Below are 43,460 nucleotides of genomic sequence, written 5' to 3' on the forward strand. Positions count from 1 at the left end.
ATTTAAAAATTAATCTCTTATGAAACACTCCTTAAGTGAAAGCCTAAATCAGTACACTTTTTGCTGACGATTTACACCTGAACTGGAAATTGCAATTAACGGCTCAACTAATACGGAAGACAATAAAATGCTGCTTGAAGCTAAAAAAGTTACAGGCAATATTATTGGAATTTTTGACGAGCGAGATTATACATTCTCTTTATATACTGTTTATGAAGATAACGGAAAAACATTTGTAAAAACTTCTTTTAAAAACGGTCAATCCATGATAGAAGAAATAGTAAAAAGCAATGTTAAAAATGGAATAAAATTAATTAACAAAGACGGAGGAAGCCAAGGAGAATATTATATTTTAAATAATAACATTCTTGAATTTTACAACAAAGAAGATAAAATGTTTACGAAAGGGGTTAAACTTTAATAAATATATTTCATGGCAGAATATAGAATAAACTCACAAAATGATACAATTAATTTAATCCTTAAAGCATTAGAAGAGGTTTCTGTGGGAATAGGATTTTCAGTCCTGTGCGATATCGAAGTTATAAAAGGTAAAGATTCTTCTACTATTATTTTTAAGACAAAAGAAGAAAGAGAAATTAAACAAAGTGACTTTTTTATGTTGGGGTATTTTGTTGGGAGAGATTTTGAAGAAAAAGTATGTGATAAATGCAAACAAATAAAGTCCTTGAATTAAAAATGTATTAATTCCGATCAAATATTGTAAAAATTAATAATTGAATCACTGGAATTTGAACTTACTTATTATATTTATGGTTTACCATAATCTAAAGTTGTAAATTTTCGTTAATTTACAACTTTTTTAATAACTATTTAGTAATCCTAAATAAAGATAAAATATAGGGAAAATACCTATTTATATCATTTACTTATTTTATTTATCTTGCCCTATAATTAAGAATAATCTTACGACCTATAATTTTCAAGATCGCTTGGTCATTTTATTATTCATTTCTAATTTTTAAATTTGTTAAAATGCAAAAAGTTGATATGACAGAATTTCTACAAAAGATATTAAAAGCAAACCTATTTGATATAGGGGATCACGATACCAGACTAGAACAGTTAAAAAATTCGATTAATGATTTAGTTGAAACATTAGAAAAAGATACTTCATTAATTCCGGTTTATACATTGGCTACTCTTGATCCAAATACTTCTGATACGGAACAAGTATTTATTGATACGGAGATTATAATTACAAAACATTGGGAAGCTCTAAGAGTTAGACATAATGAAATGCCCAAAAATATTATTAGAGGAGTAATTATTGCTGCTTTATATCAACTTGGTAAAAACAATAGTATTACGGCAAGGATAATTTATTTAACTGGGATTAATTTTTTCCCTTATTTAAAATTAGGAAGTGAGAAAGATATAGTCCAAGAAATGCTTTTAGAATTGAGCGAAATTGCAGAAAAAAATGCAATTGAGGAATGGGGACTAACTAATGAACTAAATACATTTAAATTACCTACCTTAAAAATAAATGATTTCAAATTTGGAGAGTTTAAATTAAATAAAAACCAATTAAAAACGGATTTAACGACAGCAATAGGAAATAATAGTGGTGGTTATGGGAGTAATCATGGGGGGGCTTCTGCATGGGGACCACATTATGCTAGTAATGCAAGTGAAGGTATTAATGAATTTGTTAAAGATGCATTAGTTAGTTTTAGCTCATCGTTATCCCCAACCTCTATTGAAACGCCAATAAATAAATTTTTTACTGACTTTAAAAAATCACTAGATGAAATCTTAAATAAATCTTTTTCACAAGTAAACTCAATTAGAATGAGAAGTGATATACTTTGGTGGAAAGAATCTTTTTATTCTGAATCATATAATGATAGTTATAGGAATTTAAATGAATTTATTTTACCATTTGCTGCCGCAAGAGACTTATATTTTTTAGTCCCAAAGACTACACCAATAAGTGTCGATTATTTATTGAAAGAAGTTTTATTTTTAGTAAGTGATAAGAATAGTAAAGATTATACTTTTAAGTCACTTCTTGAAGCACTAAATACAAAAGAAATAAAAGAAGTATTGTCTCCTTTATTTAAAAATATTTCTACCTATAAAGGAAAAATAAGTTTAATAGATTTTATTACTCTTTTAATTAATGATAAGGTGAAAATTTCTGATTTTAAATCAAGAACAGGAATTGACGGCAAAGAAAAAATAACAAATCTTAATATTGCGATTTGGATCTTCCACGATTTAATGGTTAAACACTTAATTGAAAAGTAATAATATGGCAGATAAATGTTCTCAAGATTCCTGTTTTCCAGATGATACGGGCTGCAATATTGAGGGGTGTGATAATTTTACAGATTGCAAATATTACAATGCTATATTACTTGACGGAGAAGAAATAAATAATGTGGGTGGGGATTTTACAAAAGTATCATGGACAGGTAATTCATTTGGCTTAGAGGATTTGAAATTTTTAACCGCTTCCTCTAAAACAATTATGGTAGGCGTAACTGGTGCGGCAAGTGCTGGAAAAACAACCTTCTTAGCATCCCTATATTGTCTGATAAGGAATGGTGAAAAAATTGGTGATTATGATTTCGCAGGCTCATTAACCCTAAATGGATGGGAAGATATTGCTTGGTATCTAGGATGGACAGATAAAGGGAAGGTTCAATTTCCTCCCCATACTACTAATAATGCAGGACGTGTTCCAGGGTTATTACATTTAGCATTGCGAAATTCAACTAATGAAAAAATTAATCTAATTTTTACAGATGCACCAGGAGAATGGTTTGATCATTGGAGAAACAATACTGGTGGAGAAAGTTCGAAAGGAGCTAAATGGATTCATGAAAATAGTAATGCTTTTTTATTATTCGCAGATTGTGAAATGCTTTGCGGAGAAGAAAGAGGGATAGCTAAATTGCAAATTAATTCTGTTGCTGATAGACTTCTTGAATATATACACAATCGACCTTTGGGATTAATTTGGTCCAAATCTGATGTGATAATTAAGGATGTTACAAAAGATCAAATATTAGAACATATAAAACAAAACGTTCCAATTTATTTTAACAATTTTGAGACAAGTGTTAAAGGCGGAGTAGATAATGTTTTTCACAAAAATATTTTAAGATCAGTAGAATGGTTAATTGATTCTATGATTAGTACTAAAAATAGAGAACTTGAAATCCCATCACTTATTCCAGATGATTTATTTTTATCAAAAAGATTAATAAATGGCAGATAATAGTAAGAATAATATATTAGTGATTGGAGGACCTAATGTTGGAAAGACGCATTTTGGAGGTCAATTATATGGTCGCTTAAATAGTAAAAAATTCACTTATAAATTAAATACTGATAATCGACCTGATGATTTAACTATTTTCGAAGATGTATTAGATAAATTGTATCGAGGTAAACGTGCTGGACATACTGAAACTTCTGCAAACAGAAGTGTTGTATTAAATGTTACAGATGACGAAAATAATAATATTATATTTTCTTTTCCAGATTACGGAGGTGAGCAAATAAGAGAAATCGTTAATGGACGGAAAGTTAATAAATTATGGAAGAGATATATTGAAGATAGTACAATTTGGATGTTATTTGTTCGTTTAGATGACTTATTGGTAATAGAAGATATTATTGCTCAAGGTATTCCTGACTCAAAGGAGATAGAGAAAAGAAAAAAAACTGCTCCTCCGATAAATGTATCTGATGCTGCTTTTTTTGTTGAATTACTTCAAATGCTTTTGTATATTAAAAAAATTCCTATTTCTAATAAGACGAATTTTCCTAAATTAACAATAGTGTTGTCATGTTGGGATATTTTAGAGTTGGAAGCTGGGATATTACCAAGTGATATTTTAAATATTAAAGTTCCAATGTTGTTTCGCTTTATTAAAAACAATTGGTTAGAAAATAATTTTAATATTATTGGATTGTCTTCAACTGGGAAATCTTTAACTGACGAAGCTGACGAAGAATACATAGATGAAACACCAATAAATTTTGGATATATGATTGACGAAAATGGAAATAGAGAAAGTGATTTAACATTAGTAATAAAAAGTTTAATTGGAACAGAATAAAATTATAGTCCATCAGGCATTTTACGGAGAAGTTAATAAAGCACATTCATGTATTCGTCAAACAATAAATGATGTAGAAATTAAATCTTTTTTAACTTCGTTTACTGATAGACCAGCAGCATTACCAGTTGGACAACAGTTATTACCATATTTGTCGGCAAGCTCCTTTTTTAATTATTATTTTATATGTAAAACTATTCCAGACTTAAAAGCAAGTAGATCTGGAATGGTATTTTCACATGTTTTAATATTTCAAGTAGATGATCTAGATAAGATAAACAATATAGAAGGCATACTAAAATATCTTGTAGATAATATATATATACCTGAAAATCTAGCACCCTTAGAATTCGACATAAATGAAGTGCAGTATTTTGAAAGAAGTAAACGGCAACCAAAATATATTCAGCAATTTATAAATTCATTTATATTAGGAACTAAGCCTATTCTGTTTAGTGGATCTATTGGCTCTTTTAAAAATATACTGCAAGTATTATGGAATGAACCAGATTTTTTCAAAAGACAAGATCTAAAATTTAGAGCCAGCTTTACACCCTCTGACCTAGAAAGAGATAAAGATTTAACAATAGTTACGATTCAAAAAGAGTTTTTAAATAAATGGCAGGGTACTGAATTAATTTCAGATAACGATAACAATTTGATTGATATTGAATCACCCACAGAATTATTATTTCTAGGTTTTAAAGAACATAATCTATTTTATAACTTCCTAGTTGATTTAAATAGCGACTTAACTCAAATAAGAAATTTCTCACAATACGGAAAATTATATGAAACTTATAATCAGCTTAAAACGGTTAATAATGCTGATTTATTGAGATCACAAATAAGGCTTATTTCTAACTTTTCACCACACCAAAGCCAAGGGAAAATTATTAAACATAAATTTCTTACACATTTTTTAATGCTTATTGATAAAGGTATTGATAGGAATATTAAGGCTTTAAAAAATATTAATTGGGATAGTTTTGAAAATGGACAAAAACTTGTGTGTGAGTCAATTTCTAATTTTCTGATACGCAAGTTAAATTCACCTCAAGTAACAATTTTTGAGCTTGCTGAAATCGTTAATTTGGCTATTGGTGAAAGTAATATGAATTGGTGGCATAGAACAATAGTTGATGTCATTAGGAATTGCTTCCAAGATCAACAAAAGCAAGTTATTGATAATTTCTGGAAGCTTATCGATTCTTCACAAGAAACTCTAAAGAACATATTGACTATAATTACACCAATAGAGGAATGTGAAAAAATATTATTAAGTTCTTTTCCTAATAGTTTAAAAAGTGAAATTAACGAATCATTGCTATCTAAATCTATAGACAATAAATGGTATTTGTTTCATGCAAAACTCTTACTAATAGAATATCCAATTGAGGTAAGTATTATTAGGCAAATCGAATTAGAAAAAAATCTTAATTTGGAAATTTCTAATGGAACGAAATATTTGGTTAAACAATTATCTGATGAGGAATTATTATCTTTTACTTTAAACAATAACGAGATAAAATTAATTGATTTAATTGTAGATAGAATACTTAATAATAAATCATTAATGAAAGGTTTTAATCCATATAATGGAGCTTGGTTAGAGATGTGGAAAAAGTTAATATTAAAGAAGAAAGAAGTATTTTATGGTATTCACGGAAAAGAAAAGGAAACAGTTAATTTTGTATTGGATAATATTCTTAAAGATGCAAGCTTTGATTTTGATATCTTAGATTTAATTTCTATTTCGACATTTTCTGATATTTCTGAATATGTTAATAGGAAAGATATTTGGAATAAAATGCCTGCTGATATAAGAGACCGATTTATCTCTTCCACAGCACCAACGGTTCTAGATAAACTTAATAAAGAGGAAATTGAAATTAATGATGTTGAGGATGAATTAGTAAGATATATTATATCTGATGGGTTTATGGGTAAACTATTAAATCAAGAGAAAGATAATTTTGAATATGTTCTCAAAGTTTATGAAAAATTCAGAAATCTAAAGGATGGTTATTTAGCGGATTATATTAGAAACTACCAAAAAGATATAACAGAAGAACAATCGCTTAGGTTAGGGAATCTTGTTAGAGAACAAAATTTTGTTAATTCTGCTAGAATAATAGAAGATAAATCCAAATATAAAAATTGTTTTAAAATAGCAAATGATGCTTGTAAAAGTATTCTCAAAATTGATTTATTTGAATCTATATTGGGTTTCAACTTATTTGGGAAAGAGAATAAAGAAAGATATAAAATTGATAGAATTATGGAGCAAAATATAAAATATAAAGCAGTAGCTCTTCCGGTTGTTGTAATTCTAACAGCAATAAAGGAGGAATATAGAGCAATTAGAGAGCATTTAATAGATATTATTGATGCCGATGAAAACGATACATCTTATGAAAAAGGCATTTTCAAATATGGGGATAAGGAAATAGCTAATATTGTTATTAGGGAATGTGGACCTAAAAATACAACTGCTTCTCAAGAAGCAGAAAGAGCTATCCAGTACTTTAAGCCTAATGCAATGTTTTTTGTTGGTATTGCAGGATCAAGAAAACCAAATGATTTTGTTATTGGGGATGTAATTTTCCCTGAAAAAGTATATTCTTATGAAGGAGGGAAATCTGAAGAAAAATCATTTGTTGCTCGACCTGATATTGCAGCAATGACTTATACATTAATTGAAAAAGCCAAAAAAGAGAGGAATAAAGATGATTGGAAAAGTTTAATAAAAGGAAATTGGGAATTAGAATCTGTCAAAGCTGATTTGGGAGTTATTGCATCTGGAGAACAAGTTGTTGAACACTATGATTCGGAAGTAGGGGTTATTTTAAATAAACATTTTAACGACACTTCTGCTGTTGAAATGGAGGGGTTTGGATTTGCAAAAGCAGCAAATAAACAGGGACGAAATACTAGAAATATGGAAATAGGTATTGTAAGAGGTATTTCAGATATTATAGAACGATCTAGTACGATAAAAGAAGATAAGGAAGATAAGCGACCTGCTGATGCAAAAGCTTTTGCTTCTGCAACAGCGTCTGCATTTACCTTTTGGTTAATTTTAAAAACTTTTAGTTAATATTTATTGGCTGTACAATAAATATTATTGCTGCAATCCTGAAATGATAATACAAACAGTAACACATTTATTAAATTTCTTGGGCAATTGATTAAATAATTAGTTTGTGGTTTAGAAAGACTTTTCTTTAAAAAGCAATACTTAGAGAAATACAACACTTGTATTTTTAACCAATAGAATTACTTTTAGTACATTTTTAGTACAAATAAAAACAGAAAACCCTCGTAAGTATTTAATTTACAAGGGTTTTTCTTTTCAAAAAGTGGTCCCACCTGGGCTCGAACCAGGGACCACCTGATTATGAGTCAGGTGCTCTAACCAACTGAGCTATAGGACCTCAAAACTTGGTTAAATTTTGTGTTTGCAAAAATAGTAAAAATTATTTCACTACAAAATTTTTTATTGCTTTTCTTGGCAAAGTTCTACCAGCACCCCGTTTGTAGACTTCGGATGTAGGAATACAACTAATTTATTATCAGCACCTTCTTTAGGCTCTTCAGAGATAAATTGAAATCCTTCTTTTTTTAATCTTTTTACTTCCTCTACAATATTTTCTACGCCAAAAGCCAAATGATGGATGCCTTCACCCTTTTTTTCGATGAATTTTGAGATTGGACTTTCGGGATTACTGGCTTCCAGTAATTCAATTTTGCTTTCTCCTGTTTCATAAAAAGACGTTACCACGCCCTCTCTTTCTACAGTTTCTTTTTTGTAGGATTCTTTTCCTAATAATTTGGTAAAAAGCTCATCAGAGATCCCCAAAGACTTTACGGCAATACCGATATGTTCTAGCTTCATAAATAGTAATAAGTATAATTAAATCGTAAATTTGATACTCCGGCTGAATTTCAAAGTATCAATTCAAACAAAAGTACTAAATTTGCATAAATTATGGAAAGTAACAGACAAAGAAAAGTAGCACAAATTATTCAGGAAGACTTCGCAGAGCTTTTCCGTAAACAGGCTTCAGAGAGTAAGCAAAGTATATTGGTATCCGTTTCAGATGTAAAGGTAACGGCAGATTTGGGTATTGCTAAAATTTATTTAAGCATTTTCCCACAGGAATTCCGTTCTGCTGTAATGAAAGAAATAGAGGAAAACAAGCCTCAATATAGAAATTTCATTGGTCAGAAAATGGCAAAACAGGTACGTATTATACCACAACTTAACTTTTATCTTGACACTGCTCTTGATGATGTTGAAAAATTGGAAAGAGAATTAAGAGGCGAAGGTGACAACCCTGTTTTGTAGATCTTGAAGAATATTCCATTTTACATAGCATCCAGATACCTTTTGGCAAAAAAAGGCAGTACCGCTGTTACGTTCATTACGTGGCTTGCAGTAGGTGCCATGACGGTTGCTGTGGCTGCAATGTTCGTGATCATTTCCGTTTTCTCAGGTCTTGAAGATTTGAATAAGGACCTTATCTCTAATCTTCATGCAGATCTGACCTTAAAAAGTGCTTCAGGAAAAACCATTAAAAACTTTGATCAGGTTGGTAAGGTTTTAAGCGATAATAAAGAAATCCTTAACTACTCCCGTATCATTGAAGAAAAAGTATATATCAATTTCAACGGAAAAGGTGACATTGCTTATTTAAGGGGGGTAGATTCTGCTTATATCAAGGTAAACCCCATCAATAAAGATGTGTTCTATGGAACCTATCCAAGTTTTAAGTATTCTAATGAGGTATTAATGGAAAATAGTCTGGATAACAGATTATCAATTCCTGTTGATTCTTCCAACCATTACGCAACGGTCTTTATGCCGAAAGCCGGAACCGGAATTATCAATAAAGAAGAGGACATTTATAATAAAAGGGATATTCTGGTCACAGGGGTATTCCCGGGGAAAGATCAACTGGACAATTACATCATCTCTCCTATTGAACTTACCGAGGAATTATTAAGCCTACCAAAAAAGTCGGCCTATCAAATTGTTATTAAATTAAAAAATCCGGAAAATGCAGATGCAGTAAAGCAAAGCCTGCTTTCATCTTTTGGGAAAAGCATTGAAATTAAAACCAAGGAAGAAGAAAACGCTGCTTTCTGGAAGATGATCAATACTGAAAAGATGTTTATCTACTTAATTTTTGCATTGGTAATCTTCATCACCACATTTAATCTTGCCGGAGCCATCATTATTTTACAGCTTGATAAAAAAGAACAGGCAAAATCACTTATTTCATTAGGTTTCCCTTTAAGTCATTTGAGAATGACCTATTTCTATACAGGAATTCTTATTGTTGTTTCCGGAGTCATTACAGGATTGATGCTTGGAACAGCCTTATGCTATTTCCAACTCTACACAGAATTCTTCAGAGCCAATGAAGTATTACCATTCCCTGTAAAAATAGTAGGCAAGAATTACTTGATCGTAGCACTTACTGCTTCCCTATTTGGGTTTGCCATTTCCTGGTTCTTTTCAAAGATCAGCAAAGAGTATATTACTAAAAGTTAATATACAATATTTTCACATTTCGTTAAATTAACCCATTACAGTTTCGTTTTTTTGTACCTTTACGGCCCAATTTTAAAGAAATGAAACGAATTTTATCTTTTTTCTTATTAAGCTTTGCATTCATTAACGCAATCGCACAAGCTCCTCCTGGTTATTATACTCCGGCAGTGGGTTTAACAGGAGCTCCTCTTAAAACAGCTCTAAGAGAGATCATCAAGGCAGGGCACCAAGACAAAGGCTATTCTGGCTTGTGGACAGCCTATCACACAACTGATCGTGATACAACGTATGAAAATGATGGAACCATATTAGACATCTACTCTGAAAACCCTAATGGACCTGATCCTTATAATTTCAATGTAGGGACCAGCCAATGTGGACAGTATTCTGTTGAAGGACAATGCTATAACAGAGAGCACATTGTTCCTCAAAGTTTATTCAATGAAGCATTCCCTATGAAATCTGACATTCACTTTATCCGTGCTACAGATGGGAAGGTAAATGGCATGAGATCTAGCTACCCTTTCGGAAAGGTAGGAAATACAGTTTCTTATACTTCCCAGAATGGCTCTAAAGTAGGAAATTCAGATTCTCCCGGATATTCAGGGATTGTATTTGAACCTATTGATGCATTCAAAGGAGATGTGGCAAGAATGATTTTTTATTTTGTAACAAGATATGAAACACAACTTGCAGGCTTCTCTTCCGGAGATATGCTTGGAGGATCTGCTTTTCCAGGTCTTCAGGATTGGGAACTTCAGCAACTTTTAGCCTGGAATGCCATGGATCCTGTATCCGATGCAGAAACGGCTAGAAACAATGCAGCATATACATTTCAAGGAAACAGAAATCCTTTTATAGATAATTCGGCCTATGCTCAAATGATTTGGGGAAGCCCAATTGTTGACAACCAGGCTCCAACAGCGCCTACCAATTTGGCAACCAACACGCCTACTTCAAGCTCAATCTCACTAAGCTGGACTGCAGCAACAGATAATATTGGGGTAACGGCTTATGATATCTATGTAAATGGTACATTGAAAACTACAGTATCTGGCACATCTACGACTGCTACAGTAACAGGATTACTTCCACTTACATCATATACATTCTACGTCATTGCCAGAGATGCTTTTGCAAATAATTCACCACAAAGTAATACAGCAATAGGAATCACTCTTGACGGACCTGCTACAGGAGGAGGAAACTGTGGAACAGAAGACTTCACTAATATTCCTACATCTACCAACCCTGCTTATAATACAAGAGTATGGACCAACAATAACATAACGTGGACTGCAACAGATGCAAGAATTGATCAAACCATCAACGGTAAAGCAATCACCCTTAGAAATGGTACTTTAACAAGTTCACCGATTTCAGGAGGAATCCAAAGCCTTACCTTAACCACTCAATTAAAGTTCAATGGAGATGCTGGAAATATCAATGTTTTTATTAATGATGTGAATGTAGGAACTATTCCTTATAGCGCAACAGTAAAAACCACCACAATCAACAACATTAATGTAAGTGGAAACATTACTATTAAGCTTACCAATTCATCTACAGAAGACAGACCTGCTTTGGATGACTTAACCTGGACATGTTACAATGGATCATTAGGAACCAGTGAAACAGCAAAAAGCAAGTCTGAGTTCACAATCTACCCTAACCCGGTAAAGAATAATGAACTGTTTGTAAAAGGTGAAAACCTTAGCAAAATTGTAAAAGCAGAGATCTATGATCTTTCAGGAAAAGTGATTGAAGTGATAGCGAATCCTTTCAAAAACTCAAACAAGATTAATTTAAAAGGGTTGGTAAAAGGAACTTACCTTCTAAAAACAGATAATTTCTCTACCAAATTCATCGTAGAATAATTATTACAAAATATTTCAAACCAAAGGCCGGATTTATCCGGTCTTTTTTTTAATTTTGATCATATGGATTCCAATAAAAAATTAGGATTAATAGGACGTAATATTTCCTATTCCTTTTCTAAAAAATTCTTCGAAAATAAGTTTCAAAAGCTTATGCTTAAAGACTTTTCCTATGATATTTTTGATCTGAATGAAATTGATGAAGTGGAAAACCTTTTTTCTTCGCCTGAACTTTTAGGGTTCAATGTAACGATCCCTTACAAGGAACAAATCATTAGTTACCTTGATACATTGAGTGATGAAGCTGAAAAAATAGGAGCCGTAAACTGTGTTTTGATTGAAAATGGTAAAAAAACAGGATATAATACGGATGCTTTCGGTTTTGAAAAAACGCTCTTCCTCCATAAAAAAAACTCACAGGACAAAGCTTTGATTCTTGGTAACGGAGGAGCTGCAAAGGCAGTAAAATATGTACTGGATAAACACAATATCCCATCCAAGACGATTACAAGAAGCTCTGAAACAAACTTTGAAAACCTTGATGAGGAAACCGTTCGGGAGCATAAAATCATTGTGCAATGTACACCAGTGGGGACATTTCCAAATGTTGAAGATTGTCTGACATTCCCTTTTGACGGGCTCTCTAACGAACATTTGGTTATCGATTTAATATATAACCCAAACTATACCCAATTTATCATCAAAGCCTCTGAAAAAGGAGCAAAAACAGTAAACGGCTATTATATGCTTGAGCAGCAAGCAGAAAAAGCTTGGGAAATTTGGAATTTTCAAAAAAAATAACATAAATTAGTACTTTAATTGGCCTTACAGCTATATTCAAAGGATATTAACGCCACTCACATAAAAGATTTGCTATGACTACAGAAAACAATCTTTCTGAAAACGAAGAAAAGAAAAATCCTAATGACGTATCTCAGGAGACCTCAGAGAACACTATTTCTCATGATGTAACCCCACATGAAGATGATGCAGAACACCTGGAAGAACATGAAGAAGTTGAAATCTCCCTGACTGATGCCTTAAAGGAAATGGAAACAATCATCAACACTCAAAATGCTGGTGAAAATTTCAAAAGATTCAATCAGTTAAAAGAAAAAGCAAGTCATTACATCCATGATGAAGTGGAAGATAAAAAACATGAATATGTAGATGCCGGAAATGCTCCTGAAAACTTTAGTTACGAGCACCCGTCACAGACTAAATTTTCGGCCTTGGTCAATATTTTTAGAGAAAAGCATGACAACTTCCAGAAAGGACAGGAAGAAGAGCAGAAAAAAAATCTTGAACACCGTCAAAGCATTATTGAAAGATTAAAAAACCTTTATACCAATTCTGAACCGGGAACCAACCTTTTCAAATCCATTCGTGAGATCAAAGAAGAGTGGTCAAAAGCCGGACAGGTTGCTAAATCTGAGTTTAAAATCCTTAACAATAACTATTTCCACCACCTGAATCAATTTTATCAGATGCTGGATCTGAATAAAGAATTTTTAGAGCAGGAATACAGTCACAATCTTGAAAAAAGACAGCATATCATTGCCCGTGCTCAGGAACTTGAAAATGAACCTGTCATTCAGAAAGCTTTGAATGAACTTCAATATCTTCATAAGCTTTGGAAAGAAGAAGCAGAACCTGTAGCAGAAGAATTCCGTGAGAAAACATGGGAAGAATTCAAGGAAATTTCTAATAAAATTCACGAAAGAAAATCTGAACTTTCAGCATCCATAGAAAAAGAACAAGGTGCAAATCTTGAAAAAAAGAACGAAATCATTGCTGAAATCCAGAAACTTTCTGAACCCGCGGAAACACCTAACCACAACTATTGGCAAAACGCCATTAAAAAGGTGGAAGATCTGCGTTCCGAATTTTTAAAAACAGGAAGTGTTCCAAGAAAACTTTCCAACCAAAATTGGAATGATTTCAAAACAACACTTAGAGGCTTCAATACAACCAAAAACAACTATTATAAGTCTTTAAAAGGTTCTCAGCAAGCGAATCTGGAAGAAAAACTTAAATTAATACAAACTGCTCAGGACAATAAGAGCAATGAAGAGTGGGATATTTCTGTTCCATTATTCAAAAAGCTTCAGGAAGACTGGAAAAAAGTGGGTCACGTTCCAAAGAGCATGACGAATAAAATCTGGGATGAATTCCGTGATGCTTGTAATGCTTTCTTCAACAATTACAGAGAAAAGAGCAATACTTCTACAGATAACTGGAAAGAGAACTATAAAAACAAAAAAGCACTTCTTGAAGAGTTAAAAACAGTTTCCAACGATGAAGGAAGCATTGAAAAAATTGAACAAATCAAGACATCATGGAATAATATCGGGAAAGTTCCTAGAGATAAAATTTCAATTAATACAGAGTTCAATAAGACCTTAAGAGAAAAATTAAAGATCAATAAAATCAATGAACTTGAGCTTAAGGAAGAAGGTTTATCTGAAAACCAACTTACCGACAAGGCAAGAAAGATCAAAAACCAAATCTCTGATCTTGAAGGAGAAATTGTAAAACTGGAAAATAACCTATCTTTCTTCAACAAACCATCAAGGGAAAATCCTCTTTTAAGAGACACTTACAACACCATTGATGAAAAGAAAGCTCATCTGGAAACATTAAAGCAGAATCTCCACAGCATCATTGCCGGAGAATAAACCTTAATAAAACAAATAAAGGCGGAGCAAAGCAATTTGTCTTCGCTTTTTCTTTTTACCAACATGAACAACGACGAATTATATATTAAAAGATGTATTGAGCTGGCTCAAAAAGCTCTAGGCAAAACCTACCCCAATCCCCTTGTGGGAAGTGTAATTGTACACCATGGAGAAATTATTGGCGAAGGCTACCATCATAAAGCTGGAGAACCACACGCTGAGATCAATGCCATCAATTCTGTTGAAAATAAGAGCCTGATTCCTGAGTCAACCCTCTATGTTTCACTGGAACCCTGTGCCCACTATGGAAAAACGCCACCCTGCGCTTTAAAAATTAAAGAACTGGGCTTTAAAAAAGTAGTCATTGGCGCTATGGACTCCCACGACAAAGTTAACGGAAAAGGAAAAAAAATTATTCAGGATGCAGGGATTGAAGCCGTTTCGGGGATCCTTGAAAAGGAATGTACTGAACTGAATAAAAGATTCTTCACCTATCATGAAAAGAAAAGACCCTACATTATCTTAAAATGGGCAGAATCTGGTGACGGTTTTTTAGACAAAGATTTTAAACCTACTTCCATATCAAACGCTTTGGTTAATCAGTTTGTTCACCAGTTAAGAGCCGATGAACATGCCATTTTAGTAGGAACACAAACGGCATTACATGACAACCCTGGCTTGACGGTAAGAAATGTTGAAGGTACAAACCCAATCAGAATCTTAATTGATTTTGATTTAAAAGTTCCCCAGCATTTTAAGATCTACAATGATGAAGCAAAAACACTGGTTTTAAATACCATCAAAGAAGAAACTGAAAACAACATCCAATTCATTAAAATCGGAAAAGAAAATTTTCTTACAAATTTAATAGAAGCTTTATACAGAGAACAAATACAATCTGTCATTATTGAGGGAGGCTGTTTTACGTTACAACAATTTATTGATGCTGATCTTTGGGATGAAGCCATTCTCATTAAAAATGAAAACCTAAAGCTGGGAAATGGCACGAAAGCCCCCAAATTTGACCATACAGCCTATAAAATAGAAAACTACAGGGATAATACCATTTCTTTTTTTAAATCAAAATAAAGCAATTTATCACCCGTGCATGAAATAATTTCTTTATATTAGTAATACCAAAAAATATTACCATGAAAAACATACAGAAAGTTTCAAGACAAAATTTAAAAAAAGTACAAGGAGGTATAGCCCCTAAATGTTGTTCATACTATCCGCCTGCATGGCAACATTGCTGCCCTACTCCATCCAACATGAGCTGCCCGCCACCTTGGGTAGACGGAAGTTTTCCTTGTTAAAATAATATAGATACAAATCAAAAGAGCGGAAACGCTCTTTTTTTATTAAAGGACTTTTTTACGAATACACATGGATAGTGAATCTTAAAGCTTTAAATTTGCAAAACTAACTGCTGAGAGGAAATGTTTGAATACAAAACCATAGAAAAACCCATAGAAAATACTCTGTTAAAAGAAAAAGGAAGCAAGTTCATAGGATTTGCCTACCCTATTAACAATGAAAAAGAATTAAAGGCTGCATTGGAAAAGGTTAGAACGGAGCATCCAAAGGCCACCCATCATTGTTATGCTTTCAGAATGGGATTAAGTGGTGAAAACTACAGAGCCAATGACGACGGAGAACCCTCAGGAAGTGCCGGGCTCCCCATCTACAATCAGCTACTGGCCAATGAAGTTACCAACGTACTGGTTATTGTAGTTCGTTACTATGGCGGAACCAAACTTGGAGTTTCCGGATTGGTAAAAACCTACAAAGAATCAGCAAAGATTACCCTTGAAGAAGCCAGCATTATCACAAGAGAACTGGAAACAGAAATTGAAATTCAGTTTAATTTTAATCAGCAGAATACAATTTTCACGCTCCTTTCAAAATTTGATGCCAAGGTTGTTAATTTCGATGCGAATGAAAACTGTATCCTTACAGCTTCATTAAAACTCGCACAAAGAGAAAGCATCTCAGAAAAATTATCTGAAATGCAACATGTATCATTTGAGTTTAGTGAATAACAACCTTTATAATCAAAAATAAATAAAAGGCTTACAACTTATCTATAGCCAATTCTATATTTGACATTCTTTTAGCAAAACCTTTTATTTTACAGCATAAAAAAACATCTCAGAAAACTATCTGAGATGCTATATATTTCATTTGATCTTAATGATTAATCTCTTCTTCCTCCAAGAAGTAAAGATCCCCAGTAAAGAAGTTGGGCTAAAGATCCCAAGGCTGCTACCACATATGTTCTTGCTGCCCATTTTAAACTATCCTGAACCCCTACAAATTCTTCAGCAGTTACAGTTCCTGTATCCTTAAGCCACTTCATAGCTCTATTACTAGCATCATATTCTACCGGTAACGTTACAAAGGCAAAAAGAGTTGTTACTGCAAACATTGCTACTCCAATCGCTAAAACAGTTGTATTACCATTTGGATTTTCAATTGTTCTTGAAGCTGCCATTACTGCGATTCCCGCTATAAGGACAAACTGCATCAGATTGGAACTTATGTTGACAATAGGAACCAACTTGGAGCGCAGGTTCAACATTGAATACCCTCTTGCGTGTTGTACAGCATGCCCGCATTCATGGGCTGCCACAGCTGCTGCAGCTGCATTTCTTTGCATATATACTCCTTCGGAAAGGTTTACTGTTTTATCTGCTGGATTATAGTGATCCGTTAACTGTCCGGGAACTGATATTACCTGAACATCATTAATCCCGCTATCTCTCAACATTTTCTCTGCTACTTCTTTCCCCGAAAGGCCGTTTCGCAGATGTACATTGGAATAATATTCAAATTTTGATTTCAACCTGGATGAAACCCACCAGCTCACCAGCATTGAAATACCAATAATGATATAATAACCCGCCATTTTATATAGATTTTGTGTTCAATTTTTAACCATAATGATATAAAAACTGTGCCAAAGTATACGATATTATTATTTATATTTGTCCTCAAATTACCTCAAAAAACATGTCTACAATTTCAATTATTGAAGTAAAAACAGCTGGTCAACTCAAGCAATTCGTAAGATTTCCGATGGATTTATACAAAAATAATCCATACTACGTTCCATCCTTTATTAAAGATGAAATAAAAATCTGGGATACAAAAGAGAATCCGGCCTTAGATTATTCTGAATCCAAACAATTTCTGGCCATAAAAGACAATAAGGTAGTTGGAAGAATTGCTGTCATTATTAATCATAAGGAAGAAAAAGAATTAGGCATTAAGAAGGTGCGATTTGGCTGGATAGATTTCATTGACGATGCTGAAGTTTCCAAAGCTTTAATTCAAACGGCAATCGATTATGCCAAAGAACATAAAATTGACAAGATTGAAGGTCCAATGGGCTTTACCAATCTTGACAAGGCAGGTATGCTGACTATGGGATTTGATAAACTAGCAACTATGATTGGAATTTACAATCATTCCTATTATCCAAAACATCTTGAAAACCTAGGGCTAGTAAAAGAAAAAGAATGGGTAGAATATGAAATGAATTTCCCTAAGGTCCTTCCTGAAAAAGTAGAAAAATTCAGCGGGCTGATTGCTCAAAAATATAAACTCAGCGTTCTCAAATTCAAATCAAAGGAAGAAATCCTCCCTTATGTAGAACCCATGTTCAAGTTATTGGATGAGACCTATAAACATCTTTCTACCTATACTCCGATTTCAGAAGAACAAATCAAGACTTACAAAGAAAAATACTTTCCTCTTATTGATAAAAATTATGTAATATGTGTAGTGGATGAAAACCAGCAATTGGTTTCTTTTGCTATTACGATGCCTTCTTATTCTAAGGCTTTGCAGAAGTCTAAAGGGAAATTATTTCCTTTCGGATGGTGGCATTTTTTACAGGCCAGCAAGAAAAATGATCGTGCCAACTTTTACCTTATCGGAATTCATCCCGAATATCAGAGACGTGGCGTAACAGCAATTATCTTTAAGGAAATTTTTGTACGATTTACAAGTATGGGAATTAATTTCGCAGAAACCAATCCTGAACTTGAAGAAAACAAAAGTGTACAGGTTTTATGGCAGGATTACAATCCTGTAAATCACAAAAGAAGAAGAACCTACTCATTGATGATAAATGATGAGCAATAAGTAATGAGCGTGGGTAATGCTTTCATTTTCATTACCCAGCAACCATTATTTACTACCTGCAATCTTTAAATTCTCTATATTTACTCTATGAAACCACAGCTTATCATCTTTGCTATTTTAATCGCAGGATTTATCATTTATAATTTCTTCCTACAATCACAGGATGACAGAACCAATACTGTGATCAATATTATTTTTGCCAGTCTTCTTTTTGGATATATCTCATTCATGGCATATTCTCTTTTAAAAAAAATGAAGAAATAACTTGTTATTTTTATTGATTCTAAATTGTAATTTTTCCACATTTTCAGCCGACTTTTAAGCTGATAAATTTCACCCTTTCTTGTTTATTCGCTAAATTTGCAAATTGAGATAATAATGCAAAAATGAATTTACCTGAAAGTTATATTCCAATCCTTATCCAGGCAGGTGTAGCAGTAGCATTCGTAGCTGTTTCTTTACTTGGAGCACATTTCCTAGGTCCAAAGCAGAAAAAAGGAGATTCTGTAAAAAACCAAAGCTGGGAATGTGGGGTTCCTAGTGAGGGAAATGCAAGAACACCGTTTTCTATCAAGTACTTCCTGACTGCGGTATTGTTCGTACTATTCGATATTGAAATCGTATTCTTTTATCCATATGCGGTAAACTTCAGAGAATTCGGCATGGAAGGATTCCTGGCTGTACTTACATTCGTTGCGATCTTCTTCGTGGCGTTTTTCTATGTATGGAAGCGTGGTGCCTTAGATTGGGATAAATAAAAGTAAAATTACGAATTGTGAATGATGGATTTTGGATCGCAATTCTTCAAAAGAAGATTTCTTAGAAAAATCATCCAAAATTTTTAATTCAAAATCTAAAATTTAAAATCATCTACAAGATGTCAGATAAAAAACCAGTAATAAGAACAGATGCACCTGCTCCCGAAGGATATGAAGGAGAAGGGTTTTTCGCAACAAAACTGAGCAGTGTAATCGGGATGGCAAGGAAGTTTTCACTTTGGCCATTACCATTTGCTACCTCTTGTTGTGGTATTGAGTTTATGGCTACCCTGAACCCGACTTATGATGCTTCAAGATTTGGTATGGAAAGAAACTCTTTCTCTCCAAGACAAGCAGATATGCTGATGGTTTGTGGAACTATATCAAAAAAATTAGGACCGGTCCTTAAAGAAGTTTATACTCAAATGGCTGAACCCAAATGGGTAGTAGCTGTTGGAGCTTGTGCTTCCAGTGGTGGTATTTTTGATACCTATTCTGTTCTTCAGGGAATAGATAAAATAATTCCGGTGGACGTTTATGTTCCTGGATGTCCTCCAAGACCAGAACAAATTATTGAAGGGGTAATGCAGGTACAGGCTCTTGCGGAAAGCGAAAGCATTAGAAGAAGAGATATGCCTGAATATCAGAAATTACTAGATTCTTACAACATAAGCAACTAAACGGAAATGACAAACGAATTTGTATTAGAAGCAATTACCAGAGAATTTCCGGAATCTGTTATTTCAAGTTCAGAGCCGTATGGAATGCTGACTATTGAAGTGAAAAAAGAAGATATCAAGAAGATCATTCATTATCTTAAAGATTCATCTTTGGAAATCAATTTCCTTACTGATGTTTGTGGAGTTCACTATCCTGAATTTCCTGAAAAGGAAATAGGCGTAATCTACCATTTACACAATATGATGGCTAATTTCAGATTACGTCTGAAAATCTTTATGTCCAGAGAAAATATTGAAGTAGATTCTCTTGTTGAATTATATGCCGGAGCTAACTGGATGGAAAGAGAGACGTATGATTTCTACGGGATTAAGTTTAAAGGACATCCTGATCTTAGACCTATCCTGAATATGGAAGATCTTGGATACCATCCAATGTTGAAAGAATATCGACTGGAAGACGGTACAAGAACCGACAAGAATGATAATATGTTCGGAAGATAAAAAGCAAATGGCCAATGGTATCCAGCCAATAGCCGGAAGCAAATAGCTAAAAGCAATCATTATGAAAGATAACTCATTATCTAATATACTAAACCAATACGAAAGTAAGGAACAGATTGACGGACAACTATACACCCTCAATTTAGGACCTACCCACCCTGCTACTCACGGGATTTTCCAGAATATCTTAACGATGGACGGAGAAAGAATCCTTCATGCGGAGCAGACAGTAGGATATATCCACAGAGCATTTGAGAAAATTTCTGAAAGAAGAAACTATTCTCAGATTACTACTCTTACTGACCGTATGAATTACTGTTCTGCACCAATCAACAATTTGGGCTGGCACATGACAGTTGAGAAGCTGATCGGCGTTAAAGTTCCAAAGCGTGTAGACTATATGCGTGTTATCTTGATGGAGCTTGCCAGAATTGGAGACCACCTGATTTGTAATGGAGTAACCGGAATGGACTCAGGAGCAATTACAGGTCTTACCTATATGTTCATCGAAAGAGAACGTATTTATGATATGTATGAGCAGATCTGTGGAGCAAGGATGACCACCAATATGGGAAGAATCGGAGGATTTGAAAGAGATTTCACTCCAAAATTCCATGAGTTATTACAAGACTTCTTAAAAACATTCCCTGCAAGATTTAAAGAATTTGGTACGTTACTAGAAAGAAACAGAATCTTTATGGACAGAACCATCGGTACAGGAGCTATTTCTGCCGAAAGAGCATTAAGCTACGGTTTCACAGGTCCCAACCTACGTGCAGCAGGCGTAGATTACGATGTAAGAGTTGCAGAGCCATATTCATCATACGAAGATTTCGACTTTATTATTCCTGTAGGAACTTCAGGAGATACTTATGACCGTTTCATGGTTCGTCAACAAGAAATCTGGGAATCCCTTAAAATCATCAACCAAGCATACGACAACCTTCCGGAAGGACCATTCCACGCGGATGTTCCTGATTTTTATCTTCCCGAAAAGGCAGATGTATATCAGAAAATGGAAGCATTGATCTACCATTTCAAAATCGTGATGGGAGAAACTGATGTACCTAAAGGAGAAGTGTACCATGCTGTAGAAGGTGGAAACGGAGAATTAGGTTTCTATCTTGTGAGTGATGGAGGAAGAAGTCCTTACAGACTTCACTTCAGAAGACCATGTTTCATCTACTATCAGGCATATCCTGAAATGATTACAGGTTCTGTAATTTCAGATGCCATTGTAACGATGTGTAGTATGAATATTATTGCGGGAGAATTAGACGCATAACAATTGTAAAAAGTACCATTGTAAAATGTATTTATGATTTTACAATGATCGAATAAATAAGTCATTAGTACATTGTACGTTGTACAATAATACATTTAAAAAAATGAGCGAAACAATAGCTTTTAAACCGGAAAGTTTAGCACAGGTACACAAAATTATCGCGAGATACCCTGAAGGAAGACAAAAGTCTGCCCTTCTTCCTGTACTTCACTTAGCACAGAAAGAATTCGGAGGATGGTTAGATGTTCCTGTAATGGATTATGTTGCAGAACTATTAAGTATCCAGCCAATTGAGGTATATGAAGTGGCTACTTTCTATACGATGTTTAATATGAAGCCGGTGGGTAAATATGTTTTGGAAGTTTGCAGAACAGGACCTTGTATGGTTTGTGGAAGCGAAAAGATCCTTGACCATATCAGAACCAAACTGAACATTAAAGATGGAGAAACTACTGAAGACGGTATGTTCACATTAAAGCCAGCTGAATGTCTTGGAGCTTGTGGATATGCGCCAATGCTACAGCTAGGTAAATTCTTCCATGAAAATTTAACGATAGAAAAAGTAGACGAAATCCTTGATCTTTGCAGACAAGGACAACTTGCTTTAGACTAATAAAGATTTTAAATCCTGCATTTTGGATTTCAGGTCAGTTAATTTTTAAAATAAATACAAAAAAGCTAAAGCGATAAGCCGATAGCTAAAAGCATAATAAACAATGAGTAAAAAACTTTTACTTAAAGACGCACATATAGAAGGTATCCGCTACTTTGATACTTACCGTAAACAGGGAGGGTATACTGCAGCTGAGAAAGCCTTGAAGATGACTCCTGACGAAATTCTTGAAGAAGTAAAAGCTTCAGGACTAAGAGGACGTGGTGGAGCAGGATTCCCAACAGGGATGAAATGGAGCTTTTTGGCAAAACCTGAGGGCGTTCCAAGACACCTTGTTGTCAATGCGGATGAATCTGAGCCCGGAACATTCAAGGATAGATATCTGATGGAGTTCCTTCCTCACCTATTGATCGAGGGAATGTTGATTTCATCATTCTGTTTGGGTTCAAATGTTTCTTATATCTACATCCGTGGAGAATACTCTTGGATTCCGGACATCCTTGAAGAAGCTATTGAAGAAGCCAAAGCAGCTGGATTTTTAGGTAAAAACATCCTGGGAACAGGTTTCGATTGTGAAATTTATGTTCAAAGAGGGGGTGGAGCATACATCTGCGGTGAAGAAACTGCATTGCTAGAATCCCTTGAAGGAAAAAGAGGTAACCCAAGATTAAAACCACCATTCCCGGCTGTAAAAGGACTTTGGGAAAGACCAACGGTAGTAAATAATGTTGAATCTATTGCAGCAATTGTTCCAATTATGGATATAACAGGAGCTGAGTATGCTAAAATCGGAGTTGGAAGATCTACAGGAACGAAATTGATTTCTGCTTGTGGAAACATCAACAAACCGGGGGTGTATGAAATTGACATGACGATTACCGTAGAAGAATTCATCTACTCTGATGAATATTGTGGGGGTATTAAAGATGGAAAAAAATTAAAGGCTTGTATTCCTGGAGGAAGTTCCGTTCCTATTGTTCCAGCTAATCTATTGCTGAGAACGGTAAACGGAGAGCCAAGATATATGAACTATGAATCATTGGCAGATGGTGGTTTTGCTACCGGAACCATGATGGGATCAGGAGGTTTCATCGTTTTGGATGAGGACCAGTGTATCGTAGAACACACCATGACCTTGGCGAGATTTTATCACCATGAAAGTTGTGGACAGTGTACACCTTGCCGTGAAGGAACGGGATGGATGCATAAGATCCTAAAGAAAATAGAGAAAGGAGAAGGAAAGATGGAAGATATCGATCTACTTTGGGATATCCAGAGAAAAATCGAAGGAAATACCATTTGTCCATTGGGTGATGCAGCAGCTTGGCCGGTTGCAGCAGCAATTCGTCACTTCAGAGATGAATTTGAGTGGCACGTTAAAAACCCTGAGTTATCTCAGACTCAAAATTATGGATTGGCACATTATGCAGATCCTATTCCGGCTGTTGAAAAAAATGCTTAGTTAAAATGAAGAAGTTATTAGTTGTTGGTTTAATGATGTCGGGACTTGCTTTTGGGCAGGTTAAAAAAGATACATTAGAGAAAGAATATAAACTGGAGGTAGCTTCTACTGATAAAGTAGAGAAAAAACAGAAGCCTAATCCATTAAGTAAGAAAGGTCAGGTTTTCGTTTTTTATGGCTGGAACAGAGCTGCTTATAGTAATTCTGACATCCATTTCACTGGAAACGGGTACGATTTTCAATTGAATAATGTAACAGCACAAGACAGACCTACAAAATTTGGAATCGTTTATTTTGATCCAAGTTGGTTTACCGTAACGCAGTATAATTTCAGAATAGGATATTTTATTAAAGATAATTTAGCCCTTGTTTTAGGGATTGATCACATGAAATATGTGATGGATCAAAATCAAACCGTTAACTTTAAAGGACATATTTCAGATCCTGAATATGCCGCAATGGTACAAAACGGGCAGGTAAACCTGGCAGATGAGAAGTTCCTTACTTTTGAACATACAGATGGATTAAATTATGAAAATTTAGGTCTTGAGAAATACAAAAACCTTATTCATAAGAAAAATATAGATTTAGTATGGTCCTATGGAGCCGGAATCGGATTTATGTTTCCGAAAAGTAATGTAAAACTTTTTGGTAATGAAAGAAGTGACCGTTTTCACGTGGCAGGGATGGGAACTGATATCAGATCCAGTCTTAACTTAGTTTTCTGGAAAAACTGGATGCTTAGAGTAGAAGGAAAAGCCGGTTATATTAATATGTGGGATATTAAAACTACATTAAATAACAAACCTGATAAAGCACGCCAGGATTTTGTTTTCGGACAAGTTCTAGCAGGAATTGGATATACATTTAATACAAAGAAATATAAATAACAAAGCCTATTGCTTAACGCATAAAGCTTAAAGCATATCATATGAGCGAAGAAGTTAAAAAATTCAAAATAACTATAGACGGACAGACTACCGAAGTGATGCCTGGTACTTCCATTTTGGAAGCTGCAAGACAAATCGGTGGTAAATCTGTACCTCCTGCTATGTGCTACTACAGCAAGTTAGAAACCAGTGGAGGGAGATGTAGAACTTGTCTTGTAGAAGTTTCTAAAGGATCTGAAGCAGACCCGCGTCCTATGCCAAAATTGGTAGCAAGTTGCAGAACGAATGTAATGGACGGTATGGAAGTTAAAAACCTTACTTCTGAGAAAGCTCAGGAAGGAAGAAAAGCGGTTACCGAATTCTTATTGGTAAATCACCCGCTAGACTGCCCGGTTTGTGACCAGGCTGGTGAATGCCACCTTCAGGATCTTGGATATGAGCATGGAAATCTTGAGACAAGAACAGAATTCGAAAGAAATACTTACGAAGCTGATGATCTTGGACCGAACATCAAATTGAACATGAACCGTTGTATTCTTTGTGCAAGATGTGTATTGACTGCAAACCAGCTTACAGAAACAAGAGAACACGGTATTCTTTTCAGAGGAGATCACGCTGAAATTTCAACCTATTTAAATAAAGCTTTAGACAATGACTTCATCGGAAACATTATCGACGTTTGTCCTGTAGGAGCATTAACAGACAGAACATCTCGTTTTGCAAGCAGAGTATGGTTTACAAAACCAATGAATGCTACTTGTAAATGTGATAAATGTTCAGGAAAAGCGGTAGTTTGGATGAAAGGTGATGAAATTGTAAGAGTAACTGCAAGAAAAGACCAATGGGGTGAAGTTGAAGAATTCATCTGTGATACATGCCGTTTCGAAAGAAAAGCATTATCAGACTGGAACATCGAAGGTCCTAGACATATCGACAGACACTCTGTAATTTCATTGAACCACTACGAAAAACCTAAGGATGAGCTAAGAGTTTTAGACAATCCTATGGCTAAAGAAATCAGTGAAAAAGACGAAAAATAATTTTAATTAAAAGACATCAGATTTCAGACATTAGATCCCAGACTTTCTAATTTCTAACTTCTAATATCTAACATCTATAACAAAAAAATGGATTTACTTACATTTAAACTTATACTTGTATTAGCACTTTTCTTGCTATCGTTAACGATTGCAGCCTACTCTACCTGGGCAGAAAGAAAAGTAGCTTCAATCATGCAGGATAGAATTGGTCCTAACAGAGCCGGACCTTTCGGACTATTACAGCCTCTTGCTGATGGTGGAAAGTTTTTCTTTAAAGAAGACTTTACCCCTGCCAATGCAGAAAAATTCCTTTTCGTATTAGGACCTGCCTTGGTAATGTTTATTTCATTGATTACGGGAGCTGTTATTCCTTGGGGTAAAAGTTTAAATATTGCAGGTACTTCTTTTGATCTTCAGGTTGCTAACATTGATGTTGGTGTACTTTTCATCATCGGAATGGCTTCAATTGGGGTTTACGGAATCATGATTGGAGGTTGGGCCTCAAACAACAAATATTCATTATTAGGTGCTATCCGTGCTTCTTCTCAGATGATTTCTTATGAATTGGCAATGGGACTAGCACTTCTTTCTATCATTATGATGTCTGGAAGTTTAGACTTAAAAGAAATTACTGAAAGCCAGACTACCGGAAAATTATGGGGAATTATTCCTTGGGGTTCTGGTATGAACTGGAATATTTTCTACCAGCCAATAGCATTCCTTGTTTTCTTTGTAGCAGCTCTGGCAGAAACAAACAGACACCCTTTCGATTTACCTGAGTGTGAATCTGAATTGGTAACAGGATACTCTACAGAATACTCTTCCATGAAATTAGGTTTATATATGTTCGGAGAATATGTGAACATGTTTATCTCTAATGCATTCATGGTGGTTCTTTTCTTCGGAGGGTACAATTATCCTGGTATAGAATGGGTAACTCAGAACTGGGGAGAAAATACTGCAGGTATTTTGAGTGTGGTTGCATTCTTAACAAAGACAGTAATCGGAATTTTGATCTTTATGTGGATCAGATGGACGCTTCCAAGATTCAGATATGATCAGTTAATGCACTTAGGATGGAAAACATTGATTCCTATGGCATTGGTAAATCTATTGGTTACAGGAGCTGTAATTTTAGCGTTTGCAAACTAAGAAAATTTGAAAATGAGCTGATTTGAAAATTTGATAATGAAATCAAAACTTTATCTTTAGCCTATCATATTCAATCATCAATATTAAATAATTAAGATAACAGACAGGATTAGTCTAAAATCTAACGTCTAACATCTAATATCTATAATTAAATGAAACTTACAAACAGATCAAAAGTTGTTTCCAATAAAGAAATGACCCTTGCTGAAAAAATCTATCTTCCTGCTATTTTTACAGGGATGGGGATTACATTTAAGCATGCTGTAAGAACCGTGATAAAGGGTGCTCCCGCAGTATATTCGTATCCGGAAGTACAGAAGCCAAGAACTACCATCTGGAGAGGTCAGCACGTTTTGAAAAGAGACGAGGAAGGCAGAGAAAGATGTACAGCTTGTGGACTTTGTGCGGTAGCTTGTCCTGCAGAAGCCATTACGATGACTGCTGCTGAAAGAACCAAAGAGGAAAAAGGTCTTTACAGAGAAGAAAAGTATGCCTCAGTATATGAAATCAATATGCTAAGATGTATTTTCTGCGGAATGTGTGAAGAAGCTTGTCCTAAATCTGCCATCTATCTTACAGACAGATTGGTAGACGTAGAAACCAACAGAGGTTCTTTCATCTATGGAAAAGATAAATTAGTTGAAAAAATAAATGAAAGGATTGACATCACGACAAGACAATCCGAGAAACAAAAAAATGCGGTAAAATAATGGATCAGTTTTTATTTTTCTTGGTGGCGTTTTTAGCAGTGGCTAGTGCAATTTATTTTGTATTTGCAAGAAATCCTCTCTATGCTATTTTGTCATTAATTGTAACGATGTTTTCAATTGCCGGAATGTACATTCTTTTGAATGCGCAGTTCCTTGCAATCATCCAGATTATAGTGTACGCAGGTGCCATCATGGTACTTTTCCTTTACATCTTAATGATGCTTAACCTTAATAAGGGAGACGAAAGTAAAAAGAACAATACTTTAAAGTTTGTTGGGGTTTTTACTGCAGGTCTTCTTTTACTAGGAGTCTTAGGAGTATTCAGAGGAGTACAAGACAACCACATTGTGGTGGAGAATGTAGACAGAGGTGTAGGTCTTACTAAAAATCTGGGTAGACTTTTGTTTAATGAATATGTTTTACCGTTTGAGCTTGCTTCCATCCTAATTTTGGCAGGTATTGTAGGCGCGGTATTAATCGGTAAAAAAGATTTATAAAATTATGGGAGAAGTAAATACTTTTATACAAAGCATCCCTTTGAACTACTTTATCATTCTTTGCTCAGTATTATTCTGTCTGGGAGTGATGGGCGTATTGCTTAGAAAAAATGCTATTGTGATTCTGGGCTGTGTAGAGCTTATGTTGAATTCTGTAAACCTTTTGTTGGCAGCATTTTCAGCATATAAAGGAAACGGCGACGGACAACTTTTAGTTTTCTTCATTATGGTAGTGGCTGCTGCTGAAGTAGCAGTAGGTTTGGCAATTATTGCTATGCTTTATAGAAATACCCGTTCTGTAGATGTAAGTATATTTAATAAATTAAGAGGATAAGAATGGAGAATTTAGTATATGCAATAGTACTTTTACCACTTTTAGGGTTTCTTATTAACGGTTTATTCGGGAAAAATCTTCCAAAAATATTGGTAGGTTCTTTGGCAACGGCAGCAGTATTCGGATCTTTCTGTATCGCTGTAAGTCTTTTCATGAATTTTAATTCTGAAAGCCAGCCTGTAATCGTAAAAGCTTTTGAATGGTTTAGAGTAAATGGAATACAAATTAATTTTGGATTCCAGATTGATCAGCTTTCTTTAATGATGGTGATGATCATTACGGGTATCGGTTCACTGATCCACTTATACTCTATCGGATATATGAGCCATGACAAAGGATTCTATAAGTTTTTTACTTACCTGAATCTTTTCATCTTCTCAATGTTACTTTTAGTAATGGGAAGCAACTACCTTATCTTATTCATCGGATGGGAAGGAGTAGGTCTTTGTTCTTACCTATTGATCGGATTCTGGTATACCAACGAAGAATATGGTAAAGCAGCAAGAAAAGCTTTCATCATGAACAGAATTGGTGACCTTGCATTATTGATCGGTATCTTTATGATTGCTGCTCAAACCAATGCTGTAGATTACCTTTCAGTAGCTGAAAATGCTTCAAAATTTGAATTAGACGGAACAGTGATTATCTTTATCACAGCGAGTTTATTCATCGGTGCTACCGGTAAATCCGCTCAGGTTCCATTATATACATGGCTACCGGATGCGATGGCAGGACCAACTCCTGTATCAGCATTAATTCACGCGGCAACAATGGTAACTGCCGGGATCTATTTGGTAGTAAGATCAAACTTCTTATTTACTTTAGCTCCAACAGTACAGGGAGGAATTCTATTAATTGGATTCTTAACGGCAGCTTTAGCAGGATTCTATGCACTTCGTCAAAACGACATCAAAAAAGTATTGGCATACTCTACCGTTTCACAACTTGGGTTTATGTTCATTGCTTTAGGTCTTGGAGCGTATACAACAGCTATGTTCCACGTAATGACACACGCATTCTTCAAGGCTTTATTATTCTTGGGTGCAGGTTCAGTAATCCATGCGATGAGCAACGAGCAGGATATGCGTTTCATGGGAGGTCTTAAAAAATATATTCCTCTTACCCACGCTACATTCCTTATCGGAACATTGGCTATCTCAGGTTTCCCTTTACTTTCAGGGATGATCTCTAAAGACGAAATTTTAGTAGCAGCTTTCGCTAAAAACCCTGTTTATTGGGTGATTTTATTTGTTTTAGCGGCAATGACTGCAACGTATATGTTCAGACTGTACTATTTGACATTCCACGGAGAATTCAGAGGTACTGAAGAACAAAAACACCACTTACATGAAAGTCCGTTGAATATGACATTACCATTGATCGTATTGGCTATCCTTTCTGTAATTGGAGGTTTCATTAACTTGCCACACTTCATCGGTCACGGTCATTATGCCAAACTGATGGAATGGCTAAAGCCTGTTCTTACGGAACAAAGCTACAGCCAGATGGAAGCTACTCTTTCAGGAGTACCTTTCAATACTGAAATGATCTTATTAGCTGCAACAATCCTGATGTTCTTCTCTGTTTGGTTTATCGTTAGAAATACCTATGTGAAGAAGAAAAAAATGGCTATTGCAGAAGAAAGCTATACCGGATGGGAAAAGCTTTCTGCTAAGAAATTATACGTTGACGAACTTTACAACGCATTGATTGTAAAAACTGTTGAAGGATTAGGACGCGGAGGAAAAATGTTTGATAAGGGTATCTTAGACCGTTTTGTAAACTTTGTAGGTGATGGTGCTGAAGACAGCGGAAAAGCTATGAAGCGTGTACAGAACGGAAATGTAGAGACATATATCCTTATCATGTCTTTAGCGGTGGGAATTATATTAATTGTTAACTTTTTATTACAATAATAATGTCTTGTTTATTATTAACATTATTACTTTTACCTCTAGTAGGTTCGGGATTAGTTTTTGCATGGAAGAGTAATTCCAGCAAATATTTGGCACTAGGAATTTCATTAGTCCAAATGCTCCTTACATTCTATATACTATCGGATTTTGATTTTACTCCGACGGTAGACAGTGTATTGCAGCATGAGATTAATTATCCCTGGTCACAATTTATGAAGAGTTCTCTTCACTTCGGTATCGATGGGATGAGCATGCTTCTGTTATTGCTGACTAATATTTTAGTGCCAATCATCATTTTATCTTCTTTCAACGAAAGTGTAAACTACAGAAATACATTCTACGGCTTGATTCTGTTGATGCAGTTTGGTCTTGTTGGAGTATTTACTTCTTTAGACGGATTGTTATTCTACATTTTCTGGGAAGTAACATTGATTCCAATTTGGTTTATTGCCGGACTTTGGGGACAAGAAAATAAAAGGTTTGAATTCACTACGAAGTTCTTCGTATATACATTCGTTGGATCTTTATTTATGTTAGCAGGATTGATCTATGTGTACAACCACTCTGCATCATTCGCTTTAACGGATCTATACAATGCACAACTGAACGAAACACAGCAGACGGTGGTATTCTGGTTTATTTTCTTTGCTTTTGCAGTGAAATTACCGGTATTCCCTTTCCATACCTGGCAGCCTGATACCTATACCTACTCTCCTACTCAAGGATCGATGTTGTTGTCCGGTATTATGCTTAAGATGGCGGTTTATGGTCTAATGCGTTATTTACTTCCAATTACTCCACTTCCTATTGCAGGAATTTCAGGACAGATTGTAATCATCCTTGCTATTGTAGGAATTGTTCACGGAGCATTGATTGCCATTATCCAGACAGACATGAAGAGAATCATTGCGTATTCATCTTTCTCTCACGTAGGATTGATGGTAGCAGGGATCTTCGCTTCTGCAGTAGTTACTTTAAGAGGAACTTTCAATGTGGAAGGTGCTGAAGGAGCTTTGGTACAGACTTTTGCTCATGGTATCAACGTAGTAGGATTATTCTACTGTTGTGATATTTTATACAAGAGATTTAAATCAAGAGACATCAGACAAATGGGTGGTTTAGCGAAAGTTGCTCCTAAGTTTGCTGTATTGTTCTTGATCATTATATTAGGTTCAATGGGAGTTCCATTAACCAATGGATTTATTGGGGAATTCATTCTATTGAAATCAGTGTATGATTTTAACGGAACAGCAGCTGTAATTGCTGGTCTTACGGTAATTCTTTGTGCGGTGTACTTATTGAGATTCTACGGAAAAGCAATGTTTGGAGAAGGAAATGCAGAAGTTTTAAGTACAGCAAAAGATTTATCAGGTGTAGAATTTTCTGTTTTGGCAAGTTTAGCGGTTTTTGTGATCTTACTTGGTATTTTCCCACAACCGGTAATCGACATGGTGAGTAGTTCAGTGAAGTTTATCTACACGGCGATGGCCAGCTAAAAATTAAAAGATTTAAAAATTAAAAAATTAAGAGGTTAGAGAAGAGTAAAAGATAAAAGGCAAAGAAATTAAAGACAGGAAATTAAACCTGAAACTTTAAACTCTGAACCTAAAACTTTAAACTTCAAATCTCACATCTCAAATCTATATTATGAGTGTTTTAATTATTGTTTTCCTAACGGCAGTTATTGCGTTATTTTCAGGAGTTTTTGAACAAGGAAAATTCGCAAGATACATTGGGATTTTGGGACTAATCATTGCATTGTATGTAAGCTTTATGCCTGAATGTTCGTTCTTCGATCAATACAAGCATATGTATGAATACAGTGCCAATACGGCATTATTCACTAAAATATCAATTGTAACAACATTATTGTTATTCTTCCTGGGAGGTTTTGCATTCAGCAACCACAGAAGCCACCAGTCAGAATTATATGCATTGATGCTATTTGCATTAATTGGAGGGATTGTTCTTTTCGGATTCCAGAACTTGGTAACAATGTTCTTAGGTGTTGAGATCCTTTCTATCCCATTATATGTAATGGCCGGTGCCAACAAAACTGATTTAAGATCAAACGAAGCTTCAATCAAGTATTTCTTAATGGGTGCATTTGCGACAGGTTTCTTACTTTTCGGTATTGCGTTCATTTATGGAAGTGCTGGAAGCTTTGATCTCTATAAAATTCATGACTTTGGAGTGGCAAATGCTACCAATGTAATGTTTATTCTAGGTGTATTATTAATTCTTTGTGCATTAGCATTCAAAGTAGCACTAGCACCTTTCCACATGTGGAGTCCTGATGTATATGCAGGTTCTCCATCATTAATCACAGCTTTTATGGCAAGTGTAGTAAAGATCTCAGGATTCTTTGCTTTATTCAGATTAATGACCATTGGATTTACAGGAGTTACCCACGAATGGATTAATGTTTTAGGAGTATTCTTAATCATTACATTACTTTTAGCAAACGTTATGGGTCTTGCTCAGACAAATGCAAAAAGAATGTTAGCTTACTCTTCAGTTTCTCATGCAGGATATATCGGATTGGTATTCTTCGGAATGACTAGCCTTTCTACTTATAATCTTGCCTTTTATTTATTTGCGTACGCCTTATCCACAGTAGGGGTTTTCATGTGCTTAATCTGGGTAGAGAAATTAAAGAGAGAAACATCTTTCGGAGCTTTCAAAGGATTGGCTAAAACTGAACCTTTATTGGCTACAGCAGCTGCAATCTCTATGCTTTCAATGGCAGGAGTTCCGTTAACAGCTGGTTTCATGGGAAAATTTGCTTTATTCTCCCAAGCAATGAACGGAGCCGCATTTTTAGTATTGGTAGCAGTATTAGGTTCTGCCCTATCTATCGCTTACTATTTAAGACTAATCATTGCGATGTTCTTCTTTAAGGAGTCTACATTCAAATCTTCAGAAAAAGTAACCATTACTTACAATATTGTTGCAGTAGTTGTAATCGTAACGATTATCGCACTGGGAGTTTTCCCGGATCTATTTGCAGGGATATTCGGATTATAAAAAGTTATCCACACTATATTAAAAACCTTTCAGTTGATCTGAAAGGTTTTTTTTTTGATATCCTTATTAATAAAAAAGAAAGTAATAAATAGAGAAAAAATAGCAAACAATAAATAATGATATACATATTTCAAAAAACATATAAAAACTTGAAATAAAATAACCTTCCAATACCAATTCATCTGGTAAAAGACTACATTTGGAAATGATGTTTTTTTCATAACTTTACTCTAAATTTCAGCAGTTGGCCAATCTTTACAAAAAAGACTCTCCCTTTCAGGTTTATATATCATTCAAAAAATATTTGGATGTGTTGGAGCATATCCGTTACAATGACCGACTGGAATATAGGGTCAATTATGCTGAATCCTTAATTGACAGAACAAAGAATTTCACGGAGTTGAAAGATGGTTTTCAGGACATCAGTCTTTTAGAAAAAAATGAAGACCTCATCAGATTACTTCTTGCTGACCTCTTTCCTACCGGACTTACCAACAATGAAATAAAAGCCGCAAGTATTCCTCTATCTAATATCACTTTTAATTACACCGAAAGATTTAAAGGAATTCTTAAAGATGCCGGAAAAGACTTTGAGATAGAGCTCAGGAATATTAATGACAATGAGTTTTATGTATTCTGCTGCTGTCTGATTCTTCAGACCTATTTCAAAAAAGATATTAAAAGTACCATCCCTTTCTATTATGATATCCCCAATAAACAGGGAATCATGAAGCACTATAAGATTACTGTAAATTCAGATTTTACTGAAATTTATCCTACAGAGGAAGCAAAAATTCCTTCCGATGATATTCTGGATATGCTTTTAGAAAATTTGGATGATTTTAAACTGTGGAAAAAATATTTTCCCTCACAATCTTGGGTACTGAAAGGGTTTACCATTATTTCACTTGTAGATTGTACCTCTGAGGTAGCATTGTCTGATCTGAAATCAAGCATGATTGAAATTGATCCCGAAGATTTAAATCCTAATGAAAATCTCACTGAAATCTTCAAGTCTTATTTTGATGTAGCAGACCTCAACTTCGGACTGATGACTTTCAATAAGAAAGAACAAAAACTGGATAAACTTCCTATTTATGAAAGCCTGCTAACCAATCATATCCTTGATTTCTGGATCAATACTTTTGATGAAGAAACCAGAATAAATACGTTCAATAATTTAAGTCATAATTCAAAACCCATTGTTGTTTCCAATGTGAACAATTTGGATGAAAATATCAGGCAGCTTCCTTCGTTTAATATTTTAAAGGATAATAATGTTAACAGCTTCATGGTAATTCCTATCATGAAAGACAATGATCTGCTTGCAATCATGGAGTTTACATCTTCCATCGCTGGTAGTTTCAATGGTTTAAAACTTAAAAAAATGGAGTTTTTTTCAGATATGATCCTCTTCTCTCTGAACAGGTTCTATTTTGAGAAAAATTACCAGATAGAAGCTATCATCCAGCGTGAGTATACCTCTATCCACGATAGTGTGGTATGGAAGTTCCGGAATGAAGCTGAAAAATATTTTACAGCATCACTAGGGAAAAAAATATATACTTTAAAGCAAATCTCCTTTAAAAATCTAACTCCTTTATTTGGAGTATCTGATATTCGTTCTTCTTCTGAAAAACGCTTTAACTTAATGCTTCAGGATATCAACCAACAAATTGAGTGGTTAATTGATATTTTAGCATTAACAAATTCTGATTCAGAAAAATTCACATTAGCTCTTGATGTTTTTGAGAATGAGCTGAACAATGAGATCAAAGCGGATACAGAACAACGTTTTCAGAGATTATTGAGAGAAGAAATTCATCCCTTTCTGCAGGGAAAACTGGAGGTAAGATCATCCCGAGAAGTAAAGGCAAAGATTAAGGACTATTTTTTACAAGTACGCCCACAAACGGATCTGTTCTATAATCATAGAAAAAAACTGGATGATTCTATAATGCTTCTCAACAGAAAGTTCGCGGATATGCTGGATGAAAACCAAATTAAAGCCCAGCAGATTTTTCCCCATTACTATGAAAGATTCAAGTCTGATGGTGTAGAGCATAATCTCTACATCGGCCATAATATTGCACCAGAACTGCAATATACTTCAAAAGTGGTACATAAATTAAGGTACTGGCAGCTGAAAACCATCTGTAAAATGGAACTGGAGTTCCAGACTTTTAAAAAGGATCTTCCTATTTCATTAGATATTGCATCTCTTATCTTTGTATATAACGAAAAGATAGATATCCGGTTCAGAATGGATGAAAAACGCTTTGATGTAGACGGCGCCTACAATTCTTATTATGAAATTATAAAAAAACGTCTGGATAAAGCCCATGTAAAGGATTCTTCAGAACGAATCACTGCTCCCGGGAAGATCACGATCGTCTACTTCGGAATGGAAAACCAGAAAGAGTACCTGGAATACATCTCGAAACTACAAAAGAAAAGTATTCTACAACATAATGTAGAGTTCCTAAAGGTGGAAGACCTTCAGGGGATTACGGGGTTGTTGGCGTTGAGAGTTTCAATCTGCCAGGATCAATTTATAAAATAAGAATCGGGCTTTTTCAACTCTCCTTGTGGGATTTCAGCCTGTTCAAAAATAGAGAACTCGATGGTACGACAAATACTATTCAGGGCAAGATCATTTTCTTCTTCCCCAAAAGGTTCCCCAATTTCCTGAATAATGGCATCCAGAGCAATAAAGGTATAGCTTATCAGTAAAACAATTAAAGGCATCATCCAGCCCAATGAATCTACCAGTCCGAAAGGAAGCCAAAAGCAGTATAAATAAACCGTGCGGTGCAGCAAAATACTATAGGCAAATGGTAATGGTGTGTTATAGATCCTCTCGCAGCCTCCGGAAATATTGGAAAATTGGTTCAGCTGATGATCCATAGAAGTCATGACAATGGTATCTATATTTCCTTTTTTATTCTGCTCATTTAACCAATCGGCAATGAATCCCAAGATAATACTTGGAATAAACTTTTTATTCTTCAACTGATCTATTTGTTCCGGAGATAATAGTCTTGATAAATGCTCTGTTCCGGATTTATCTCTCAATTGATAATTCAAGGACCAGCAAAAAGCTGAGATCATCTTAATGATCTTTTGTTTTTCTTCCTTAGCTTCTGGATCAGAATCATTGACCAGTGATAAAATCTGTCTTGTAAGTGATCTTGTTTCAATCACCAGAAGCCCCCAAAGTTTTCTTCCTTCCCAAAACCTATCATAGCTAGCTGAGTTGCAAAATCCCATGAAAATAGCCAGTGCCAGTCCAATTAATGTAAAGATGGTAGGATTAAGATGTACTTTATAATCAAAGATTTTCCCTTTGAAATAATAGATTGCCAGAGAAAACAGACTAATGATAATAAGCTGAACTCCTATTTTCTTCAACACAGAACCTCTCCATATAAATAACATTTTCAGCCAATTTGTACGCTGTCTGACAATCATTGTGTTTTATTTTTTTATTAAAGACTAAGGAAAGCAAATCCAAATGATAATACCGAAATAATAATTCCGGCCATAAAGATTTTATAGGTAATGGATAAAAGTTTATACTTTCTGTCGAGAACCTTTCCCAGATAATACAAATCTTTCACCATGGAATCATAAATATAATCCCTATCCTTGATCAGGTCTTTCATTGCATTATGATAGTCATCAAAAAGCATTTGTTGAAAGTTTCCGAAGAACAGTAGATTCACTTTCCTGTTGGTAACGTCCTGAGTAGTAAATGTTGTCTTGGTTACGTTTGGCTTTGTGGACAAGATAGCAAATATGATGGTAAGGACACTGGATAGCAATAGGATAAAACTTGGAAGAATCAAATGTGAATTTTTCGGAGCATCCAATTTTGGAACCAGTACAGAAAGACAGACTGAAATAATGATCGCATTTACAGATAAAAGAATATTGGCTTTACTGTCTGCAATATCACTCAGCCTCGTATGGTTGTTAAGGGTCACCCTAAATAAGGTATCTACACTTCTGTCTGATTTCTCTTTTTCTTTCTTTCCTTCAGAGTTATCTTTTTTCTCCTCTTCCTTTACAAGCTTCTTTTCAATTTTTTTGATATTTTTCTTTTTTAAAGGCTCCCAGTTTTCCTTGGCATAGTCTGTGTAAAAGGTGTGCTTATTTTTCAGCATATCAAGATTTCCGGCATTCCACTCATCATTAGAAAAACATCTTACATTGGTAAGCTCCCACTCCTTTCTTAAAGCATCAGAAATATCATTATAATCATGACCTGCAAAATGACTGAAATCAGCATCTTTTACAATTTTTTCCAATAATCCCTGAGGTTCATAAGTAATCTTAGTCGCTAAAATCAGTTTTTCTACTTCTGCGATATAGTTTTCCGGATAATTTTCCTGATGTAGAAAGTTTTTCATAATCTCTACACTTCTTTCTTCATGATTCATGGCACATTCTATATAGCCAGTGTCATGAAACCAAAGGGCCACGAGTACTTTTTCCTGATCTTCTTCAGAAACAGGAGTATTTTTCATGATTTCCTCTGCCTTGTTAACAGTATAGGCAGTATGGATAAAATTATGATAAAAATATACCGAAGATAACTTATCTTTGAATAAGATTTCAACATAATTTTTAGCTTTGTGTAGAATGCTCATTCCTGAATTTTTGTTAATGTAAATTTATGAATTTATCCTTTAAAACTCATCTAAAAAATACTTCTATTGTTTTACGAACAGTAATGTCCGCCGGAGCGTTATATTCCTGCGCAACATATAACGTACAAAAAGGCAAAAACTTATTTGAAGTAAAAGATTCTGATATAAAATCTGAAAATGACTTTAAGGTTTTCCTCATTGGAGATACCGGAAATGCTGATGAACCTCAGGCTCAAAAGACACTCAATCTACTTAAAGGTAAACTGGACTCAGCAGATAAAAACTCTATGTTGATCTTTCTGGGAGACAATATCTACCCCAACGGAATGCCCAAGGAAACGGATAAAGATTATGATTTAGCAAAACAAAAACTGGAAAATCAGCTTACCATCACTAAAAATTTTAAGGGAAAAACATTAGTAATCCCAGGAAATCATGACTGGTATAACGGATTGGACGGATTGAAAGCCCAGGAAGCTTTTGTAAAAAAGTATTTTGATGATAAAAAACCTTTCCTCCCTAAAAATGGCTGTCCAATTGATGATATCAATATATCCAATGATATTAAATTAATTGCTATTGATACAGAATGGGTTATTGCCAACTGGGATAATTACCCAGGAATCAATAAAAACTGTACTATCAAGACCCGTGAAGATTTCTTTACAGAATTTAAGGATCTGATCATTAAAAATCAAGGTAAAAGAATTATTGTAGCGCTGCATCACCCTGTTATAAGCAGTGGAACTCATGCAGGCTTTAATTCAGCTAAATCCCATTTATTTCCTTTTAAAAGTAAAGTTCCTGTACCTGTTATAACCAGTGTTATCAATGTACTCCGAAGCTCTTCCGGAATAAGTCCGGCAGACCTCAACAACCAGCATTATGCAGATCTTGCCAACCGACTAAAAAGTCTTGTACAGGATAAGGAAAATATTATTTTCGTTTCCGGACATGATCACAATCTGCAATATCATGAAGATGGTAACATTAGACAGATCATTAGTGGTGCAGGCTCAAAGGTAGATCCATCTACCATAACTGAGCATACTGATTTTTCTTATGGAGGCAACGGTTTTGCTGTTTTAAATATCAGAAAAGACCAAAGTACGGACGTCGAATATTTCTCTACACAAAATGATCAGCTAAAAAAATTAACCCAAATCTCGGTAGTTTCTAAGCCGGATGTATTTGTGAATAATTTCCCCAATACATTTCCATCTACTTTCTCTTCCAGCATTTACCCTGTACAGCTTACCCAAAAGGGGAAGTTTTACCGATGGTTGTGGGGAGAGCATTACAGAAAATATTATGGAATTCCGATTGAGGCCCCAACAGCCAATCTTTCCGAGTTAAATGGTGGATTTATTCCATTTAGGGAAGGTGGTGGAAATCAGTCTAATAGTTTAAGATTAAAAGCTAAGGATGGACAGGAATTTGTAATGCGGGGTGTGAAAAAAAGTGCTGTCCGCTTTCTCAATAATATGGCTTTTACAAAGAGTACTTTTGGTGAAGAGCTTACAGATACTTTTCCGGAGAAATTCTTATTGGACTTCTATACCACAAATCATCCATTCACCCCATTTTCTGTAGGAAATATGGCTGAAAAGCTTAATATTTTACACAGTAATCCAAAATTATATTATATCCCTAAACAACAAGGCTTAGATAAATACAACCTCAACTACGGTGATGAAATGTATATGATTGAAGAACGTTTTTCTTCGGATCCGAAAACATTGACTTATTTTAATAATGCAAAGGATATTCTTTCTACAGATGATGTGTTAAAAAACCTCAGCAAAAGTTCTAAATATTCTGTGGACAGAGAATCTTATATAAGAGCTAGACTTTTTGATATGCTTATTGGTGACTGGGACAGACATTCTGATCAATGGAAATGGGCAGAATATGAAGATGGAGACAAAATCATTTACAAACCTATTCCAAAAGACAGGGATCAGGCTTTCAGTAAATATGACGGAGCAGCATTCAAACTTATCATGAATGTTCCTGCTATCCGCCATATGAAAACATTTACAGAAGATATCAGTAGTGTAAAATGGGTCAACATGGAACCTTACCCAATGGATCTCGTCTTTTTAAAAGGATCAACACAGGAAGAATGGGAAATGCAGGCAAAATACATTCAGGAACATTTAACGGATGCAGATATTGATGATGCCTTCCACAATATTCCAAAGGAAGTACAAGATGATACCATTGCTGATATTGAAAGAAAACTGAAGATACGAAAGACTAAACTGCAAGGCTACGCATCTGAATACTATAATATACTGCAGGAAAAAGTGTCTTTAGCAGGCACTGTAAATCCTGACAAGTTTGTTATTACCAAAAAAGGACATACTGTACAGGTACAGCAATATGAATTAGGCAAAAACAAGGATAAAAATAAACTGGTTTTTGAAAAGACCTATCATGATTCCAAAACAAAGGAGCTTTGGATTTATGGTTTGGAAGATGATGATATCTATGAAGTAGTGGGAACCGGAAGCCCTCGAATGAATATCAGGCTGATTGGCGGCTACAATCATGATGTATACAAGGTAGAAGATGGAAGAAAAGTAAAGATCTATGATTTCCTATCTCAAAAGAATACCTACCAATCTGCTAATGCAACAAAAAATATTTCTGACGATTACGAAATAAATACCTATAATTATAAACATCCTAAGTACAACTCTGTAGCAGGCTATCCCAATGCGGATTATAACCCGGATGATGGAGTCATCATAGGAATACTGGCCAACTATACCGTAAATAATTTCCTCCGGGATCCTTTTACCCAAAAGCATAGTTTAAAGGCTAATTTTTATACTGCTACTGCGGGATTCAGCCTTACTTATAAAGGAGTTTTCAAGAAAGCTATTTCAGGATGGGATTTCAATCTGGATGCATCTTATACTACTCCAAGGTTTTCCCAGAATTTCTTTGGTCTTTCCAATGAAAGTCCCTATGATAAAGAAGATACAGAAAGAGAATACAATAGAGCAAGAATCTCTAAGTTTAGTGTAGCCCCCTCAATTATCAAGAAAAACTGGATGAACTTCAGCCACCAGATCCAACTTACTTTTGAAGATAATAAAGTACAAAGAAAGGACGGCCGCTTTATCAACCAATCTCCGGATGTACGACCGGAAGTCTTCAATAGTCAGCAGTTTTTGGGAGCCAATTATACATTCAGCTATAAAAATGCAGATAATGTAGCCTTTCCTACTCTTGGAATGGAATTCATGTTAAATGCCGACTGGAAAGCTACTTTCTCTAATTTCAACAAAAATTTCCTGACTGTAAAGGGAAAGCTGGCCATTGACCACAGAATTGATAAAAAAGGAATCTTTGTGTTTGCCAACTCCAGCAATGCCATGTGGATCAATAATCATAATTTTGAATTCTATCAGGCTGCAGCTATTGGTGGTAATAATGGTATGAGAGCATTCAGAAATGAAAGATTCTCCGGAAGATCATACTTTATCAACAACTCTGAAATACGATGGGATTTTGGAAGAATCAGAAACAATATTGTTCCTGCAAACATGGGAATCCTTGTAGGTTATGATGTTGGCCGTGTCTGGAATGATAATGAATACTCAAGAAAATGGCATCAATCAGTGGGAGCCGGAGTTTGGCTGAGCATTGTAGAAATGATGTCTGCAAGATTAAACTATTTTTATGGAGCAGATGGCGGAAGGGTTTCTGCAGGAATAGGCATGAAGTTCTAAGAATTTTAAATAAGATTATCTCTCTTAATGATAAACACAAAATCCACAGATAGTTTCTGTGGATTTTTTATTTTATAATGGATGGTATAGTAGAACCTGCCCTTTTGAGTCATATTTATACACACAATTATAAATCTTTGTTGAAACATCCTGATTAGTAAAACTGATGTAGGAAATTTCAACCTTTCTGAAATTATTGGTAGATAAGCTTTTAGCAAACCAACTATCGTTAACTAATCCTAATTTTTTAAAAGGATTTTTAGCCTTATCAAAATCTGAATAAATAATGGTGTTTAACCCTAAATTCGCACCGCCTATTCTTTCCAATTTTTCTTGCTTAACAAGATTATTGTCATTATTAAAATAGTAAGTTATAATAGCATCTTGATTCCCTCCTTTTTCTTCATATACACTTATTATACCTTTTTCATAAGTATATGATCTTGTTTTACCAAGTACAGAAACGAAATTATAAAATTCTGATTTTACGAGTTTGTTATTTTCTATTGTATGAATCGTATAAGCATTAGTACTATTATTAACAGCATCAAATACTTTTACTTGATTGTCTTGATAAGATAAAGAAATAGAATTTGTTGGCAAAGATTTCTCATTCAGACCAAAAACAGTTTTCAAGTTACCATTTTCATAGGTAAATTGATAATGACCATTATTAACAGACGTACTACTTGAATATGGAGTATCTATATAAAATTCATAGGATTTATCTGGTTGCAAATCCCGGGTATCTTCTATCGCTTCATCATTGCTACTGCTGCAAGAAAGCATGCATATCCCCAGTAGAATGTAAAATATTTTTTTCATAATTAATTAGTAATGGCGACAAAAGTAAGAATATAAATGAAATAAGGCTAACTTTCATGGTTTGATAAAAACAAAGAATCCACAGATATTTTCTGTGGATTCTTTTATAAGTTTTACAATGGATAGTACAATAGCACCTGACCTTTTGAATCGTATTTATAAGTCAACTCCTGAATTGTTGTTGATGGAGGCATTGCTACATTTCCATTAGCTGGATGGGCAAATTGTTCTACAGTGACTTCCTTCTTTCTAAAATTATTGGCAGAAAGGCTTTTTTCATAGAGATCATCACTCACTAATCCCATTTTTTTGAAAGGATTCTGGGCGTTATCAAAATCTGAATAAATAGTTGTAGAAAGCTCTACATCTGTTCCCTGTGATTTACGTAAAAGCTCACTCTTAATAAGATTTTTAGTTACCGGATTAAAATAGTACGTCACAAAATAATCAGAAAGGCTATTTGTTGGTTTCAAATATATTTTGATCTTATCATTCTCATATGTATAAGTTTTGGTCCCTTGTACATAATCCTGAATATATAACACTTCCTTTATTGGTCTGTTATTTTGCAATGTATAGACATTGGTTAAATCAGAATCAAACGAATAACTTATTTTGGCTTCATTGCCTTGATAAGTTAAATAGGTATATGCATCTGAAGAAAAAATTTTACCCTTAAGCCATCCTGATATTTTTATCAAATTACCATTCTCATAATTAAATCTATAATACCAATCAGCATTCAGGTTATTCGTTGGCCTGTCAACATAATGTATATATGCTTTATCTGGTTGTAAATCTTGTATCGAGGTTTCCTCAACTGTATCCTCATTGCTGTTGCAAGAAAGCATGCATATCCCCAATAGAACGTAAAATATCTTTTTCATGGTTAATTAGTAATGGCAGCAAATATAATAATATATCAATAAAACAGGAAGTGTAAATCGTCAGCAAAAAGTGTACTGATTTAGGCTTTCACTTAAGGAGTGTTTCATAAGAGATTAATTTTTAAAT

39 protein-coding genes and 1 tRNA gene are annotated in these 43,460 nt (G+C 34.6%); 33 read left to right on the plus strand and 7 right to left on the minus strand.

What is annotated here, in order from left to right; all coding sequences use genetic code 11:
• Positions 1–127: 127 nt before the first annotated feature.
• The 6 genes from SCA31_RS21660 to SCA31_RS21685 all read left to right on the plus strand — a co-directional run bounded on the left by SCA31_RS21660 (position 128) and on the right by SCA31_RS21685 (position 7,197).
• Positions 128–421 (plus strand): hypothetical protein, encoded by a 294-nt coding sequence (locus SCA31_RS21660; protein ID WP_410699116.1) that lies wholly within the window; start codon positions 128–130, stop codon positions 419–421.
• 12 nt (positions 422–433) lie between these two features.
• Positions 434–697, plus strand: a complete 264-nt coding sequence (locus tag SCA31_RS21665) for a hypothetical protein (RefSeq protein ID WP_410699117.1) — start codon at positions 434–436, stop codon at positions 695–697.
• A gap of 299 nt (positions 698–996) precedes the next feature.
• On the plus strand, positions 997–2,274 hold the full coding sequence (locus tag SCA31_RS21670) for a GTPase-associated system all-helical protein GASH (protein ID WP_410699118.1): 1,278 nt from the start codon (positions 997–999) through the stop codon (positions 2,272–2,274).
• Between the two features lie 4 nt (positions 2,275–2,278).
• Positions 2,279–3,250 carry a TRAFAC clade GTPase domain-containing protein gene (locus SCA31_RS21675; RefSeq protein WP_410699119.1) on the plus strand — a complete coding sequence of 324 codons (972 nt, stop codon included), beginning with the start codon at positions 2,279–2,281 and terminating at the stop codon, positions 3,248–3,250.
• Positions 3,240–4,097 carry a hypothetical protein gene (locus SCA31_RS21680; protein WP_410699120.1) on the plus strand — a complete coding sequence of 286 codons (858 nt, stop codon included), beginning with the start codon at positions 3,240–3,242 and terminating at the stop codon, positions 4,095–4,097. The genes SCA31_RS21675 and SCA31_RS21680 overlap by 11 nt, the downstream gene beginning before the upstream one ends.
• Entirely contained in the window at positions 4,084–7,197 is a 3,114-nt protein-coding gene (locus tag SCA31_RS21685; protein WP_410699122.1) for a hypothetical protein, read from the plus strand. The genes SCA31_RS21680 and SCA31_RS21685 overlap by 14 nt, the downstream gene beginning before the upstream one ends.
• Before the next feature lie 263 nt (positions 7,198–7,460).
• Here the strand turns inward: SCA31_RS21685 and SCA31_RS21690 are convergent.
• Positions 7,461–7,534 (minus strand) — tRNA-Ile (locus SCA31_RS21690).
• Positions 7,535–7,596: 62 nt separating this feature from the next.
• On the minus strand, positions 7,597–7,995 hold the full coding sequence (mce, locus tag SCA31_RS21695; RefSeq protein ID WP_109623010.1) for a methylmalonyl-CoA epimerase: 399 nt from the start codon (positions 7,993–7,995) through the stop codon (positions 7,597–7,599).
• Positions 7,996–8,088: 93 nt separating this feature from the next.
• Between mce and rbfA the strand changes: the two genes are divergently transcribed.
• From rbfA to SCA31_RS21735, 8 genes are all read left to right on the plus strand, one after another.
• Positions 8,089–8,448: a 30S ribosome-binding factor RbfA gene (gene rbfA, locus SCA31_RS21700; protein WP_076356227.1), complete on the plus strand. Its 360-nt coding sequence runs from the start codon at positions 8,089–8,091 to the stop codon at positions 8,446–8,448.
• A gap of 3 nt (positions 8,449–8,451) precedes the next feature.
• Positions 8,452–9,657 carry an ABC transporter permease gene (locus SCA31_RS21705; protein WP_410699124.1) on the plus strand — a complete coding sequence of 402 codons (1,206 nt, stop codon included), beginning with the start codon at positions 8,452–8,454 and terminating at the stop codon, positions 9,655–9,657.
• An 80-nt stretch (positions 9,658–9,737) separates the two neighbouring features.
• On the plus strand, positions 9,738–11,534 hold the full coding sequence (locus SCA31_RS21710; RefSeq protein WP_410699126.1) for an endonuclease: 1,797 nt from the start codon (positions 9,738–9,740) through the stop codon (positions 11,532–11,534).
• Between the two features lie 63 nt (positions 11,535–11,597).
• The gene (locus SCA31_RS21715; RefSeq protein WP_410699128.1) at positions 11,598–12,335 is read left to right on the plus strand and encodes a shikimate dehydrogenase family protein; all 738 of its coding nucleotides are present in this window, start codon (positions 11,598–11,600) and stop codon (positions 12,333–12,335) included.
• A 74-nt stretch (positions 12,336–12,409) separates the two neighbouring features.
• Positions 12,410–14,212, plus strand: a complete 1,803-nt coding sequence (locus SCA31_RS21720) for a DUF349 domain-containing protein (RefSeq protein WP_410699130.1) — start codon at positions 12,410–12,412, stop codon at positions 14,210–14,212.
• Positions 14,213–14,275: 63 nt separating this feature from the next.
• Entirely contained in the window at positions 14,276–15,301 is a 1,026-nt protein-coding gene (gene ribD, locus SCA31_RS21725) for a bifunctional diaminohydroxyphosphoribosylaminopyrimidine deaminase/5-amino-6-(5-phosphoribosylamino)uracil reductase RibD (protein ID WP_410699131.1), read from the plus strand.
• Between the two features lie 62 nt (positions 15,302–15,363).
• Entirely contained in the window at positions 15,364–15,528 is a 165-nt protein-coding gene (locus SCA31_RS21730; RefSeq protein WP_410699133.1) for a bacteriocin-like protein, read from the plus strand.
• A gap of 123 nt (positions 15,529–15,651) precedes the next feature.
• Positions 15,652–16,254 carry an IMPACT family protein gene (locus tag SCA31_RS21735; RefSeq protein WP_410699135.1) on the plus strand — a complete coding sequence of 201 codons (603 nt, stop codon included), beginning with the start codon at positions 15,652–15,654 and terminating at the stop codon, positions 16,252–16,254.
• Between the two features lie 155 nt (positions 16,255–16,409).
• Here SCA31_RS21735 and SCA31_RS21740 read toward each other — a convergent pair whose 3' ends face one another.
• Positions 16,410–17,120: a zinc metallopeptidase gene (locus tag SCA31_RS21740; protein WP_410699137.1), complete on the minus strand. Its 711-nt coding sequence runs from the start codon at positions 17,118–17,120 to the stop codon at positions 16,410–16,412.
• A gap of 104 nt (positions 17,121–17,224) precedes the next feature.
• Between SCA31_RS21740 and SCA31_RS21745 the strand changes: the two genes are divergently transcribed.
• The 18 genes from SCA31_RS21745 (at position 17,225) to SCA31_RS21830 (ending at position 35,789) form a co-directional block, all read left to right on the plus strand.
• Positions 17,225–18,361, plus strand: a complete 1,137-nt coding sequence (locus tag SCA31_RS21745; protein WP_410699139.1) for a GNAT family N-acetyltransferase — start codon at positions 17,225–17,227, stop codon at positions 18,359–18,361.
• An 87-nt stretch (positions 18,362–18,448) separates the two neighbouring features.
• A complete protein-coding gene (locus SCA31_RS21750; protein ID WP_162926200.1) occupies positions 18,449–18,625 on the plus strand; it encodes a hypothetical protein in 177 nt (58 codons plus the stop codon).
• A 122-nt stretch (positions 18,626–18,747) separates the two neighbouring features.
• On the plus strand, positions 18,748–19,119 hold the full coding sequence (locus SCA31_RS21755) for an NADH-quinone oxidoreductase subunit A (RefSeq protein WP_076356209.1): 372 nt from the start codon (positions 18,748–18,750) through the stop codon (positions 19,117–19,119).
• Positions 19,120–19,238: 119 nt separating this feature from the next.
• Positions 19,239–19,799, plus strand: a complete 561-nt coding sequence (locus tag SCA31_RS21760; RefSeq protein ID WP_002983540.1) for an NADH-quinone oxidoreductase subunit B — start codon at positions 19,239–19,241, stop codon at positions 19,797–19,799.
• Between the two features lie 6 nt (positions 19,800–19,805).
• The gene (locus SCA31_RS21765; RefSeq protein ID WP_410699141.1) at positions 19,806–20,300 is read left to right on the plus strand and encodes an NADH-quinone oxidoreductase subunit C; all 495 of its coding nucleotides are present in this window, start codon (positions 19,806–19,808) and stop codon (positions 20,298–20,300) included.
• A 61-nt stretch (positions 20,301–20,361) separates the two neighbouring features.
• Positions 20,362–21,585, plus strand: a complete 1,224-nt coding sequence (gene nuoD, locus SCA31_RS21770; protein ID WP_109623032.1) for an NADH dehydrogenase (quinone) subunit D — start codon at positions 20,362–20,364, stop codon at positions 21,583–21,585.
• A gap of 103 nt (positions 21,586–21,688) precedes the next feature.
• Positions 21,689–22,198, plus strand: a complete 510-nt coding sequence (gene nuoE, locus SCA31_RS21775; protein WP_076356203.1) for a complex I 24 kDa subunit family protein — start codon at positions 21,689–21,691, stop codon at positions 22,196–22,198.
• Between the two features lie 103 nt (positions 22,199–22,301).
• On the plus strand, positions 22,302–23,660 hold the full coding sequence (gene nuoF, locus SCA31_RS21780; RefSeq protein WP_410699143.1) for an NADH-quinone oxidoreductase subunit NuoF: 1,359 nt from the start codon (positions 22,302–22,304) through the stop codon (positions 23,658–23,660).
• A 5-nt stretch (positions 23,661–23,665) separates the two neighbouring features.
• On the plus strand, positions 23,666–24,550 hold the full coding sequence (locus SCA31_RS21785) for a hypothetical protein (protein ID WP_106917369.1): 885 nt from the start codon (positions 23,666–23,668) through the stop codon (positions 24,548–24,550).
• A 41-nt stretch (positions 24,551–24,591) separates the two neighbouring features.
• Positions 24,592–25,590, plus strand: coding sequence for a 2Fe-2S iron-sulfur cluster-binding protein (locus SCA31_RS21790; RefSeq protein ID WP_332561621.1), 999 nt, complete (start codon positions 24,592–24,594; stop codon positions 25,588–25,590).
• 87 nt (positions 25,591–25,677) lie between these two features.
• Positions 25,678–26,742, plus strand: a complete 1,065-nt coding sequence (gene nuoH, locus SCA31_RS21795; RefSeq protein WP_410699145.1) for an NADH-quinone oxidoreductase subunit NuoH — start codon at positions 25,678–25,680, stop codon at positions 26,740–26,742.
• A 152-nt stretch (positions 26,743–26,894) separates the two neighbouring features.
• Entirely contained in the window at positions 26,895–27,452 is a 558-nt protein-coding gene (locus tag SCA31_RS21800) for a NuoI/complex I 23 kDa subunit family protein (protein ID WP_040996950.1), read from the plus strand.
• The gene (locus SCA31_RS21805) at positions 27,452–27,949 is read left to right on the plus strand and encodes an NADH-quinone oxidoreductase subunit J (protein WP_076356193.1); all 498 of its coding nucleotides are present in this window, start codon (positions 27,452–27,454) and stop codon (positions 27,947–27,949) included. The genes SCA31_RS21800 and SCA31_RS21805 overlap by 1 nt, the downstream gene beginning before the upstream one ends.
• A gap of 4 nt (positions 27,950–27,953) precedes the next feature.
• Positions 27,954–28,283, plus strand: coding sequence for an NADH-quinone oxidoreductase subunit NuoK (gene nuoK, locus SCA31_RS21810; protein ID WP_045492868.1), 330 nt, complete (start codon positions 27,954–27,956; stop codon positions 28,281–28,283).
• 2 nt (positions 28,284–28,285) lie between these two features.
• A complete protein-coding gene (gene nuoL / locus SCA31_RS21815; RefSeq protein WP_410699148.1) occupies positions 28,286–30,199 on the plus strand; it encodes an NADH-quinone oxidoreductase subunit L in 1,914 nt (637 codons plus the stop codon).
• A 2-nt stretch (positions 30,200–30,201) separates the two neighbouring features.
• Positions 30,202–31,695 carry a complex I subunit 4 family protein gene (locus tag SCA31_RS21820; RefSeq protein WP_410699149.1) on the plus strand — a complete coding sequence of 498 codons (1,494 nt, stop codon included), beginning with the start codon at positions 30,202–30,204 and terminating at the stop codon, positions 31,693–31,695.
• 151 nt (positions 31,696–31,846) lie between these two features.
• The gene (locus SCA31_RS21825) at positions 31,847–33,226 is read left to right on the plus strand and encodes an NADH-quinone oxidoreductase subunit N (RefSeq protein WP_410699150.1); all 1,380 of its coding nucleotides are present in this window, start codon (positions 31,847–31,849) and stop codon (positions 33,224–33,226) included.
• A 310-nt stretch (positions 33,227–33,536) separates the two neighbouring features.
• Positions 33,537–35,789, plus strand: a complete 2,253-nt coding sequence (locus SCA31_RS21830) for a GAF domain-containing protein (protein ID WP_410699151.1) — start codon at positions 33,537–33,539, stop codon at positions 35,787–35,789.
• On the opposite strand, the gene SCA31_RS21835 is transcribed toward SCA31_RS21830, so the two are convergent.
• Both SCA31_RS21835 and SCA31_RS21840 read right to left on the minus strand, forming a co-directional pair.
• Positions 35,774–36,697, minus strand: coding sequence for a bestrophin family protein (locus SCA31_RS21835; RefSeq protein WP_410699152.1), 924 nt, complete (start codon positions 36,695–36,697; stop codon positions 35,774–35,776). The genes SCA31_RS21830 and SCA31_RS21835 overlap by 16 nt on opposite strands.
• Positions 36,698–36,714: 17 nt before the next feature.
• Positions 36,715–37,878, minus strand: coding sequence for a Pycsar system effector family protein (locus SCA31_RS21840; RefSeq protein WP_410699154.1), 1,164 nt, complete (start codon positions 37,876–37,878; stop codon positions 36,715–36,717).
• 26 nt (positions 37,879–37,904) lie between these two features.
• Here SCA31_RS21840 and SCA31_RS21845 point away from each other — a divergent pair, with 26 nt between their 5' ends.
• Complete coding sequence (locus tag SCA31_RS21845) at positions 37,905–41,621, plus strand: metallophosphoesterase (protein WP_410699155.1); 3,717 nt, start codon at positions 37,905–37,907, stop codon at positions 41,619–41,621.
• Between the two features lie 72 nt (positions 41,622–41,693).
• Here the strand turns inward: SCA31_RS21845 and SCA31_RS21850 are convergent, their stop codons facing one another.
• Together SCA31_RS21850 and SCA31_RS21855 are read right to left on the minus strand one after the other, a co-directional pair.
• Positions 41,694–42,446: a hypothetical protein gene (locus SCA31_RS21850; RefSeq protein WP_410699157.1), complete on the minus strand. Its 753-nt coding sequence runs from the start codon at positions 42,444–42,446 to the stop codon at positions 41,694–41,696.
• A gap of 113 nt (positions 42,447–42,559) precedes the next feature.
• On the minus strand, positions 42,560–43,333 hold the full coding sequence (locus SCA31_RS21855; RefSeq protein WP_410699159.1) for a hypothetical protein: 774 nt from the start codon (positions 43,331–43,333) through the stop codon (positions 42,560–42,562).
• Between the last annotated feature and the right edge of the window lie 127 nt (positions 43,334–43,460).

It is taken from the genome of Chryseobacterium sp. SIMBA_028, assembly GCF_046535285.1.
Classification (GTDB): Bacteria; Bacteroidota; Bacteroidia; order Flavobacteriales; family Weeksellaceae; genus Chryseobacterium.

Coding starts and splice junctions, on each gene's coding strand:
- SCA31_RS21660 (WP_410699116.1), top strand. CDS start 128: ATGCTGCTTGAAGCTAAAAAAGTTACAGGCAATATTATTGGAATTTTT.
- SCA31_RS21665 (WP_410699117.1), top strand. CDS start 434: ATGGCAGAATATAGAATAAACTCACAAAATGATACAATTAATTTAATC.
- SCA31_RS21670 (WP_410699118.1), top strand. CDS start 997: ATGCAAAAAGTTGATATGACAGAATTTCTACAAAAGATATTAAAAGCA.
- SCA31_RS21675 (WP_410699119.1), top strand. CDS start 2,279: ATGGCAGATAAATGTTCTCAAGATTCCTGTTTTCCAGATGATACGGGC.
- SCA31_RS21680 (WP_410699120.1), top strand. CDS start 3,240: ATGGCAGATAATAGTAAGAATAATATATTAGTGATTGGAGGACCTAAT.
- mce (WP_109623010.1), bottom strand. CDS start 7,995: ATGAAGCTAGAACATATCGGTATTGCCGTAAAGTCTTTGGGGATCTCT.
- rbfA (WP_076356227.1), top strand. CDS start 8,089: ATGGAAAGTAACAGACAAAGAAAAGTAGCACAAATTATTCAGGAAGAC.
- SCA31_RS21710 (WP_410699126.1), top strand. CDS start 9,738: ATGAAACGAATTTTATCTTTTTTCTTATTAAGCTTTGCATTCATTAAC.
- SCA31_RS21715 (WP_410699128.1), top strand. CDS start 11,598: ATGGATTCCAATAAAAAATTAGGATTAATAGGACGTAATATTTCCTAT.
- SCA31_RS21720 (WP_410699130.1), top strand. CDS start 12,410: ATGACTACAGAAAACAATCTTTCTGAAAACGAAGAAAAGAAAAATCCT.
- ribD (WP_410699131.1), top strand. CDS start 14,276: ATGAACAACGACGAATTATATATTAAAAGATGTATTGAGCTGGCTCAA.
- SCA31_RS21730 (WP_410699133.1), top strand. CDS start 15,364: ATGAAAAACATACAGAAAGTTTCAAGACAAAATTTAAAAAAAGTACAA.
- SCA31_RS21735 (WP_410699135.1), top strand. CDS start 15,652: ATGTTTGAATACAAAACCATAGAAAAACCCATAGAAAATACTCTGTTA.
- SCA31_RS21740 (WP_410699137.1), bottom strand. CDS start 17,120: ATGGCGGGTTATTATATCATTATTGGTATTTCAATGCTGGTGAGCTGG.
- SCA31_RS21745 (WP_410699139.1), top strand. CDS start 17,225: ATGTCTACAATTTCAATTATTGAAGTAAAAACAGCTGGTCAACTCAAG.
- SCA31_RS21750 (WP_162926200.1), top strand. CDS start 18,449: ATGAAACCACAGCTTATCATCTTTGCTATTTTAATCGCAGGATTTATC.
- SCA31_RS21755 (WP_076356209.1), top strand. CDS start 18,748: ATGAATTTACCTGAAAGTTATATTCCAATCCTTATCCAGGCAGGTGTA.
- SCA31_RS21760 (WP_002983540.1), top strand. CDS start 19,239: ATGTCAGATAAAAAACCAGTAATAAGAACAGATGCACCTGCTCCCGAA.
- SCA31_RS21765 (WP_410699141.1), top strand. CDS start 19,806: ATGACAAACGAATTTGTATTAGAAGCAATTACCAGAGAATTTCCGGAA.
- nuoD (WP_109623032.1), top strand. CDS start 20,362: ATGAAAGATAACTCATTATCTAATATACTAAACCAATACGAAAGTAAG.
- nuoE (WP_076356203.1), top strand. CDS start 21,689: ATGAGCGAAACAATAGCTTTTAAACCGGAAAGTTTAGCACAGGTACAC.
- nuoF (WP_410699143.1), top strand. CDS start 22,302: ATGAGTAAAAAACTTTTACTTAAAGACGCACATATAGAAGGTATCCGC.
- SCA31_RS21785 (WP_106917369.1), top strand. CDS start 23,666: ATGAAGAAGTTATTAGTTGTTGGTTTAATGATGTCGGGACTTGCTTTT.
- SCA31_RS21790 (WP_332561621.1), top strand. CDS start 24,592: ATGAGCGAAGAAGTTAAAAAATTCAAAATAACTATAGACGGACAGACT.
- nuoH (WP_410699145.1), top strand. CDS start 25,678: ATGGATTTACTTACATTTAAACTTATACTTGTATTAGCACTTTTCTTG.
- SCA31_RS21800 (WP_040996950.1), top strand. CDS start 26,895: ATGAAACTTACAAACAGATCAAAAGTTGTTTCCAATAAAGAAATGACC.
- SCA31_RS21805 (WP_076356193.1), top strand. CDS start 27,452: ATGGATCAGTTTTTATTTTTCTTGGTGGCGTTTTTAGCAGTGGCTAGT.
- nuoK (WP_045492868.1), top strand. CDS start 27,954: ATGGGAGAAGTAAATACTTTTATACAAAGCATCCCTTTGAACTACTTT.
- nuoL (WP_410699148.1), top strand. CDS start 28,286: ATGGAGAATTTAGTATATGCAATAGTACTTTTACCACTTTTAGGGTTT.
- SCA31_RS21820 (WP_410699149.1), top strand. CDS start 30,202: ATGTCTTGTTTATTATTAACATTATTACTTTTACCTCTAGTAGGTTCG.
- SCA31_RS21825 (WP_410699150.1), top strand. CDS start 31,847: ATGAGTGTTTTAATTATTGTTTTCCTAACGGCAGTTATTGCGTTATTT.
- SCA31_RS21835 (WP_410699152.1), bottom strand. CDS start 36,697: ATGATTGTCAGACAGCGTACAAATTGGCTGAAAATGTTATTTATATGG.
- SCA31_RS21840 (WP_410699154.1), bottom strand. CDS start 37,878: ATGAGCATTCTACACAAAGCTAAAAATTATGTTGAAATCTTATTCAAA.
- SCA31_RS21845 (WP_410699155.1), top strand. CDS start 37,905: ATGAATTTATCCTTTAAAACTCATCTAAAAAATACTTCTATTGTTTTA.
- SCA31_RS21850 (WP_410699157.1), bottom strand. CDS start 42,446: ATGAAAAAAATATTTTACATTCTACTGGGGATATGCATGCTTTCTTGC.
- SCA31_RS21855 (WP_410699159.1), bottom strand. CDS start 43,333: ATGAAAAAGATATTTTACGTTCTATTGGGGATATGCATGCTTTCTTGC.